This window comes from Shimia sp. NS0008-38b (genome assembly GCF_040370365.1).
Lineage (GTDB): Bacteria > Pseudomonadota > Alphaproteobacteria > Rhodobacterales > Rhodobacteraceae > Shimia.
Genome location: NZ_BAABWQ010000002.1, coordinates 905393 through 962871, shown reverse-complemented (window position 1 = coordinate 962871; position 57479 = coordinate 905393). Strand labels below are relative to the sequence as shown.

General features: G+C 55.4%; 51 protein-coding genes (2 of these 51 running past the window's edge). 21 read left to right on the top strand and 30 right to left on the bottom strand.

What is annotated here, in order from left to right; genetic code table 11:
• The 7 genes from addA to regB form a co-directional block, all read right to left on the bottom strand.
• Positions 1-987, bottom strand: partial view of a double-strand break repair helicase AddA gene (gene addA, locus ABWV47_RS10775; protein WP_353311573.1) — the 5' portion only. Its footprint begins 2412 nt before the window's first position; the window shows 987 of its 3399 coding nt (coding positions 1-987); it begins with the start codon at positions 985-987; its stop codon lies off the left edge, out of view.
• Positions 984-3911, bottom strand: a complete 2928-nt coding sequence (gene addB / locus ABWV47_RS10770; protein WP_353312088.1) for a double-strand break repair protein AddB — start codon at positions 3909-3911, stop codon at positions 984-986. The genes addA and addB overlap by 4 nt, the downstream gene beginning before the upstream one ends.
• A complete protein-coding gene (locus tag ABWV47_RS10765) occupies positions 3904-4596 on the bottom strand; it encodes a nucleotidyltransferase family protein (protein WP_353311571.1) in 693 nt (230 codons plus the stop codon). Before ABWV47_RS10765 ends, addB begins: the two co-directional genes overlap by 8 nt.
• Positions 4572-5594 (bottom strand): aminoglycoside phosphotransferase family protein, encoded by a 1023-nt coding sequence (locus ABWV47_RS10760; RefSeq protein ID WP_353311569.1) that lies wholly within the window; start codon positions 5592-5594, stop codon positions 4572-4574. The genes ABWV47_RS10765 and ABWV47_RS10760 overlap by 25 nt, the downstream gene beginning before the upstream one ends.
• Positions 5591-6064 carry a tRNA (adenosine(37)-N6)-threonylcarbamoyltransferase complex ATPase subunit type 1 TsaE gene (gene tsaE, locus ABWV47_RS10755; RefSeq protein WP_353311567.1) on the bottom strand — a complete coding sequence of 158 codons (474 nt, stop codon included), beginning with the start codon at positions 6062-6064 and terminating at the stop codon, positions 5591-5593. Before tsaE ends, ABWV47_RS10760 begins: the two co-directional genes overlap by 4 nt.
• A 41-nt stretch (positions 6065-6105) precedes the next feature.
• On the bottom strand, positions 6106-7287 hold the full coding sequence (locus tag ABWV47_RS10750; protein WP_353311565.1) for a PAS-domain containing protein: 1182 nt from the start codon (positions 7285-7287) through the stop codon (positions 6106-6108).
• A 437-nt stretch (positions 7288-7724) separates the two neighbouring features.
• Positions 7725-9107: a sensor histidine kinase RegB gene (regB, locus tag ABWV47_RS10745; protein WP_353311563.1), complete on the bottom strand. Its 1383-nt coding sequence runs from the start codon at positions 9105-9107 to the stop codon at positions 7725-7727.
• Between the two features lie 84 nt (positions 9108-9191).
• Here regB and ABWV47_RS10740 point away from each other — a divergent pair, with 84 nt between their 5' ends.
• Both ABWV47_RS10740 and ABWV47_RS10735 read left to right on the top strand, forming a co-directional pair.
• Positions 9192-9821 carry an SCO family protein gene (locus ABWV47_RS10740; RefSeq protein WP_502959699.1) on the top strand — a complete coding sequence of 210 codons (630 nt, stop codon included), beginning with the start codon at positions 9192-9194 and terminating at the stop codon, positions 9819-9821.
• Between the two features lie 70 nt (positions 9822-9891).
• Complete coding sequence (locus ABWV47_RS10735) at positions 9892-10446, top strand: ActR/PrrA/RegA family redox response regulator transcription factor (RefSeq protein ID WP_353311561.1); 555 nt, start codon at positions 9892-9894, stop codon at positions 10444-10446.
• A 364-nt stretch (positions 10447-10810) separates the two neighbouring features.
• Here ABWV47_RS10735 and ABWV47_RS10730 read toward each other — a convergent pair whose 3' ends face one another.
• A complete protein-coding gene (locus ABWV47_RS10730) occupies positions 10811-11731 on the bottom strand; it encodes a LysR substrate-binding domain-containing protein (RefSeq protein ID WP_353311559.1) in 921 nt (306 codons plus the stop codon).
• A gap of 120 nt (positions 11732-11851) precedes the next feature.
• On the opposite strand from ABWV47_RS10730, the gene ABWV47_RS10725 reads away from it, so the two are divergent.
• The 6 genes from ABWV47_RS10725 (at position 11852) to ABWV47_RS10700 (ending at position 18286) form a co-directional block, all read left to right on the top strand.
• Complete coding sequence (locus tag ABWV47_RS10725) at positions 11852-13060, top strand: trans-sulfuration enzyme family protein (protein WP_353311557.1); 1209 nt, start codon at positions 11852-11854, stop codon at positions 13058-13060.
• An 87-nt stretch (positions 13061-13147) separates the two neighbouring features.
• A complete protein-coding gene (locus ABWV47_RS10720; protein ID WP_353311555.1) occupies positions 13148-14044 on the top strand; it encodes a transporter substrate-binding domain-containing protein in 897 nt (298 codons plus the stop codon).
• A gap of 1 nt (position 14045) precedes the next feature.
• Positions 14046-14972: an amino acid ABC transporter permease gene (locus ABWV47_RS10715; RefSeq protein ID WP_353311553.1), complete on the top strand. Its 927-nt coding sequence runs from the start codon at positions 14046-14048 to the stop codon at positions 14970-14972.
• A complete protein-coding gene (locus ABWV47_RS10710; RefSeq protein ID WP_353311551.1) occupies positions 14972-15748 on the top strand; it encodes an amino acid ABC transporter ATP-binding protein in 777 nt (258 codons plus the stop codon). Before ABWV47_RS10715 ends, ABWV47_RS10710 begins: the two co-directional genes overlap by 1 nt.
• Position 15749: 1 nt before the next feature.
• Positions 15750-16916 (top strand): amidohydrolase, encoded by a 1167-nt coding sequence (locus tag ABWV47_RS10705; RefSeq protein ID WP_353311549.1) that lies wholly within the window; start codon positions 15750-15752, stop codon positions 16914-16916.
• Entirely contained in the window at positions 16913-18286 is a 1374-nt protein-coding gene (locus ABWV47_RS10700) for an amidase (protein WP_353311547.1), read from the top strand. The genes ABWV47_RS10705 and ABWV47_RS10700 overlap by 4 nt, the downstream gene beginning before the upstream one ends.
• Here the strand turns inward: ABWV47_RS10700 and ABWV47_RS10695 are convergent.
• Genes ABWV47_RS10695 through ABWV47_RS10680 form a run of 4 tightly spaced genes read right to left on the bottom strand, consistent with a single transcriptional unit; the run spans position 18283 to position 22974 of the window.
• The gene (locus tag ABWV47_RS10695) at positions 18283-19353 is read right to left on the bottom strand and encodes an S-methyl thiohydantoin desulfurase family protein (protein ID WP_353311545.1); all 1071 of its coding nucleotides are present in this window, start codon (positions 19351-19353) and stop codon (positions 18283-18285) included. The two genes, ABWV47_RS10700 and ABWV47_RS10695, sit on opposite strands and share 4 nt — an antisense overlap.
• Entirely contained in the window at positions 19350-20915 is a 1566-nt protein-coding gene (locus ABWV47_RS10690) for a hydantoinase/oxoprolinase N-terminal domain-containing protein (protein WP_353311543.1), read from the bottom strand. The genes ABWV47_RS10695 and ABWV47_RS10690 overlap by 4 nt, the downstream gene beginning before the upstream one ends.
• Entirely contained in the window at positions 20912-21613 is a 702-nt protein-coding gene (hutC, locus tag ABWV47_RS10685) for a histidine utilization transcriptional repressor HutC (RefSeq protein ID WP_353311541.1), read from the bottom strand. Before hutC ends, ABWV47_RS10690 begins: the two co-directional genes overlap by 4 nt.
• A complete protein-coding gene (locus ABWV47_RS10680) occupies positions 21610-22974 on the bottom strand; it encodes a formimidoylglutamate deiminase (RefSeq protein WP_353311539.1) in 1365 nt (454 codons plus the stop codon). Before ABWV47_RS10680 ends, hutC begins: the two co-directional genes overlap by 4 nt.
• Before the next feature lie 81 nt (positions 22975-23055).
• Between ABWV47_RS10680 and hutI the strand changes: the two genes are divergently transcribed.
• From hutI to hutU, 4 genes are read left to right on the top strand one after another with little or no spacing between them, the layout of a single operon-like run.
• Positions 23056-24258 carry an imidazolonepropionase gene (hutI, locus tag ABWV47_RS10675; protein ID WP_353311537.1) on the top strand — a complete coding sequence of 401 codons (1203 nt, stop codon included), beginning with the start codon at positions 23056-23058 and terminating at the stop codon, positions 24256-24258.
• Positions 24255-25790, top strand: coding sequence for a histidine ammonia-lyase (hutH, locus tag ABWV47_RS10670; RefSeq protein WP_353311535.1), 1536 nt, complete (start codon positions 24255-24257; stop codon positions 25788-25790). Before hutI ends, hutH begins: the two co-directional genes overlap by 4 nt.
• Positions 25790-26590: an N-formylglutamate deformylase gene (hutG, locus tag ABWV47_RS10665; RefSeq protein WP_353311533.1), complete on the top strand. Its 801-nt coding sequence runs from the start codon at positions 25790-25792 to the stop codon at positions 26588-26590. The genes hutH and hutG overlap by 1 nt, the downstream gene beginning before the upstream one ends.
• A complete protein-coding gene (gene hutU, locus ABWV47_RS10660; protein WP_353311531.1) occupies positions 26587-28269 on the top strand; it encodes a urocanate hydratase in 1683 nt (560 codons plus the stop codon). The genes hutG and hutU overlap by 4 nt, the downstream gene beginning before the upstream one ends.
• A 323-nt stretch (positions 28270-28592) precedes the next feature.
• Here the strand turns inward: hutU and ABWV47_RS10655 are convergent, their stop codons facing one another.
• Positions 28593-30389 carry a methyl-accepting chemotaxis protein gene (locus ABWV47_RS10655; protein ID WP_353311529.1) on the bottom strand — a complete coding sequence of 599 codons (1797 nt, stop codon included), beginning with the start codon at positions 30387-30389 and terminating at the stop codon, positions 28593-28595.
• Positions 30390-30821: 432 nt separating this feature from the next.
• On the opposite strand from ABWV47_RS10655, the gene ABWV47_RS10650 reads away from it, so the two are divergent.
• Positions 30822-31598, top strand: coding sequence for a CHASE4 domain-containing protein (locus tag ABWV47_RS10650; RefSeq protein ID WP_353311528.1), 777 nt, complete (start codon positions 30822-30824; stop codon positions 31596-31598).
• A gap of 263 nt (positions 31599-31861) precedes the next feature.
• Here ABWV47_RS10650 and ABWV47_RS10645 read toward each other — a convergent pair whose 3' ends face one another.
• Positions 31862-32908, bottom strand: a complete 1047-nt coding sequence (locus tag ABWV47_RS10645; RefSeq protein ID WP_353311527.1) for a Glu/Leu/Phe/Val family dehydrogenase — start codon at positions 32906-32908, stop codon at positions 31862-31864.
• Between the two features lie 151 nt (positions 32909-33059).
• Here ABWV47_RS10645 and ABWV47_RS10640 point away from each other — a divergent pair, with 151 nt between their 5' ends.
• On the top strand, positions 33060-33512 hold the full coding sequence (locus tag ABWV47_RS10640; RefSeq protein ID WP_353311526.1) for an Lrp/AsnC family transcriptional regulator: 453 nt from the start codon (positions 33060-33062) through the stop codon (positions 33510-33512).
• On the opposite strand, the gene ABWV47_RS10635 is transcribed toward ABWV47_RS10640, so the two are convergent.
• Both ABWV47_RS10635 and ABWV47_RS10630 read right to left on the bottom strand, forming a co-directional pair.
• Entirely contained in the window at positions 33509-34003 is a 495-nt protein-coding gene (locus ABWV47_RS10635) for a GNAT family N-acetyltransferase (protein WP_353311524.1), read from the bottom strand. The genes ABWV47_RS10640 and ABWV47_RS10635 overlap by 4 nt on opposite strands.
• A gap of 43 nt (positions 34004-34046) precedes the next feature.
• Complete coding sequence (locus tag ABWV47_RS10630) at positions 34047-34610, bottom strand: HD domain-containing protein (RefSeq protein WP_353312084.1); 564 nt, start codon at positions 34608-34610, stop codon at positions 34047-34049.
• Between the two features lie 563 nt (positions 34611-35173).
• Between ABWV47_RS10630 and ABWV47_RS10625 the strand changes: the two genes are divergently transcribed.
• The 3 genes from ABWV47_RS10625 to ABWV47_RS10615 all read left to right on the top strand — a co-directional run bounded on the left by ABWV47_RS10625 (position 35174) and on the right by ABWV47_RS10615 (position 37520).
• Positions 35174-35488 carry a hypothetical protein gene (locus tag ABWV47_RS10625; protein ID WP_353311523.1) on the top strand — a complete coding sequence of 105 codons (315 nt, stop codon included), beginning with the start codon at positions 35174-35176 and terminating at the stop codon, positions 35486-35488.
• 69 nt (positions 35489-35557) lie between these two features.
• Positions 35558-36940, top strand: a complete 1383-nt coding sequence (ahcY, locus tag ABWV47_RS10620; RefSeq protein WP_353311521.1) for an adenosylhomocysteinase — start codon at positions 35558-35560, stop codon at positions 36938-36940.
• A gap of 151 nt (positions 36941-37091) precedes the next feature.
• Positions 37092-37520 (top strand): hypothetical protein, encoded by a 429-nt coding sequence (locus ABWV47_RS10615; protein ID WP_353311519.1) that lies wholly within the window; start codon positions 37092-37094, stop codon positions 37518-37520.
• Between the two features lie 49 nt (positions 37521-37569).
• On the opposite strand, the gene ABWV47_RS10610 is transcribed toward ABWV47_RS10615, so the two are convergent.
• Positions 37570-38553: a Gfo/Idh/MocA family protein gene (locus tag ABWV47_RS10610; RefSeq protein WP_353311517.1), complete on the bottom strand. Its 984-nt coding sequence runs from the start codon at positions 38551-38553 to the stop codon at positions 37570-37572.
• Between the two features lie 206 nt (positions 38554-38759).
• Here ABWV47_RS10610 and ABWV47_RS10605 point away from each other — a divergent pair, with 206 nt between their 5' ends.
• Positions 38760-39101 carry a DUF2853 family protein gene (locus tag ABWV47_RS10605; RefSeq protein ID WP_353311515.1) on the top strand — a complete coding sequence of 114 codons (342 nt, stop codon included), beginning with the start codon at positions 38760-38762 and terminating at the stop codon, positions 39099-39101.
• Positions 39102-39420: 319 nt separating this feature from the next.
• On the opposite strand, the gene ABWV47_RS10600 is transcribed toward ABWV47_RS10605, so the two are convergent.
• The 5 genes from ABWV47_RS10600 to tsaD are packed head-to-tail and all read right to left on the bottom strand — an operon-like array spanning position 39421 to position 42610.
• Positions 39421-39816 (bottom strand): DUF1761 domain-containing protein, encoded by a 396-nt coding sequence (locus ABWV47_RS10600; protein ID WP_353311513.1) that lies wholly within the window; start codon positions 39814-39816, stop codon positions 39421-39423.
• 51 nt (positions 39817-39867) lie between these two features.
• Positions 39868-40287, bottom strand: coding sequence for an EVE domain-containing protein (locus ABWV47_RS10595; protein WP_353311511.1), 420 nt, complete (start codon positions 40285-40287; stop codon positions 39868-39870).
• On the bottom strand, positions 40287-40562 hold the full coding sequence (locus ABWV47_RS10590; RefSeq protein WP_353311509.1) for a YciI family protein: 276 nt from the start codon (positions 40560-40562) through the stop codon (positions 40287-40289). The genes ABWV47_RS10595 and ABWV47_RS10590 overlap by 1 nt, the downstream gene beginning before the upstream one ends.
• 3 nt (positions 40563-40565) lie before the next feature.
• Positions 40566-41519: an NAD(P)H-dependent glycerol-3-phosphate dehydrogenase gene (locus ABWV47_RS10585; RefSeq protein ID WP_353312082.1), complete on the bottom strand. Its 954-nt coding sequence runs from the start codon at positions 41517-41519 to the stop codon at positions 40566-40568.
• Positions 41513-42610 carry a tRNA (adenosine(37)-N6)-threonylcarbamoyltransferase complex transferase subunit TsaD gene (tsaD, locus tag ABWV47_RS10580; protein ID WP_353311507.1) on the bottom strand — a complete coding sequence of 366 codons (1098 nt, stop codon included), beginning with the start codon at positions 42608-42610 and terminating at the stop codon, positions 41513-41515. The genes ABWV47_RS10585 and tsaD overlap by 7 nt, the downstream gene beginning before the upstream one ends.
• An 81-nt stretch (positions 42611-42691) precedes the next feature.
• Here tsaD and ABWV47_RS10575 point away from each other — a divergent pair, with 81 nt between their 5' ends.
• From ABWV47_RS10575 to ABWV47_RS10565, 3 genes are all read left to right on the top strand, one after another.
• Positions 42692-43387 carry a uroporphyrinogen-III synthase gene (locus ABWV47_RS10575; RefSeq protein WP_353311505.1) on the top strand — a complete coding sequence of 232 codons (696 nt, stop codon included), beginning with the start codon at positions 42692-42694 and terminating at the stop codon, positions 43385-43387.
• 73 nt (positions 43388-43460) lie between these two features.
• Complete coding sequence (locus ABWV47_RS10570; RefSeq protein ID WP_353311503.1) at positions 43461-44750, top strand: COG4223 family protein; 1290 nt, start codon at positions 43461-43463, stop codon at positions 44748-44750.
• Positions 44751-44760: 10 nt separating this feature from the next.
• A complete protein-coding gene (locus ABWV47_RS10565; protein WP_353311501.1) occupies positions 44761-46254 on the top strand; it encodes a heme biosynthesis protein HemY in 1494 nt (497 codons plus the stop codon).
• A gap of 5 nt (positions 46255-46259) precedes the next feature.
• Here ABWV47_RS10565 and ABWV47_RS10560 read toward each other — a convergent pair whose 3' ends face one another.
• The 8 genes from ABWV47_RS10560 to ABWV47_RS10525 form a co-directional block, all read right to left on the bottom strand.
• Complete coding sequence (locus ABWV47_RS10560; protein WP_353311499.1) at positions 46260-47507, bottom strand: NAD(P)/FAD-dependent oxidoreductase; 1248 nt, start codon at positions 47505-47507, stop codon at positions 46260-46262.
• Positions 47508-47597: 90 nt separating this feature from the next.
• Complete coding sequence (locus tag ABWV47_RS10555) at positions 47598-49976, bottom strand: hybrid sensor histidine kinase/response regulator (RefSeq protein WP_353311497.1); 2379 nt, start codon at positions 49974-49976, stop codon at positions 47598-47600.
• A gap of 77 nt (positions 49977-50053) precedes the next feature.
• Positions 50054-50959 (bottom strand): phosphate/phosphite/phosphonate ABC transporter substrate-binding protein, encoded by a 906-nt coding sequence (locus ABWV47_RS10550; protein WP_353311495.1) that lies wholly within the window; start codon positions 50957-50959, stop codon positions 50054-50056.
• Between the two features lie 274 nt (positions 50960-51233).
• Positions 51234-52355 carry an ABC transporter ATP-binding protein gene (locus tag ABWV47_RS10545; RefSeq protein ID WP_353311493.1) on the bottom strand — a complete coding sequence of 374 codons (1122 nt, stop codon included), beginning with the start codon at positions 52353-52355 and terminating at the stop codon, positions 51234-51236.
• Entirely contained in the window at positions 52348-54012 is a 1665-nt protein-coding gene (locus ABWV47_RS10540; protein ID WP_353311491.1) for an alpha-glucosidase family protein, read from the bottom strand. Before ABWV47_RS10540 ends, ABWV47_RS10545 begins: the two co-directional genes overlap by 8 nt.
• 76 nt (positions 54013-54088) lie before the next feature.
• Positions 54089-55252: a carbohydrate ABC transporter permease gene (locus tag ABWV47_RS10535; protein ID WP_353311489.1), complete on the bottom strand. Its 1164-nt coding sequence runs from the start codon at positions 55250-55252 to the stop codon at positions 54089-54091.
• Between the two features lie 11 nt (positions 55253-55263).
• On the bottom strand, positions 55264-56490 hold the full coding sequence (locus ABWV47_RS10530) for a carbohydrate ABC transporter permease (RefSeq protein WP_353311487.1): 1227 nt from the start codon (positions 56488-56490) through the stop codon (positions 55264-55266).
• 74 nt (positions 56491-56564) lie between these two features.
• Positions 56565-57479, bottom strand: the 3' portion of a protein-coding gene (locus ABWV47_RS10525) for an ABC transporter substrate-binding protein (RefSeq protein WP_353311485.1). 444 nt of this gene lie beyond the right edge of the window; only the last 915 of its 1359 coding nucleotides appear in the window; its start codon lies off the right edge, out of view; it ends in the stop codon at positions 56565-56567.

Below are 57479 nucleotides of genomic sequence, written 5' to 3'. Positions count from 1 at the left end.
TGCTGCTTGCAGGGCAAGCCGTCGGGGTCGTGTGTCTTCGACCCGCAGCATGAGCGGTTGCAGCTGATCCATAATATCGGGATGGTTGGTGCGCAGTTTTTTGGTCGGAAAGGTCTCTAACTTGGCCGAAAAGGGAGATTTCGCCGCCTTTCCGTTCAGCAGAACCGATTCCAGAATGTCGAGTGCAAATCCGTCAGGCGCGGCGATCAAAGCGAGTTTGTCAGCGGCGCGGTTGTCCGTTGTGCCGCCGGTGCGCAGTATCGTGACCAGATTTCGGATCAGCTCCAGTTCGCCGCCTAGGAAAACGTCATTTAACACTTGAGCGCTGGTGTAGCCTGCAGGCAGGTCTAACATCTGTGCCAATGCATCAAAGTCTTTCCCTTGCCGTAGTCGATCTGCGTTGCGGGTTATGTCGACGGTCAGATCGCCAAGGTCTGCCCCTGTGAAATACCGCGCAAGATCTTGGAGCAGCGGGGCATCGGTGCCCTGGGCCATTTGTTCCACAATGTCTTCGCGCAACAAGGCAGCACCACGGTCTTCCATCTCCGAAAACAATGGAGATACGCCGGCTTCCAATGGGAAACGACGCAGCAACGAGGAGCAGAAAGAGTGAATGGTTTGGATTTTCAAACCACCGGGTGTTTCAATGGCACGCGCAAACAAAGTGCGGGCCTGACGCAGGTCTTCGGGTGCAGATTCGCCGGCAACACCAAGCTCTGCCAGTTCAAGCGCCAAGTCTTCGTCGCTTTTCATCGCCCAGCTGCCGAGCCGCTTGAACAGACGGTTTTGCATCTCAGAGGCGGCGGCTTTGGTGTAAGTGAGGCAGAGAATGTGCTGGGGCAGAACGCCCTCAAGCAGCAAGCGTGCAACGCGGTCAGTCAGTACGCGAGTCTTGCCAGACCCGGCGTTGGCCGACAGCCAAGTGCTGGCGTCTGGTCGTGCGGCGCTGATCTGCCGTCGGGTGGCGTCATTTATGGTCTGGGTCATGACAAAGCCTGCGGGGTGGACTCATCGGTTGCGTCCCATTCGCCAAATCGGGCGAGCTGGTCAAAGTCGCCTTCGTCGCGCTCAGACTGCATGGCGCGGCGCGAGGTGAACCCTTTGCCCTCTTCCAAATACTGTGCGATCAGTTTGGAGAATTCTTCCCAGACCTGAGTGGTGGGTGTCTCTGATAGCGGTGCGGGCTGATCCTTTGGGGAAGACCCAAGTCCAATATAGATGGCAGCCGCAACATGGGCGGGGCCAACGTCCTCAAAACCATTCTGCTCCGCCATCGCGGCCTCGAGCAAGAGTTGCTTGTCAAAGAAGATCTGTTCATCGCGTGAAGGCGGTGCACCGGTTTTGTAGTCATACAGGATCAAATCACCTTCGGGAGTGCGATCAATCCGGTCGGCCTTAGCAGTGAGAGTAAAGCCAAGTTCTTGAATGTTGGCCTTTGTGCTGGCCTCAAACTTGAGGGGTGCGCCTCGGCTCCGACGACGTTTTTCCCCTTCGACAAAGTGATCCGCCACACGGGATAGCCGCGCCATCCAGAGGACTCGTGCAGTCGCCCATGGCACGTTTTGGGCCAAAACAGTCTCTGATATCTCCAAAAGACGTTCACGTGTGACGGGGACATCATGGTCGCGATTGCTTTTGATAAGTTGTTCGAGCACATCATGCACAATGATGCCACGTAGCAAGGCATCGGGTGTGCGCATCAACGGATCCAGAGGGCGCAGTTTCAACACGTGTTTGGCATAGATCGCATAAGGGTCGCGGATCAGGCGCTTGATTTCGGTGACCGAGAGCTGGCGCGGGCGGGCTTCGGCTGGAGGTATGGGAGATGGACGCGGGGCGGCGGGTGTCGGCAACACGGTTTCTAGTGAGCGCACGTCATTGAGCCAGATTTGTGCGCGCCCTCGCATGGCAGCGAGCGCTTCCGGTCCATTTTGCTCTGGTAGTCCATCCAGAAGGTTTATCATGCGATTGATCCAACGCGAAGGCACGGTTTCCGCTTCATCAGATCGCACTGAGCGGGTGATCCAGACTTCGGGGGCGCCGACGGCTTGTTGAAAGTCATGGGCGGCAAGACCTATGCGCCGCTCCGGCAACAGCAGCCCAGCGTCATGGCGCATTTTGCGGTTGAGCCAAGGATCAGGACTGGGTGCCTCTGGCCAGCTGCCTTCATTCAAGCCACCAAGGATCACAAGATCGGCGCCTTGGACACGCGCCTCCAAGGTGCCCCAAATCAGGATATTGGGGTGGCCAGAATCGCGGTCACGCACCTCACCACGTGACAACAAGGCACCAAACAGGTCTGCATAATCAACTGCCGAGATTTCACCCACTACTGGGGCGTGCTCGGTTATGTCAGCAATCACGCGAGTTGCCGCCTGCCCTGCCCTTTCTTTCCAAAGCTCGCCCGTGCCCTCGGACGAACACCCGCGCGCAATAGATTCTGCGAGAAAGATGTGTGCGCTCAACAGCGCCGACATGTCGTCTTTCTGCCGTTCCTGATCACAGAAACAGGAGGTCAGCCACGACATCCACGCGGCCATGTCGTCTTTGTGGGCATCGGCCCATGACGTGAGCGACTCTGAGTTTGGATAGGTGGTGCCTTTGCGGCGCAGGTGCAGTTCCAATTCGCGGGTGAAACGTAGGTGCGCGCCACGGTCCGTTTCGCTGTGAGTGAGCGGATGTTTGAGCAACGTCAGAAGCATCTCTGACGTTAATTCTTGGTGAAACAGAGCCACAACATGGCGCAAAAACCGGCCCGGTGGGGAGAGCTGCAAGGGTTGGCCGGCGGAATCATCAGGCAATATGTTCCAACGATCTAGCGCGGCGGTGACCTGGCGCGTCAGCATCCGATCTGGAGTGATCAATGCGCAGGTCAGCCCTTCATCTGTGGCCTTTCGCATACGGGCGGCGATGGTGAGAGCCTCTTCGCGCTGAGTGGTCGCTTCCACCAAAGTGATGCCTTCTGTTGCAGGCAGTAGATCCCCCAAATTTGGCCCTTCACTAAGCCATTGATCCGTTACAGGGGCAGGTCGCAGAGCAAGCGAAACTAGCTTGTTGCGAGCAGTGGATGGCGCGGGCGTGCTATGCCAGGGAGCGATGTCCGATAAGGTTAAGTCCATCGTTTGCATCAAGGCGTGATAGCGAAATTGAGGGTGGTCTTCGCTTTCCAGTCCAGACCCAAGGTGGGCCCATGTGGTTGCCGGCATGTCGAAGTCAAAGCCCGGCAGAACAATTGCACCTTGAGGCAAGCGTGCGATCGCCTGCATGAGCAATTGCATTGTTCCGCGTGAGCCCGTCGACCCTGCGAGGATCACAGGCTGCTGTGGCGGCTGTTCTTCCCAGCGCTTGATGATGGTTTCAATGGCGCGTCGTTGGCGGGCCTCTTGCCCGGGTGGGCTGTCGAGATTTTCCAGAAATTGGCGTGCGATATCAAAAAATGATTGCGCCCGCGCCCAATGGCCGGATTGGTCAGTGACATCCAGTGTTTCGATCGTATCAACTGACACGCCCTCCCCGGCCATTTCGTCAAACAACCCCGCGAGGCTGTCTGCGAGATCATAGACAGAGGCCCGCGCGGCCAGATCAGGCTGTTGATCTAGGAGGCTGGTGACCAGCTGGATCAGTTCAAAGCGTTGACGGATCGGAGAAGTTGCAGCGGGCAGATCAGCGGTTTCGTTGTTGGCGAATCCTCCCAACACCTGAATGCGTGGCAAGAGAGTGGCGGGGCCATCGTCAAACAACCTTTTTATCCGTCGCGCCATACGTGTTGTGTTCACGATGACCTGTATTTTGGCAACGTCTTGTGGCTTGTCATCTGACACGCGCTCACGCAGTCCGTGCACAAACGCCTTGGGAAAATCGACGCCGGGGGCGAGTGCAAAGACGCGTGGGCCGGTTGTGAAATCAAACATTTTGCTCATCCAGCATCGCCTCCGCCAAACCGATACCTTCGGGCGTGCCGACGTCACACCAAGTGCCGGGGTAGGTCAGCCCATAGAGACGGCCCTCAGCGTCCATTTTATCCCACAGCAAGTTCAGCGAAAAAACGCTCTTATCAATGGTGCAAAGGCCGTGCGTTTTTAGAATTTGCACCCCAGTGTAAACCATACCCGGCCCGCGGTTGAGGCGGCCGTCATCGTCGATGAAGAAATCACCGTTGCGGGTGTATCCAATGGCTTGGGCGCGAGGCACACACAGCAGGAGCGCGTCCATTATCTCTGGTTGCCAAGCGGTGCGGAGCATGTCGAATGGATTGGGACCGTGCCAGACCGCATCGGTGTTGCCCGTATAAACCGGTCCATCACCGAGGTGCGGAAGGGCGTGTCGCAGGCCACCCCCTGTGTCCAAAATCTTGGGTGTTTCAATAGAAACAAAGACATCTCTTTCGGCAAGGTGCTGTTCTATTTGGCTATGTTTATAGTGCGCGTTGACCACAGTTTTGGTGGGTTTTACCGCGTTTGTCAGGTCCAAGGCGTGGTCTAATAGCGGTTTTCCGGCCACTGACAACAGTGGCTTAGGGCGCGCTTTGGTCAAGGCGCCCATTCGGGTGCCAAATCCGGCAGCAAACAGCATTACGGCGTCGGGTGTGTGGCGCATTTGTCTTTCAGAGATTGGAGAATATCAGATGTGGGTGCGGGTAACTCGTCGTGAAGAATACGTGCGACGTCTTGTAGGATTGGATGGGCAAGGTTGCGCATTACCAAACCATACACACGCGGAATCAAATCAACATAGTGCGTTTTGCCCTCCTGCAGACATAGACGCGCAAAAATACCCAAGATACGCAGGTTCCTTTGTGCGCCAATCAGGTGATAGCTGACATCAAACTTCTCAGGATCAGCGCCTGATTGAGCCACAAAATAGGCTTTGATTTCGGCTTCAACCGTTTGCGAAACGTCGCGGCGCGCGTCTTGCAGCATAGAGACCAAATCGTACGCTCTATGTCCGACCAATGCGTCCTGAAAATCCAACAGTCCGACCTTTGCCACACCCTGTCTGTCCGGTAGCCACAAGAGGTTCTCCGCATGGTAGTCGCGCAAAACCAATACGTCGGGTGCCGATAGGTGTTGTTCTAAGACAGTTTGAAAGCTCTCCACGAAACGCGATTGCGCGGGTTCCGACAGGAGACCAACACCGCCCATGTACCATGTGAAAGCAGGTTCGGTCATTGTTGCCAACGTCCGTGTGTCCATTTTTGGAAGTTTGCGCGGAGGCGGGAAACTCTGAAGAGTCAGCAGCACGTCCGTTGCCGAGGTATAAAGGCACGCTTCCAGATCAGGTGATCTGATGATCTTGCGAGCAAACAATTCGTCACCCAGATCTTCGATCAGCAGCAATCCACGGTCGGTATCCTGATGCAGAATTTTTGGTGCAGACAGGCCCAAACCTGTCAGGTGACGCGCGATTTCAACAAAGGGCTGCACGCTTGTGTTTGTGTGCGTCGGCGCGTCCATAAGCACCGCTTTTGCACCGTTTGTATGATTCAGTCGCTCGTATCGACGGTTGGATGCATCCCCCGCCAAATTTACCCGGCGCGCGCCCTCCCAGCCAGCCTCGGTGACAAATGTGGTAAGTTCTGTGCTGCGATGGGTCATGTGTGCACGGCGTCCAGAACCGAGGTCCACCGGTCTGAGGTGGCGGAGAATTTTAGGACACGTTGATCTTCTTGAGGCGTCAGGGAAAAGGTGATCTTAAGTGCGCCTTTGGGTTCCAGATCGGCAAGTCGATCGGGCCACTCCACCAGGCAAATGGCATCTTCAAACGCATCCATCAAACCGAGTTCGACCACTTCGTCAGGGGATGAAAGGCGATAAAGGTCTGCGTGCCAAATCTCCCCGTGGATACCTTCATAAACCTGCACCAACGTGAATGTTGGAGAGGGAACATCCTCAAATGATTCAAGCTGAGATTGAATCAAGCTGCGCGCAAAGTGTGTTTTGCCCGCACCGATTGGCCCCTCTAGTAACACCACGTCGCCGGCACGAAGTGTGTTTCCAATCGAGACGGCCAAAGCACTGGTTTTCTGGTGCGAGTCTGTGGTGAGCAAAAGGGGCTGCGTGATCATTCCCGCACAGTAAAAACAGCAGACAAAAGCTGCAAGCGACATCACACTTCGTGGTGGAATTCCATTGGAGCCCTTACAGATGTGTGGAAAGGCAGGATTTGGTCAAAGGCAACCAACGTCATGCCGCCGGCAACCGGGGATACAGACAGACGTAGCCCTTCTAACGTCTTCTTGGTCACCGTTGCGTGCCAGCTGTTCCTATCAATTGTTGAAAGGACTCTTTCGCGCAAGTTTTGCCACACGTCATTGGGTAGACAGTCATCCTCCCAATGCACCAGCGCGTCGCGCAGTGTATATTCTGCGAAACTGCTGTCGGGGTCGGACTTCCAAAGATCACGGTATGCTTTGTTGCACAGGTGAAGTTTCCCGTTTGGACCGAACAAAACCAAGGCACTTTTCACGGTGTCCAAGACGCTATGACATTGATCTATTTCTGTGCGAAACCGTCTGGTTACGGTCAGCTCGGCCGTAATATCCTCAAACAAAAAGGCAAGCGCTCCATCTGGATGTGGGCGTCCGGTGACACGATAGGTCACGCCAGACGGGAAAGTCCAACTTTGGCTGTACTGACCTGTCATCGCCAACTGGATCACACTTTCAATTTGATCGCGCCAATACACGTGAGAAACAGGGGATGGCACCAATTGGTGTTCTCGAAGTTGGTCGAAAAAGTCTGAAATGTCGCAATGGTTGGAGAGGAAATCGGCATTCAGCTGAGTGAGTTCGGTTAGAGCTGGGTTAAAGATCGCAAGCTTTCGGGTTTGGTCGAATATGGCGAGACCTGTTGATAGCTGTGCAAATGTTTTGGAAAAAGTTTGTACAAAATTGCGTTGCGCATGGATTGCAGAGACAACCGCGTCTGCTGCCGTGGCATAATACATAACATTTTCGCTGATTTGGACCGCGGTCACATCGAACCAACGAGAGATGTCGTCTTTGTTACTCTTTACGCAAAGGCGAACAGGGGTGCCACCGGGGGTTAAATCCCTGACATCAAAGAGTTGCGCACCCTTTGCAGGGAAACCCATTTTCTCGGCCAGATCTTTGTACGCAGCGTTTCGCCACACCACGGTTCCGACCATGTTTTCTTTCCAAACGGGACTAGGTGCTTGAAACATGGCCTGCATAACCGCTGTACGCCGGGCGGCATCGGGCACGTTGTTTTTTTCAATTGTAATACGTGCAACATCATCCCACTGATCGAGCGTCAAAATGGTGCTCACTGTTGGGTCTTGAGATTGTAAGATCAGCGTGTCTCTGCCTTGACTGGCGCCTTGTGCGAGTGGGAAATCGGGGAAGCTGTGCGTCAAACATTGGCGTAGCGCCGTCCAATCAAACACTTCCGCTGGCGCTTGGGAGCAGATTTGCAATGCCGTTGAATTTGCATCGACAAGAGCGCCAGCTCTAAACAGAAACAGCGCCTTTTCGTTTGATGTCGATAAGGGGGGGGGCGCTGAGGAGGGGCCGTATCGATGCCGATAAGTGACCCAAACAAAAACCGACAGCAAAATTGCCGACAAAAAAACAAATAACAAAACAGTACCAAACTGAGACATGGAAGACCCCAAGAGTAACAAAACAGACCGGAGTAACTTCTTAAATATATTCCAATTGTGGATTGAATTAAGTTGATTTGCAAGTAATTCGGGAATTTTGGCGACTATTGGTGCAGTGGGTTCTCTCCTTTGCCAACGGCATTCGGATTCATTTCAGCGTCAAGTTTGGCGCGTGGCCAGATGACTTCGACAACGGCGCCTCGGCGCGCGACCGTGGATTCACCAGCGCGTAAGCCTACTGCTCCGTTGGCAAAACTTATTTCCGCCCCGGACCGCTCAAGGAGCGTTTTGGCAATGAACAATCCCAATCCCATACCCTCGTATCCCGGGCGTCTTTTGCGATCCTTCTCAGTTTTTCTATAACTCATGAACGGATCTCCAATTCTCCCAATGAGGTGGGGAGGATACCCGGGGCCGTCGTCCATAATGCGCAGAAAAATCGATTCTTCGGTCCATTCTGTTTCAACCCATACGGTTGTTTTCGAAAAATCCACGGCGTTCTGAATCAGATTTCTGAGGCCGTGAATGATTTCAGGGCGTCGCAAAATTTCGGGGCCGTCAAGAATGTCAAAGTGGTCAAAGACAATGTCCTTGCCGCGGTCCATATGTGGTTCCGCCGCTTCTTCGACAACGGTTGAAAGCGGACCCTTTCTCAGGTGTAAGTCGTCTTTGCCAGCGCGTCCCATCGATTGCAGAATGTCCCGGCACCGGTCGGCCTGCTCACGGATCAAAGTGGCGTCTTCGTAGAGTTCGGGTCGGTCTTCGAGTTCTTCCATGAGTTCAGCGCTGGTCAGTTTTATGGTGGCCAAGGGTGTACCAAGTTCATGTGCTGCCGCTGCAACAACGCCGCCAAGATCGGTCAGCTTTTGTTCCCGTGCGAGCGCTAGATGGGTGGCCGCCAATGCCTCCGCCATTGAGGACATCTCCGAAACAACTTGGCGAGAGTAAAATGATGAAAAGAAAATTGCGATCACGATTGCGGCCCAATTGCCAAACAAAAAGACCTCAGGGATCTGTAGAATGAAAAAATTGCCGGTTCTCAGGGGGATATGAAACTCGAGCAGGATTGTGACCATGAGGACTGTGAGGCCTGCAAGTGTGACGGCTGAGCGAATGGACAGAACAGAAGCAGCAATGGTCACCGGTGCCACAACCAGAAAGGAAAACGGGTTGTGCAAACCACCAGTTAGAAACAGCAAGAAGCCCAGTTGAAGGACGTCAAACAAAAGCATGAAGCGGTTTTCAGACTCGGTCAGGAGTTTGTTTTCAGGGAAGACAAACAGCGCAACCAAGTTTCCAATCACCGATATGCCGACGACGAGATAGCAAAGCCCGTACTCTAGTTGCAGGTCAAATCCGAATTGCGCCACCAACAGCGCGACAATTTGCCCAGCAATGGCAATCCAACGCAGCATAATGAAAGTTCGCATGCGAATCCAATTGCTTCGCCGTTGCGAGATCATCAGCGCGTCTGACAAGTCCGTCATCAAATGGCCTTTCTGCTTGTGTCCTGACCTACACTTGATAGGTCTCTGCGAGACTTCCCGCAATATGACATGATGAGGTTTGACATGGTCCGTATGGTGGCTTCAGTGGCTGTTTTTGTAGCGATCTTTGCTTTGGCAGGCATGTGGTATGTCGGACGCGACGACAGCGATGGAGATCAATTTGCTCAATGTCGTGCCAGCCAAGTTGCTGGCGGTGCCGGGGCCATTGGTGGTCCCTTTGAACTCGTGGACGAAGACGGGAAAACCGTCACGGAAAAGGATGTTCTAACCGAACCGTCGCTGATTTATTTTGGGTACACCTATTGCCCTGATGTATGTCCGTTGGATGCTACGAGAAATGCGGAAGCGGTTGAATTGCTTGAAGCAAATGGCGAGGTTGTGACACCGGTATTCATCACCATCGACCCTGCGCGTGATACGCCAGAAGTGATGAAAGAATACACCGACTACTTGCATCCTCGTATGATCGGTTTGTCCGGGTCTGATGAGCAGGTGAAGAAAGCAAGTCAGGCCTATCGGACCTATTACAAAAAGCAGGCTGCGGAAGATGGAGATGACGAGTTTTACCTCGTAGATCACTCCACGTTCACGTACCTCACGCTGCCAGGGCACGGGTTCGTGGAGTATTTCCGTCGCGACGTCTCCGCAGAAGATATGGCCCAAAGGGTCGGATGCTTCGTAGACAACCTGTAAGCACGCCGGAGGTTTGACCCCGAAAGGCTGTGCCGTTAGTACTAGGAAAATTGGCAGAGGATGTAGTCATATGGCGGACAAAGAGCTGCCGGATATCGGGCCGGACAAATCACTTCTATTGGTGGACGACGATGAGCCGTTTTTGAAACGGCTTGCAAAAGCCATGGAAAAACGGGGCTTTGAGGTGGAGACTGCTGGATCAGTTGTTGCCGGTCAGGCAATTGCTACAGCACGTCCCCCGGCCTATGCAGTTGTGGATTTGCGGCTTGGCGATGGCAATGGATTAGACGTTGTAGAAGTCATTCGTGAGAAGCGGGCTGACAGTCGGGTTGTGGTGTTGACAGGTTACGGCGCCATTGCGACCGCAGTGGCTGCGGTGAAGATCGGGGCGACAGATTACCTGAGCAAACCTGCAGATGCGATGGATGTCACCAATGCGCTTTTGAGTGCACCAGACGAATTGCCACCGCCGCCTGAGAACCCAATGAGTGCGGATCGGGTGCGGTGGGAGCACATTCAGCGTGTCTATGAATTGTGTGATCGCAATGTCAGTGAAACGGCGCGTCGCCTGAACATGCACCGGCGAACGTTGCAACGCATTTTGGCAAAGCGCTCGCCGCGTTAACTTTCCCAATCGATGGATGTTATGGCGCGTCGGTATCATGTCGGTATTGCGACTGTAGCGCGGAGGTGCGGCTATAACTGGCCGCGCTTTAACTTTTGTTGCAACGCTCCAAAAGAAACCCCGGCCAAGGGGCCGGGAGGTGGGTTCGTGAAAGACCTCAAGCGTCCTCTGCGGACTCATAGGGGCAGTTTTGCGGGACTGTTGCCTAAGTCTACCAAGATCGGCTTGCTGCGGTCGAATAGCCGTAGGTTCAAGCGGCCTCAAACAGCCGCGGGATGACCTGAACATCCGCAATGCAGGGTGCCAACGCAGCGTCTTGGCACATTGCGCAACGGCAGGACTGGGCTCAAGCGCGCGGATAAGTCTAAGACGGAACGTCGGTAGGTTTGGGGCCAAGTTTCGCTTTGAACCGAAACCACTCTTGATCCAGTGCATCCGCCATCGCATTGATCATTCTTGTCCGTTTTTTGGGTGGGAAAATCATAAGTGTACGGAAATGGATTCTTTCCGTGAGCGGCTTAAGGATCAACCCGCGCTCCACATAGCCCGAGGCGGTTAGCGGGTCGACGATCCCACAGCCCGTTCCAGCCAACACAAGTGCACAGATCGTTGACGAGTAGGCCGTCTCAACCACGATTTTGGGGTGCACATCATGCTGGGCGAACAATGCCTCAGCTTCGCGGCGCGTGGTATCTTCGGGAGCCAATGCGACAAAGGCTTGCTGATCGAGATCGTGGATCGAGATGGTTTCTTTTTTTGCGAGGGGATGGGCAGGATTTACAGCCAGAGCGGCTTGAACAGTCGCAAACGGAACCGCCTCAACCCCGGTGGTGTCGATTTCATCAGCTGTGATCGCAAGATCTACCTGACCTGCGGCGACCATATCGCGAATTGCCGACGAACCGCGCACAAAAAATGAAACAGCGATATCTGGGTTGGATTTATGGAAGTCGCCAATCGCATTAGGAACCAAATTGGTGCTGAAAGCTGAAAGACAGGCTATTCGCAGATCACCGGATCCGAAGTCCCGAATGCGTGCCGCAGCACTTCGAAGCTTTGCGAGGCTTGCCAAAGATACCTCAACCTCTCGATAGAAGAGCTGGCCTTCCGCTGAGGGAACCATGCGGCCTTTCTCTCGGTCAAACAGCTGAAATCCAATCGAACGTTCAAGCGACATAATGGATTTGCTAATTGCGGGTTGCGAAACGCCCAAAACCTCCGCAGCGCGGGATGTGGTTCCGTATGTCATGACGGCATGAAACGCTTCGATAAGCCTAACGTCCATATTCAACCTATAACTATGAGGAATAGAATAGCACTGCATTAATATTGGACGTCATGGCTTTTGGTTGTCAACCTTATACGCATAAGGGATTTCGGATCAGGAGAAGCCAGGGTGGAAGACATGACGCGTTGCCTATCAAACGTATCCGTTCGCACCGAGGGCTACGACAGTCTGACGGTGCCAGTGCATCGTGCGACAACAATTCGCTATCCCAACGCGAAAGAGTTTGCTGATCGATTTGACCGTGGTCCAGATGACTATGTTTATGGTCTCTACGGCACTCCCACACATAGATATCTTGAGCAAAAGATCACAGATTTAGAAGGCGGTGTCCGCACCGTACTGGCACCGTCCGGTCAGGCCGCAATCACGTCGATCATGCTGCATCTTTTGCGTGTTGGTGAGAGGGTTTTGTTACCTGACACGGTGTACGGGCCAGTGAGAGATTTCGCGGATCATGAGCTTGTGGCGCTTGGCATCAGCGTTGCATATTACGACCCGACCGACCTGAGAGCGCTACAAGACGATTTGGACAAGGGCGCGCGCCTGATTTGGCTTGAATCACCGGGTTCAATCACCATGGAGATGCAGGATTTTCCTGCCATAGTGGCCTTGGCACGTGCTGCTGGTGCCCTTGTTGGCTGCGACAATTCTTGGGCGGGTCCACTCAATTTCAGACCACTTGATCACGGGGCAGACGTGGTTGTCGAAGCCCTCAGCAAAAACATAAGTGGCCATTCTGATGTGCTCATGGGTTCGGTTACGGTTCGCGATGACACATTGGGTGTTTCGCTCAAGGCCTTTATGGGGCGCATGGGGATCAATGCCTGTGCGGATGATTGTGTGATGGTCATGCGCGGCATCGAAACGCTTGCCGTTCGGCTTTTGCAGGCATCGCGCTCGGCCATAGAGATTGCCAATTGGCTTGAGCAGCGCTCTGAGGTGAAACGGGTCCTTCATCCCGAACTTGCAAGCGATCCCGGGCATCAAATCTGGAAGCGGGATTTCAAAGGCTCCGCTGGCGTTTTTGGTTTCGAATTGACCGCTGCGGCGTCCGAAAAACTGTTTGAGGCGCTGGATTCCTTGGAGATTATCTCCATTGGGGCGTCTTGGGGTGGAACCAAGAGCTTGCTGGCACCGTCATCCCTCACAGGGCTTCGCACTGCGACCGTATGGCGCGGATCGGAATTTGTTCTGCGTCTCAGTGTCGGCATGGAGGCCACGCCCGACCTCATACAAGATCTTTCGCGTTTCTTGGATGCACTTCGATCCACGCCCGAGCCGGTGCATGCGGTCTCTACATGCGTGGAAGATGCCATGAAGGACTAGTTCGATTTCTGCGCAGTTGCGGGTGGACCGCGTCAGAATTGGGAGGAAGCCAACATCAAACAGCCCAACAGGTAGATGGAGAAAAACATGCCAAGGAATAAATCGACAATCAGAAAAATGCTTGCGCTTTCGGCAATTGCTTTGGCGCCGACCTCAGTGCTTGCAGATGGCTATGATTCCACAGGTGTCGAAGCGGATCCGGGTCTCGCAGCGCGTGTGCCAGCCGACATTCGTGCGGCGGGTGTACTGGTCGCGGGATCAGACAATGCCTTCGCTCCTTGGGAGTATTTGGCAGGGGATGATGGGCAAACTCCCGAAGGTATCGACATCGATCTGGCAAGTGCGATGGCCGCGAAGCTGGGCCTCAGCTATGAGTCACGTACGGCGCAGTTCTCGTCGATCCTCCCGGCACTTGGTACCAACTACGACATTGGGGTCTCTGCGATGTCGATTACCAATGAGCGCATGCAGACGGTCAACTTTGTGAACTACGTCGAAGCCGGAAGTGAATGGGCCGTTGCCGCGGGAAATCCACGCGGTTTTGATCCAGCCGACATTTGTGGCGATGTCATCGCGGTTCAAACCGGCAGCTGGTATGAAGGTATTGTCAAAGAAGAAAGCGAAGCGTGTGTTGCCAGCGGAAAAGACGCGCTGAATATTCTCCCCTTCAGTGTTCAGACCGAAGCCATGACCCGCGTTGCTGCTGGTGGGGCCGATGCAGCTATCGCCGGCGGCGCGACTGTTTTCTACGCGGCCAAGCAATCTGACGGTGCTGTCGAAGCCATGAGGCCTGTTGGGACGCTCGGGGGCACAGGTTTGGTCGGGATCGCGGTTCCGAAGGATGATCTGGAGCTGACCCAGCTGATCTCAGACACGATGAATGCACTGATGGACGACGGCACCTACGGAGCCATTTTGGACCACTGGGGTGTCGCCTCGATGGCCGTGCCTGCAGCGGTGATCAATCCAAAGGTGGACCGTTAAGGTGTCTGACTCGAATGCAATAGACCAAGATGGGAGGCGCTCCAACAGCGCCTCCTTTGAGCATAGCCACGGTGTGTTGATGAATGAAATCGTTCCCCGGCGCCACGTCGGACGGTGGATTGCCGCCGCTGTCTTGCTCATACTGACTCTGCAATTTGCGAGCGAGATTGCCACAAACCCGAACTTCCGTTGGGATACTTTTGCGCGGTTTCTGTTCGACCCTCTGATCTTTAGGGGCATCGGGTGGACGCTTGTCCTCACCATCGCAGCGATGGCTGTCGCTGTTCCGATTGCAATTGCATTGGTTATCATGCGCGACAGCGACAATCCGATTGTGCGAGGTGCTGCCTGGCTTTGGATATGGTTTTTCAGGGGGACGCCGATTTACACCCAGTTGCTTTTTTGGGGGCTCTTCGCAGTTCTTTTTCCGCAGCTCACCCTTTCGGTGCCCTTTGGGCCCGAGTTGATATCGCTCGAAACCAAATGGATCGTGACCCCGATCGTTGCAGCTGTGTTGGGCTTGGGGTTCAACGAAAGCGCGTATCTCACCGAGATTTTCCGCGCTGGCTTTCGGGCCATAGATCGCGGTCAGACAGAAGCTGCGCAAGCTATTGGCATGTCCGGCATCAAAATTTGGACCCGCATACTAATGCCCCAAGCCATGCGCACCATTATCCCGCCAACCGGAAATGAGACGATCGGGATGCTCAAGATGACCTCGCTTGTCCTCGCCGTGCCGTTCACGCTTGATCTGATGTTCGTCAGCAACTCGATTGCGAACCGGCTGTATCAACCGATCCCGCTCTTGATGGTGGCGGCTTTCTGGTACCTCGCGATCACCTCTATTCTCATGGTTGGGCAATTCTATCTCGAACGTCACTATGGCAAGGGACACGATGTGGCTCCTTCCCGGCAGGGGGCAGCATAATGGTGCGCTTGGACACACCTCCCGCCGTCGACCTGCAAGGCATACATAAATTCTACGGTTCCGTTCACGCCCTACGGGGCGTCGACCTATCGATCAAAAAAGGTGACGTCTGTGTCGCCATCGGGCCGTCAGGTTCCGGGAAATCGACATTGTTGCGGTGCATCAACCAGCTCGAAATTGTCTCGGCCGGACGAGTCTTTTTGGAAGGCGAACTGCAGGGCTACACGGAGCGAGACGGCAAATTCCACCCATTGCCGCCGCGCGAGGTTGCGCGGCAACGCCGCCGAACCGGGATGGTCTTTCAGGGCTTCAACCTGTTCCCGCATAAGATGGCGCTGGAGAATGTCACCGAAGGACCGATTCAGGTCAAAGGCCAAAAGAGCAAAGAAGCCAGTGAGCGCGGCACGGCACTGCTTGAGCGTGTTGGTCTGACGGGGCTTGGGGACCGCTATCCAAACCAACTCTCAGGTGGGCAGCAGCAAAGGGTCGCCATTGCACGTGCTCTGGCAATGGAGCCGGAGGTTATGCTTTTTGACGAACCTACTTCTGCGCTTGATCCAGAACTGGTGGGAGAAGTTCTTGATGTCATCACGGACTTGGCCAAATGCGGCATCACAATGATGTTGGTGACACATGAAATCGGTTTTGCGCGTAAGGTCGCAGATCACCTGATCTTCATGGATCAGGGTGCGATTGTGGAACAGGGCGCACCTCATGATGTGCTTGATGACCCACAAAACCCTCGCACAAAAGCGTTTCTCTCTAAGGTCTTATAACATGTTGCACCCAACCGACCCTCGGTTTCTTGAAGAGGTTGCCTGTTGGCGGCGGCATCTTCATGCCCATCCTGAACTGTCTGGCGAGGAGGCGCAAACTGCGGCCTTTGTCAGTCGTAAACTCACCGAAATGGGCATTGCGCATGAGACCGGCATTGGCGGGCATGGCATCGTTGCGCGGCTTCACAGGCCGGGGTCAAATCGCTCGGTTGGGCTTCGGGGCGATATGGACGCGCTGCCTATTGTCGAAGCAAATGATTTTGACCACATGTCAACGCGCCATGGGGTGATGCACGGCTGCGGCCATGATGGGCACACCGCGGCACTGCTTGGCGTCGCGGCGGTTTTGAATGCAGCAGAAGACTGGCAGGGCACCATCCATCTGATTTTTCAACCCGCCGAAGAAAACGGAACGGGAGCGAAGGCGATGATCGCAGATGGTCTGTTTGATCGCTATCCAACCGAACGGCTCTTTGGGTGGCACAATATCCCCGGATGGGACGCCGGCACGGCCGCGATACATGTTGGGCCATCAATGGCTGCTGGTGGTGATTGGCGGGTTTCTTTCCAAGGCGTCGCCGGTCACGCCGCCGCACCGCATCTGACCCGCGATCCGATTACGGCAATTGGGCATTTGATCGTCGCGCTGAATTCTATTGTTCCGCGCAATGTCGATCCGGCGGACACCGTTGTGATCACCTCTTCGATGGTCAGAGGCGGCGTGGTCAGCAACCAAATTCCCGATAGTGCCGAACTGGTCGGGACGCTGAGGACTTTCAATGAAGATGTGCGACGTGCGGTGATCGCGCGAATGGGTGAGGTGATCGAAGGAACCGCAGCTACTTTTGGTGTGAAGGCCGACTATCTGATCAATTCAACGGGCAAGGTGATTTGTGACACGCCAGAAGACTCCGATCTGGCGGTGGAAGCGGCCTACGCTGCGGGCCTCTCGGTCAGCCGCGATATTAAGCCGTTTATGGGTGGTGACGATTTTGCGTTTCTCGTCGATCAGCGTCCCGGTGCCTACATCCATATCGGCAATGGTCCGGTGGTGGGGGAAGGCAAACTTCACAACGCTGGATATGATTTCAATGATGAAGTTTTGGGGCCTGCGATCAGTTGGCTGGCCAACGTTGCGAAACTGGCTTTGAAGGCGGGCCGGGCATGAGCGATGACATCGCCTTGTTGACTATTGCTGAGCTTGCTTCGTGCATCAGAGATGGGGATTTGTCGCCGGTAGATATCACGCAGGCCTATCTGGATCGCATTCAGCGATTGGATGACACGCTACACAGTTTCAACTGTGTGATGGGGGATACGGCTTTGTTGGAGGCACGTAATGCCGAAGGCGCCATTCGCGCTGGACACTGGAGCGGACCGCTTCATGGTATTCCCATCGGGATCAAGGATATGATTGATGTGATGGGTGTGCCGACCACGGCGCAGGCGGTTCACCGCAAGCAGGCGATTGCGGCTCAGGACGCGGGTGTTGTTGTCTCTTTGAGACAGGCTGGCGCGGTTATCCTCGGCAAACAGGCTATGAGCGAATATGCGGTTGGCGGCACGCAACTGGACCACGCTTGGCCGCCGCCCTGTAACCCCTGGGATTTGGGGAAGGACGCTTTGTCCTCTTCTAGCGGGGGTGCAGTTGCCGTTGCTGCCGGGCTTTGCGGCGGCGCGATTGGCACCGAAACGGCGGGTTCCATTCGTGCGCCTGCGGCATGGTGTGGAGTCGCGGGCCTCAAGCCAACCAATGGAATGGTCAGCACCGCCGGTGTCTTGCCTTTGTCCCCGACAATGGATTGTGTTGGACCACTGGCCTGGACAGTTGAGGATTGTGCGATCTTGCTCTCTGGCATGACCGGCGCGCCCTGCAAGGAGGGCTGGCGCAACCTTGATGGGGCCATCGCCGGGTTGCGGGTTGGTGTGGCGCGGAGCTACTTTGAAAATGATCCGGTTGTCGATCCAGAAATTCTGGCGGCAACAGATTTGGCCGTGGATGCCTTGATAGATTTGGGGGCAGTCTGTGTCGACGTTGTTCTGCCTGATTTCGACGCTCTTTGCGCGACGGCCAAAGCGATTTCATGGCCAGAGGAGTATCGCCAGTATCGCGAAGACCTCGCAGCACATCCCGATTGGCTGACCGAGGTTTCCCGGTCGCGGCTGCAGGACGGGCAGTCTTATAGCGACGCGGAATATCGCGCCGCGCTGTTGCGCCGTGAAGAGATCATCGCTGAACTGCGAAACCTTATGCAGGATATCGATCTTCTTATTTTGCCGACGCTTAAGAAACCGGCCCAACCACGCGGGTTTGAGTTCACCGATCTGGGCAAGACCAATCTTGATCTCACGCGACCTTTTAACCTTACGGGTGGACCTGCCCTGACGATGTGCCACGGGTTCTCTGATGAGGGGTTGCCGCTCTCTTTGCAGATTATTGGCCGCCATGACGAGGATACGCTTGTTCTAAGAGCCGGGCATGCGCTGGAGCAGGCGCTTGGAGTGCGCAACCGTCGCCCGCAGATTGCGACCCTCTAGCTGCTGGTTGCGTATCCAAAGGCCTTGGGGCCGATGACCTCCAACGCTTCCGGTGTCTTGAGCAGCGGATTCGCTGGGATCGACAAAACCGCGATCCGCTGACCATAGCGCAGCATATCTGTGGAGAGTGGAGTTCCATCATCCGCGTCCAGAACAACCACCAAATCAGGTACAATGACTTCGGTTTTCCCATTGCGCCGAAAGACCAGAAATTCGTTCTGGAGCTCGATATCGCCAGTTTGTCCTTGCCAGTTTTCAAAACCTTCGATGGTCAGACCACCACGCACAAATCCACCGCTGATCTCCCGTTTCAAATCAGTAATTTTACCCTTAAACGCAAGCTTTGCGCCCGTACATGCGCGCGCTGCAGTCACCGGGTCCTCTCCAGCGGACTGCGCGTCAAGAATGGCGCGCCCCAAAGCAATCGCATTGGAATAGCTGTTGGGGATCGCTGCGCGTTTGGTGAACGCCCCGCTCATGGGGGCCAAGGCGAGAGTCGAGGATCCGCCTTGCGCGACCACAACAGCCCGCGCCATACGTTCATGAAACACTTCTGTGATTGCTTGATCAAAGACCACAATGTTTCCATGCGGATCAGCCATGGCTGATGGGGTCGAGCAATGACCATAGATCGAATAGGTGGTCATCTGCATTTCGGGGAACGCACGGCCCATGCCGTCGCAATCCACCACCGGAATACCCGCCTGAGCCGCGATGATCAGCGGTTCCATTGAATTGGCCCCGCCAATTTCCTGACAGGCCAATGCGTCGGCGCGAAAACCCAGATGTGCCTCAAGTGCTCGAAGGGCCCTAACCCCTTCGCTCCCTTCTTTGATCCTTTCGATGCCGACGATGGGCGCGCCAATGCCACCTAAAGGCACGATCTTTGCATCGTCACGCAGACTCGCAAGGGATATGATTTCCATCTTGTGACCGGCCCGCAGAATTTCCAACGCGCGCAGTTTTACCAGATAGGGATTGCCGCCACCGCCAGTGCCGAGAATGCCTGCACCGATTTCCAGTGCCAGAATATCCTCTTCGCCCAATTGCCAACGATCTTTGGTCACAGCAGACCCTCCATATCACCAACAACACGCACTCGAATGCGTGTGGCATTGCCCGGCAGATAGGCCAAAGGCACGTCTTCGCGTTCGACCACTTCAATTGACTGTGGGATCGCCCCCGCTTGGATTGCCCTGTTGCGCGCTTCGTCCTCGGCGGCCGCCAGCGCTGTCTCTCTGGTGGCTCCTTCAAGGTTGAATATCCGATCAACTTCGCCGGAAACCTGAGCAATTGCGGCTCCAACCGCATTGGCGACACTGGCGTTTTCCGGTCGGATAACCTCAAGATCACCAAGGTGGTCTGGTAAGAGGAACGCCCCACCTCCCACTGCGATGACCGGTAGTGGATCTGCGGAGACACGGCAGCGGTCGACTCCACGCTCGATCTGTTGATGTATCGTTTGGAGAGCTGTTTTCAGGAGGTCTGGTTGCAAGTTGGTGACGCGCGATGGCGCACCGATGTTTGTGACTCCAGACCCAACGGCCACATCTGTCGCCGTGAGGGCGGTGCCCCCAAAAACCATAGCCTCTGACGCAATCTTGTGGCCAACCGAGACGGGTCCAACTCGTGTGCCATCTTCTGCAACAATTGATCCACCACCAACCCCAATGGCAAGAATGTCTGGCATTCGGAAGTTGGTACGTACACCGCCAATGTCGACGGTACTGGAGGCCTGCCGCGGGAAACCTTCGGCCAGGATTCCAATATCGGATGTTGTCCCGCCGACATCGACAACTATGGCATTTCGCAGATTGGTCAGGAACGTAGCACCACGCAAAGAGTTCGTGGGGCCTGAGGCGAAGGTCATGACCGGGTAGCGGCGCACCATGTCTGCTTCCATGAGAGTGCCATCGTTTTGGGTGATGGAAAATCCGCAGGTCAGGCCACTTGTCGAGATCGCCCCTTCAAATGCGGAGATGGTGCTATTGGACAAGTCGAGCAGGGCAGCATTCATAATGGCCGCACTTTCACGCTCAAGAAGGCCGATGCGTCCAATTTGGCTCGACAAAACGATGTCCAACCCGGGCAGAAGCGACTGCAATATGTCGCGCGCCCGTCGTTCCATATCGTCATTTACAGGGCCGAAAATTGACGTAATCGCAGCAGCACCGATGCCCTTTTTAATGATGTCATTCGCAATTTCGGCAAGACCATCAACGTCCAATTCGGAAAGGACACGCCCGTCATATTCGAACCCACCCTTTAGCATGTAGCGATGTCCACCAATGGCCGCGCGCAAATCAGTGGGCCAATCGACCATGGGTGGCAGGCACGCCGCCGCAGGCAAACCTAAGCGAATTGCAGCAACCTCAGAAAGGTTCTTACGCTCAACAATTGCGTTGGTGAAATGGGTTGTGCCGATCATCACATGCCCGATTTGGGAATGTGAGACTTGGGCTTGTGCGATGACTCGTTCTAATGCGTCTTGGATTCCTGATGTGACATCGGATGTGGTCGGTGCCTTAACGGCTGCCAACACTTGGCGACCCTCCATAACAACCGCATCGGTGTTGGTGCCGCCGACATCGATGCCGATACGGAGCCTGTTGACAGATTTAGGCGTCATATCTTTGAGTTCATCCGATAGCCCGGTGCGTAGGACAGTCGCACGGATGTAATGGGCACATCACCATTCCACGTTATTCGGTCGACAGCAAATAAGGCTGCGCCAACATCCCCACCCAACAGCTCCGCCAGAGCGGCGTCTGCATTGATTGCCGAAAAAGAGATGTCGCCGGTTGTATAAGGCGCGTTCTGTATCAGCCATTCATTGGGACTTTCGGCGGCAAAATCAGCCTCCTCTACGCCGGGCAGGGCGGCAACGTTCAACCATCTGTCTTCAAACAGAAACGGGTGATTGTCTGCGAAATGCAGGTTTTGAACGTGCAGCATCTTTGTATGTGTCGGCAGTCCGAGGCGGCTCGTGACAATGGGTGGGGGCGTGCAGAGCTTTTGCGCGATCAAGCTTTGGCGCCATTCTGCGTTTCTTTGCTCCACTTCAAGGCGAATGATCGGGATATCAAGGACAATCCTACTTGTGGGGTGGCTTGCAACGCGGGTGCCTGCGCGCCGCCGCCTGTCAAGAAAGCCTGCATCCGCTAATGCACGCATCGCCCGGTTCACAGTGGTCCGAGCACATCCCAATTCTGTTGCCAGATCGGTCTCGTTTGGAACGGCATCGCCCGGGAGCCATTCCCGTTCCGTTATCCTGCGAAGAAGTTCGGCATGGACGCCGCGCCAGGACTTCGTATCAATACTGGTCATATTCGCTCCCTCAACCCGCGCATGGTTTTGCGATACATGTGTTCGATCGCATTGCGTCGGATGTGTTTACCATCGTGCACCATATGGCGACCAGCAGACCAGACATCGCTGATCAATGTGTCGTCTCCGGCGAAAATAAAGCTGTCTAGAATGGCGTCGCCGGTCCGACCTTCAAGGTCAACGCTTTCGAGATCCAGCGCCACCAAATCTGCCCAATTGTCTGCGATGATGCCGCCTGATGCGCGCCCCAATGCCTGTGCCCCACCAGCGACCGCGTTGCTATAGAGGTTGCGCCCAGTGGATTTGGTCTCAGCGGCCAAAATGGCCCGGCCGTAATCTCGCAGGCGTTGGGAGTATTCCAGCGTCCGCAATTCTTCGGACAGGGAGATCCTGATATTTGAATCGGATCCGATACCGAACCTGCCATTTTGGTCGAGATAATTGCGCCCATCAAATATGCCGTCGCCGAGGCTAGATTCGGTGATCGGGCACAGGCCAGCGACCGCGCCGGTCCGTGCCAGGCTGACGGTTTCATGTCCGGTCATCTGTGTGCAGTGGATCAGGCACCAGCGTTCAGTCACATCATGATGCGACAGCAGCCAATCCACGGGGCGTTGCCCATAGGCATGCACAACTTCGTCCACCTCAGCGATCTGTTCCGCAAGGTGCATATGAACCGGTTGAGACGGGGCGAGTTCAAGCACGGCGGCCAAGCTTTCCCGGCTCACCGCGCGCAAAGAATGCGGAGCCACACCCAGCTGGGTATCTGAGGGAAGCGTGCCCAATATCTGAGCCGAGCGCGCATACAGCTTTTCGAACTGGTCGATGTCGTTGCCAAAACGGATTTGGCCCTGTGTCAGTGCAGAGGCATCGCAACCGCCCTGCATATAAAGAACAGGCAACATCGTGAGCCCAATGCCACTTGTTTCTGTTGCTGCCGCGATACGCGCTGACATCTCGGCGATGTCGGCATACGAGGTCCCGTCTGGTTGATGATGCAGGTAGTGAAACTCACCCACGCTTGCATAGCCAGCTTCGAGCATTTCCATCTGCACGAAGGCGGCAATGGCCTCTACATCGTCCGGCGTGAGGGCATCTAGAAAACGAAACATCAACGCCCGCCAAGTCCAGAATGTATCTCGCCCGCTTGGGCCTTGCCGCTCAGACAGCCCGGCCATCGCGCGTTGGAACGCGTGAGAGTGCAAATTGGCCGGGGACGGAAGGAGTGCGCCGACTTGAAGGCCGGTTGGCGCGGTATCGGCTTTCACCTGATGGATACGACCGTCTTCGGCGATCTCGACCGTCACTGCATTTGCCCACTGATCAGCAACAAGTGCTTGTTTGGCCCAGATGGTCTGCATAAAAATCCCCATTGACAGTCAATTATGTGCATACATATTATTAATAACCACGATTAATGCAAGTCCAGAATTGGGGATACGATGCTGTTGGTAAATGGCTCAATAGCGACGATGGAATTGGGGCAGGGGCCGTATGGCTTGATCGACGATGGCGCAATTGCCATCGCGGGGCGGGACATTTTGTGGGCCGGGTCGATGCAGGATGTTCCAAAGGATTACCATGGGTTTGAGACCCATGATCTGAATGGGCGTTTGGTGACGCCTGCACTGATCGACTGTCACACCCATTTGGTGTTTGGCGGCAATCGCGCGGCTGAATTTGAGGCGCGATTGAGCGGAGCCAGCTACGAAGAGATCGCCCGCGCTGGCGGGGGGATCGTGTCCACGGTGTCAGCGACAAGGCAGGCGGATGAAGACGCGCTGCTTGCTGATGCGCTCACCCGCGTGGATGCGCTGATCGCCGAGGGTGTCGCTACGATTGAGATTAAGTCAGGGTATGGCCTGACCATAGAAGATGAGATGAAGATGCTGCGTGTGGCACGTCGCATCCCAGATCATCGCGAGGTTCGTGTGCTCTGCACATGGCTGGCGGCGCACGCGGTCCCGCAGGAATTTGATGGGGATGCTGAGGCCTATCTGGACAGGGTTGTGCTGCCGGGGATGGATCAAGCCCACGCGATGGGATTGATCGATGCGGTGGATGGGTTTTGCGAAGGTATTGCGTTTTCACCCGCGCACATAAGACGTGTCTTTGAAAAGGCCACATCGCTTGGACTGCCGGTCAAATTGCACGCAGAGCAGCTGACGAATCTGGGTGGTGCAGCGCTGGCAGCTGAATTCGGTGCGCTGTCTGCTGATCATCTGGAATATCTCGACGATGCGGGTGTGGCGGCCATGTCAAAGGCTGGGACTGTGGCGGTGCTTTTGCCGGGCGCATTTTACACCCTTCGCGAGACGCAGGCGCCCCCTATCGATGGGTTCAAAGAGCATGGTGTTCCCATGGCTGTGGCCACAGATTGCAACCCCGGCTCATCGCCACTCGCCTCGATTTTGCTGGCGATGAACATGGCGGCGACCCTGTTCCACATGACCCCGGAGGCGGCGCTTGCGGGAACAACGCGGAACGCTGCTGCGGCGCTCAAGTTGGGCGACGCCGGCACCATTGCTGCGGGCAAACGGGCTGATTTGGCAATCTGGGATGTCCGCCATCCTGCAGAGCTGACTTATCGGATTGGATTTAACACGCTCAGCCAGCGCCTTTTTGAGGGAGTTTTTACCCAATGACTTTGACACCGGGTGCCGCCACACTGGCACAACTCGACGCAATCTATCGGGGCCGTCAGGCATCGACATTGGACCGGACCTGCCGAGATAGGGTCGAGGCAGCCGCAAAGATGGTGATGGACGCGGCCAACGGGGATGCGGCCATCTACGGTGTGAACACTGGTTTTGGCAAACTTGCCAGCCTGCGCATTGACGCCGATGACACCGCCCAATTGCAGCGGAACCTTATCCTGTCGCATTGCTGTGGGGTCGGCGAGGCAACGCCACCGAATGTTGTGCGGCTCATGATGGCGTTGAAGCTCTTGTCGCTGGGCCGTGGGGCTTCGGGGGTTGCGTGGAAAACGATTGAACAGATTGAGGCCATGCTGGCCGAAAATGTGCTGCCTCTCGTACCGGCTCAAGGGTCGGTTGGGGCGTCCGGCGATCTGGCCCCTCTCGCGCATATGGCAGCGGCCATGATCGGGGAGGGGGACGTGACCTACGATGGGCAGACTATGCCCGCTGCCAAGGCCCTTGCCGCTGCTGGACTGTCGCCCATCGTTCTGGGCCCCAAAGAGGGGCTCGCGCTGATCAATGGCACACAATTCTCAACCGCCTATGCGCTCGCAGGTCTTTTTGAAGCTTGGGACAATGCCCGCTCTGCTGTTGCCACGGGTGCGTTGTCCACCGACGCAATCATGGGTTCAACCGCACCATTTGAGGCGGAAATCCACGATTTACGCGGTCATCGCGGCCAGATCGACGTGGCAGCGGCGCTGCGGACCCTGATGAAAGGCTCAGCCATTCGGGACAGCCATCTGAACGGCGACAAGCGCGTGCAGGATCCCTATTGCATCCGTTGTCAGCCACAGGTGACGGGGGCCGCCATCGACCTTTTGCGCCAAGCCGCCCGTACGCTTGAGATCGAAGCCAATGCCGTCACCGACAATCCGCTGGTGCTCGCGTCTACTGGACAGATTGTCTCGGGCGGGAATTTCCATGCAGAACCCGTGGGGTTTGCGGCCGATCAGATTGCGCTGGCTTTGGCTGAGATCGGGGCAATTGCACAGAGGCGGGTGGCGCTGATGGTTGATCCGACGCTTTCGTTCGATTTGCCACCCTTCCTGACTCCAGAGCCAGGCCTGAATTCCGGCTTCATGATCGCCGAAGTCACCACGGCGGCACTGATGAGCGAGAACAAACACCTCGCCAATCCGTGTTCAACGGACTCGACCCCCACCAGTGCCAACCAAGAAGACCATGTTTCGATGGCAGCCCATGGTGCGCGCAGGTTGATGCGAATGAATGAGAACTTATCAAACATCCTTGGTGTTGAGCTGCTTTGTGCAGCACAGGGTGTTGAGTTTCGGGGGGGATTGCAGACCAGTTCGACGCTGTCTGCAGTGATTGCCCGCCTGCGCCAAGTCAGCGCGTCCCTGAGAGATGACCGGTATCTAGCGGGGGACATCGCGGCAGCCGCTGCTCTGATCGAGAGCGGAGAAATTGCGACGGCCGCAGGGCTGGACGACATTCTTACACTGGAGGCCCTGTGATGGAGCCTGTCTCGATCGCACGAGGCGACAGCTGTCTTGTTCTGGCGATGCCCCATACGGGCACCTGGATGCCGGAGAGCGCCATGATGGCTCTCAACGATCGCGGCCGACAATTGACGGACACCGATTGGCATATAGACCGGCTTTATGCGGGGCTTATGCCTGATGCAACAATCGTTGCCGCGAATTTCCACCGCTACCTGATTGATGCCAACCGCGACCCAAGAGGGCAAAGCCTTTATCCGGGTCAGAATACGACTCAGCTGTGTCCAGTGACGGATTTCGACGGAGCGCCGATCTATGCCGCCGGGCAAGAGCCTGATGCCAACGAGGTGGCGGCGCGGCTGGCGGCGTTTCACAGGCCTTACCACGCTGCCATCGAGGCAGAGCTGATGCGCGTGAAAGAAGCGCATGGCATTGCGGTGCTCTACGATTGTCATTCTATCCGGTCCGAGATTTCCTTCCTCTTTGACGGGGTGTTGCCTGACTTCAGCATTGGCACAAATCTTGGGGTGACCTGCGCCTCTACTCTGGAGGCCGCCGTCCAAGGTATCTGCGCCAGAGATGACGGCTACACCCACGTGTTGAATGGCCGTTTTCGGGGCGGCTGGACGACGCGCCACTATGGTCAGCCAGAAAAAGGCATTCATGCAATCCAGATGGAATTGGCGCAGTCAACGTATCTGGAGAACGAGACCTCTCCATGGCGATACTCCACCACCAAGGCCACCCGCCTGAGGCGCCCCCTGAAAGACATATTGAACGCTCTAAAGAACACCGCACAGGAGATCGATCCATGACTCAGAACCGCAAGAATGTCCGCGATATCTTTCCAGCGACCGGTCCGAACATCACCGCCAAGAGTTGGCTCACTGAGGCAGCGATGCGCATGTTAATGAACAACCTGCATCCCGATGTGGCAGAGAGCCCGCACGAGTTGGTCGTTTATGGGGGCATTGGCCGTGCCGCGCGCTCTTGGGAAGATTTCGATCAGATCGTCGCCAGCCTTAAGACGCTTGAAGATGATGAAACTTTGCTGGTGCAATCGGGCAAGCCGGTTGGCATTTTTCGCACCCATGCGGATGCACCGCGGGTGTTGATTGCCAATTCAAACATCGTTCCGCATTGGGCCAATTGGGATCATTTTCATGAGCTCGATCGCAAGGGGCTCATGATGTATGGCCAGATGACGGCTGGGTCATGGATTTACATCGGAACCCAAGGCATTGTTCAGGGAACCTATGAAACGTTTGCCGAGGCAGGTCGCCAGCACTATGGCGGCAACCTTAAGGGCAAGTGGGTTCTGACCGGAGGGCTTGGCGGCATGGGGGGGGCGCAGCCTCTGGCGGCTGCGATGGCGGGTGCCTGCTGTTTGGCTGTAGAATGTAACCCTGACAGCATCGATTTCCGCCTACGCACCCGCTATTTGGACGAAAAGGCGGAGACGCTGAGTGAGGCTCTGGAAATGATCGAGCGCTGGACGGCGGCGGGTGAGGCGAAATCCGTAGGTCTCTTGGGCAATGCCGCCGACATTTTTCCGGAACTGGTGGCACGCGGCGTCCGTCCGGACATCGTGACCGATCAGACCAGTGCCCATGACCCGGTGAATGGCTACCTACCCCAAGGCTGGACGATGGCTGAGTGGCGCGAGAAACGAGAAAGCGATCCGAAGGCGGTCGAAAGGTCCGCCCGCGCCTCAATGAAAGTGCATGTGGCCGCAATGGTGGACTTTTGGAACGCGGGTGTGCCGACGCTGGATTATGGCAATAACATCCGGCAGGTGGCATTGGAGGAGGGGCTCTCGAACGCCTTCGCCTTTCCAGGCTTTGTGCCGGCCTATGTCCGACCGCTCTTTTGCAAGGGGATCGGCCCGTTCCGTTGGTGTGCTTTGTCGGGCGATCCAGAGGACATCTACAAGACCGACGCCAAGATGAAAGAGCTGTTCCCGGACAACACCCATCTGCACAACTGGCTGGACATGGCTCGCGAACGGATCGCCTTTCAGGGATTGCCCGCGCGGATTTGCTGGATCGGGCTCGGGGATCGGCATCGGGCGGGGCTCGCGTTCAACGAAATGGTGCGCAATGGTGAGCTAAAGGCACCGGTTGTGATCGGGCGAGACCACCTTGATAGTGGCTCTGTTGCCTCGCCAAACCGTGAAACCGAGGCGATGAAGGATGGGTCCGACGCCGTTTCGGACTGGCCGCTTCTGAATGCCCTGCTGAACACAGCCAGTGGCGCCACATGGGTGTCGCTCCACCATGGTGGCGGGGTCGGCATGGGCTTCTCCCAACACTCTGGGATGGTGATCTGCGCGGACGGCACCGATGATGCTGCACGGCGGCTGAAGAACGTGTTGTGGAATGATCCAGCCACAGGTGTAATGCGCCACGCGGATGCAGGCTATGAGATCGCAACTGACTGGGCCAAGCAGCAAGGTCTTGATCTCCCATCCATCAAGCCGTCTGGAAGAGCGTAGTGCGTTGGTTCGGCTCCCTACGCTGATGCTTTGAAGAAGCTGGCGCATTGTCCATTGCGCCATTTAAGATCAACGGCGCCTCAAATTGTTGATGCCAGTGAGGCGCCAACAACCTGACAATGCCCGTCTTCATGGCACGATCCCTCCCATTTGCGGGATCATTGGTGGAGAATGCCGGCATCAATCTCGCCGGTTTTTGGGTTGCAGGTCACAGCCAATGGCGCCCGCGCCTGTCATCGCCGTGTTTGGCGCCACCCGAAATCAGCAGGACCATGAAAATCAATGCATCCTGACCTGAGTTCGGGTGGTGGCTTCAACAAGAATTAGGCGACTTGATCAACGTCCTCCAGAGCATCCAACTCTGCAGAATCCGGCTCAGTTTGAGTGTCGTTCTCGACAAAACGCGCAAGGGTCTCTCGGAGATGAGCGGCTTCGCCTCTCAGTTGGCGACTGGTCGCTTCAGTTTCTTCGATGGCAACCGCGTTTTGTTGACCGACTTGGTCGAGCTCGTTTATCCCGACGCTGATCTCTTGGCATCCCGCGGCCTGTTCCGACACGGAATTCGAAATGTGTGATACCGAACTCGCGATGCCGCCAATACTATCCGAAATGTGGTCAAATGTATCTGCAGCGGCCCGCACCAAATCTTCTCCTGTCTTCACCTGAGATGCACTTTGATCGACGATGTTTTTGATTTCGCGGGCGGAGCCTGCAGCAGAAACTGCAAGTTGGCGGACTTCCGAAGCCACAACAGCAAAACCCCGTCCGGCCTCACCAGCGCGGGCTGCTTCCACCCCTGCGTTTAACGCCAACAGATTTGTCTGAAATGCGATGTCGTCAATCGACGAGATGATGTTGCCAATCTTTGACGAAGAATCTGCGATGCCATGCATTGCTTGCATCACCTTGCTCATCTCAGTGTTGCCTTGTTCAGCTAGCTTTTTACCCTCATTTGCTTTGTCTTCCGACGATTTTGCAAAATCGGTGCTGGTTTTCAGACCGGATAGCAATTGGTTCAACGCTGCTGCCGATTCCTCTAGAGTGGCGACTTGTGTTTCCGCGCGCCGCGACATTTCTCCTGACATGCGGGCCATTTCGACAGCACTGGAGTCGACGACCGAGGAGCTTGTGTCCAGCTGGGAGACAAGATTCTCGAGAGACGACGCCAGAGAATTAAAGTTGCCACAGAGATCGGTGTAGGTTTGACCAAGTTCAGTCCATTCGCTCGAGTCAATTTCCAAGCTCATTTTCCCACCTTTCAGGTCGTCCATGGCGCTTCTGAGCTGCTCAAACAATTTAACTCGGAGAGCGTTTTTGTGATCAGCTTCGCTTCTGTCCAGTTCCGCCTGACGCAACCTTTGACGAAGTTCTTCGGAGTATCTGGCAATTTCACCGACTTCGTCTTTGAATTCGACGCCCTGAACTTTGGACCGGTAGTCTTCATCAGACAACTTCTGAATAGCCTTCGCGACAGAGACCACTGGAGCACTCAACCGCTTGCCAAAGATAAATGCGATCAAAATTGCAAAAACAACTGCTGCGGAACTGCTTGCCCACAGAATCAGCTCTCCTTTTTGCACGAGGTTTGAAATGGCTTCTTCTGCTTCGGCTTTTGAGCTGCTCATGGAGTCTTGTAAACCGTTGATCGAGTCTTTCAGCTCATAGACCAAAGGCAAAACATTCTCTGATGCGCGCTCCACTCTCAATTCCAGATCGGGCGTCTCCAGGCTCTCATAATGCTCCGCGATTTTTTGAAGAACATCACGCTGAGAGTTGAGGACCTCAAATTCCTCAGCCTGTACAGCAGAAGGAATTTCAACGTCGATAAAGCGGCCTTGGGCCAAGTCAATTTCGGCCTCCACCTCTTGCATGTTGCCCGCAAAACCCGAGAGACCCTCAGGGTTGCCGATAGCGAATGAAAGCAAATCGCCGACAGCCTGTTCTATGTCCTCTTTCATGTCATCAAGGCTTTTGACCTGAGTGTTTGTGATTTGAGAAAGCTGGAGGCTGGCGGTCAGCTGGTGGTTAACAAAAAGTGAAGATGTGACGATGGCCAACGTCACTGATAGCAATGCACAAGCAAATGCAAAAATCTGCACGCGAAGTGAGAAATTTCTCATGGCTTTTCCTGTCAAAAAAATTTGTTGCCCGTTCGTATTCCAAGAAACTTAAAATTCCCTTGTTCTGGAATCGTGGCTCAAACGGTGTCAGGTCAACGCTGGTGCTTGTGCCTTGGGCAGCAGCGGTTTTTTTTGGCTTATTTCGACAGCCGGAGTGATCTTGTTACTAAATTATTGATGTAATGGGATAAAATATCGAAAATCCAAGCGGGATTTTCAAAAATCAACCTTTTCTTGCGTACCTACCATGGTACTGTTGGGTAGGAGTGAGATTTTCCTCCCTCCATTTTTGGAGGCAAAATGGCACGAACGCGTGATGTTAGGTTCAGGACCCACTTCGTCATAATTCTGTTGGTCAGCTTTGTGTTTCTTTCTGCGGTGCATAGCTCGGTGTACTATAGAATTTGGGCTTCTGCGTTGGCGACGGACGAGATGGAAACCGCGCTGGTAGAAAAGGTCTTCGACAACTACCAGCTGTTGCTGAAAACCGAACTAGAACGATACGCGGCTTCAAACGCAGCGTACGAAAATGTTTCTATAAATTTTGATGAAAGTTGGATTGAGCGACGGTTCGGCAGCGAACTTGGAGCCACCACAGGATACGATTACGCCCTGATGATCGGGCGCAACGGAAGAGTTGTATTTCAACACTCGCCTGATCCTGAGGCGCAAAAATTTGAAGATTTGGCAGAGCTTCAAAGCATTGCGCGCACGTTTTTGGGCATTCACGCAGAATACAGTAGCATCAAAAAGTCGGAGCCAGACTTAAGAACAACGTTTGCACCGTTCTTCGAGAAATTGTCGGCGGTGGAAATTATTGAGATCGGTGAAGAGGTCGCCATTGCCACTTCATTTGCCATTGTTCCGGACCCTGGAGGCATAGAGCTCTCGAAGGAACCGCCCTATGTTTTGGTCACCCTCAATTTGTTAAACTCTGCAAATTTGGGCCGGTTGCTGGATCTGTTGCCACTGTCGGATTTACAATTTGGCAAGACCATACCGGGTGGCAAGAACGGTGTCGCAGTGGCCATTGATACCGGAGAAGTCGTTGGATACTTGAATTGGAGCCCTGTGAATCAGTCTCGGTCCATCATTCATGCGAGGACTCTTTTTGTGATTTTCGCCTCAGTCGCACTATTTGTTGCAACACTTGCAAGTTTCTTTTTCTTAAACCGGCTGACCAGTTCGCAGAAACCTCCCTCGGTCTGATCTAGAGTGTGCCGATCTATCGGAGGAGCCTTAAGCCATCTCTGATGGCGGAGTTTTTGGGGCCAAAGCCGGTGGAAACTAAGAGAGGGTTTGGTCTGATTGTGCGGCGTATGGCCGGTGATGCACGTGTCGCGCTTGGAGCGGTTTTCGTTTGCTCCTTTCTCTCTGTAGAAATCATTGCATTTCGCCGGATGCCTCACGCAAAACACTCGCCAGATCTCAGCAATCTGACGAGGCTCTGAGAGGTGACTGGACTTTGGGTGTTATGCGGCGCGATCGGCCAGCATTTCATCAACAATTGAAACGGCAACACGCGCAGGGCTGCACTCCATCGTTTTCGCACGATCAAAGATGCGGCCAAGAGTGGTTTCTACTGCGGCGAGTTTGTCGCTGACATAGGTGTCGCGGTCATCAATGCGCAGAACTTCGGTGGCGACGTTGATGATGCCACCGGCATTGGCGACAAAGTCGGGTGCATAAAGAATGCCACGCGCGTGCAGGCGATCGGCATCTTTGGTGGTGGCAAGCTGGTTGTTGGCTCCGCCACACACTGCGGATACCTGAAGGTCTGGAATCGTCTGCGCGTTGAGCACTGCGCCAATGGCACAAGGCGCAAAAATATCAGCTTTGGCAGACAGGATAGAGTCCGGGTCTGCGATTTCCGCGTGGTACTTATGCGCGATATCGGCCACGCGTTTTGGGTCTATATCAGCAAGAATGAGTGTCGCGCCTGCCTCATGCAGAAGCGCACAAAGATATGTGCCCACGTGACCCAGACCCTGAACCGCAATTGTGCGCCCGGTTAAGTTTGGCGACCCAAAACGATGCTGTGCAGTGACTTTAATGGACTGAAAAATACCACGCGCCGTGATGGGGGATGGATCACCGCTGGCATGGGGGCCGCTTGGCAGGCCTGCGACAAACTTTGTTTCACGTGCCAGCAGTTCCATGTCTTGCGGCGTCATGCCCATGTCTTCGGCGGTCCAGTAGGACCCTTCCAAAGTAGATATGGCGTTGGCAAAGGCGAGCAATTGCGCTGTGGTTTTTTTGCGTGAATCGCCCATGATCACCGCTTTGCCGCCACCCAAAGGCAAACCTGCGGCAGCGTTTTTGTACGTCATGCCTTCTGAAAGGCGCAAAGCATCCGTCAAGGCTGCGTCTTCGGAGGCATAGGGGCGCATGCGCAACCCGCCCGCTGCGGGGCCCAGCTTGGTTGAATGCACAGCAATGAACCCGGCCAATCCAATTTCGGTGTCTTGCACCCGCAAGACAGTTTCGTGGCTTTCGATTGGCAAGCGGGAGATTTGCATGGCGTGTCCTGTGGTTTTCTGGGTTTGTCCTGACTCGAAGTGATCGCAAAATGCCACAGGTTAGAGAGTGGTTTTCCCCAAAGTTCCCCATATTGTGGTGACAATTTGGAGGTTTTGGTGTGAATTTGGGGAAAAGTTGGAGATTCTCACTATGGATGACATAGATCGCAAGATTATCCGCGCGTTGCAAAAAGACGGGCGGCTGAAGATTGGCGAATTGGCGGAACGGGTTGGGCTTTCGGCGACACCCTGTGCGCGTCGTTTGGACAGGTTGCAGGCGGATGGGGTTATCACCGGCTATGGTGCGCGGGTGGACCAACGCAAGCTGGGCTTGCAGGTGACCATTTTTGTGTCGGTCGAATTGGAGCAACAAGCGGCGGAATTGATGAAAGATTTTGAGCGCGCCGTCGGCCAGTTTGAAGAGGTCATGGAGTGCTACCTGCTGACAGGGTCGCGCGATTTCCTTTTGCGGGTTGTGGCCTCTGATCTGGAAGCGTTTGATGCCTTTCTCCAACATCGCTTGATGAAGGTGAAAGGCGTGCGCACGATCCGATCCAACTTTGCGTTGCGCGCCTTGGTGCAACGTGACGTGCTGCCGGTTTAGAGCCTGAAACGTTTGACGGTTTTCGCCACAGGGGTGCCATCGCCGAGCAGCTCGTTGGGCTTATGTTTATAGGTTTCAAAGCCTCGGCTTTGATAATAGGCCAGACCACCTTCGTTGTCAGAGCGGATTTCTGCGTTGATCCAAGTATACCCCATGTCACGTCCAGCAGATTTGGTGGCCTCAAACAGTTTGGTGCCAATTCCCAGTCCGGTGCGACCGGTTTTGACAAAGGTACCGATTTCACAGGCTTCGGGTGGTAGGCCTGCAAATGGGCCGATCCACTGAAAACCCAGCAGAGTGCCAGAGGCATCTAGCGCAACGTGCCAGACCGCTTTCCCCGGATCCGCCATAAGCCATCCGCTTAATGTGTCACGAGACATGGGCTCGGTAAGAGCCGTGGTGCCGCCCGCACTGATAATTTCGTTTATCAAGTCTGCAGTTTGGCGCAGGTCGGTATCTGTGCCGCGTTGAATTGAGATGTCAAAGTTCACAGAAGAGTCCTCAAAAGAGAGTCTAGTAATGCCTAAAGTGTTGTTAGATCTGTGCAAGCAAGGAAGCGTGACGCTTGGTATAATCTTTGCGCACCTCAAGCGGGGGACGCAGACGGATGGAAAGGCCCTCGATCACTTTGGGGTCGGGAATGCCAAACAGTTTGTTGGCTTCAGGAATGGAAAACCCGGCGATCTGGGTGGCTTCCATCCAGGCGGAGATTTTGTCGGCTTTTTTGATCTGCGTTTTTAGGCGCTTCGGGGTTTCAGCCGGGAGGCCAAAGCGGATGTGGATGGCTGCCATAAGCCGATCATCGAGCTTGCCATAACTGGGGCCGATGGCAGCCTTGACCGGAGAGATCATATCGCCAATGACATATTCGGGCGCGTCATGCAGCAGCGCGGTGAGGCGGGTTTTTGGCGTCGCGGATGTGTACATCCGGCCGTAGATTTCCTCGACCAGAAGCGAATGTTCAGCCACGGAATAGGCAAAATCGCCGTGGGTTTGGCCATTCCAACGCGCCACAAAAGCCAGTCCATGGGCGATGTCTTCGATCTCGATGTCCACGGGGGTCGGGTCCAGCAGGTCCAGCCTGCGGCCAGACAACATACGCTGCCATGCTCGTGCCAATTGCGTGTCTCCCAAATGCTCTTAGCCCGTCCTACGCCAGAGAACGGGGTTTAGGCAACAGCCGCGAAGTTGGACAGATCGTTGGGTTAACCGGCGCTTGCGCCAGCGGTGATCAGCGCATTGCCAATCACAATCAACGTGCCCATCAACAGGACCGTGGGGATGAAGAGTGCAGACCGAAACATGGCCCTAAATGGCAAAAAACTCATAACCAAAACCTTAACAAATTCATACTTCTTATACCTTGGTTATCAATGTCTTAACAGTCAGGAGACTCTGACCTTGGCATAGGTGTAAGTGCCCTAATTTTGGGCAAAGCCACATTTTCGCCACATTTGGATCGCAGGCTAAATGTGTGTCGAGATCACGCGCTGCCAACAAATCAACGTGATCATGTGTGTTTTGCAAATGCGCAGCGCGATACCGACATGACTAGCGAGGGGGGCACGTTACTAACCGGCTTCCTCCTGCGTGTCCCCCTCTCCAACCTCAACGTATTTGAGCCCAATGGGCTTGATGGTTGCGCGAGAAAGGAGAGCGCTATGTTTAAGAGACTTGTAGGAACAGCTTTGTTGTTTGGGATGGCTGCGGCGGCACCGCCAGCGTTTGCATCAGGATGTGGCAGCCGAGATGTGATGATTGAGCGGTTGGAATCCAAATATTCAGAAGGATTGACGGCAGCAGGGCTGCAAGCCCGAGGCGGGCAGAGCACCGTGTTGGAAGTTTGGTCGTCTGAGAAAACCGGCACATTTACCGTGATTATGACCACGGCAGACGGCGTATCGTGCATTGTTGCCGCTGGAACGGACTGGCATCAGCAAAAAGTGGCGATCACAACGCCAGGAGTTGAAGGCTAGTAACGTTGTAGAAAGCCCTTATGGGTGTTATCTGGGCACAAATGGATAACCCGTAAGGAGCTGGGCGCGATGGCGACCGATTACACCGTTAAAGATATCTCTTTGGCCGATTTTGGCCGCAAAGAGCTGGACATTGCCGAAACCGAGATGCCGGGCCTGATGGCGCTGCGCGAGGAATTTGGCGAAAGCAAACCACTCACGGGTGCCCGTATTGTTGGCTCTTTGCACATGACCATTCAGACCGCATGTCTGATTGAGACGCTGGTGGCGTTGGGCGCGGATGTGCGCTGGGCAAGCTGCAACATCTTCTCTACCCAAGACCATGCGGCGGCGGCGATTGCTGCGGCTGGTGTTCCGGTGTTTGCGATCAAAGGTCAGTCGCTGGAAGAGCACTGGGATTATTTGGATAAATCGTTCCAGTTCCCGGAAGGTGCAAACCTGATCCTAGACGATGGCGGCGACGCAACATTGTATGTTCTGCTGGGGGCAAAAGCCGAAGCTGGCGAAGATCTCGGTGTTCCGACGTCTGAGGAAGAAGAAGCCATTCACGCGCAGATCAAAAAGCGCATGGCGGCAAGCCCCGGCTGGTTCACCAAGACGCGCGAAGCGATCATGGGTGTGTCCGAGGAAACCACCACGGGTGTACACCGTCTGTATGATCTGCACAAAAAAGGCGAGCTGCCGTTCCCTGCGATCAACGTGAACGACTCTGTCACCAAGTCGAAATTTGACAACAAATACGGCTGTAAGGAGTCGTTGGTTGACGGCATCCGCCGCGCCACCGACACGATGATGGCCGGCAAAGTGGCGGTTGTCTGTGGCTATGGCGATGTGGGCAAAGGCTCCGCAGCGTCGCTGTCCGGTGCGGGCGCGCGTGTGAAAGTGACCGAAGCGGATCCGATATGTGCGCTGCAGGCGGCGATGGACGGCTATGAGGTTGTTTTGCTGGAAGAGAGCCTTGATGCGGATCTGTTCATCACCACAACCGGCAACAAAGACGTGATCCGCGTCGAGCACATGCGCGAAATGAAGGACATGGCGATTGTTGGCAACATTGGCCACTTCGACAATGAAATTCAGGTCGCAAGCCTGAAGAACCACAAGTGGACCAACATCAAAGAACAGGTGGACATGATCGAGATGCCAAACGGCAACCGGTTGATCCTGCTGTCTGAAGGTCGTCTGCTGAACCTTGGCAACGCGACAGGCCACCCATCGTTTGTGATGTCTGCCTCCTTCACCAACCAAGTGCTGGCGCAGATCGAGCTGTTCACCAAGGGTGATCAGTACGACAACGAAGTGTACATCCTGCCCAAGCATCTGGATGAGAAAGTGGCTGCGCTGCACCTCGCCAAAGTGGGCGCGAAACTGTCCAAGCTGACACCGGAGCAGGCGGCCTATATCGGCGTGACGCCGGAAGGCCCGTTCAAGCCGGAGCACTACCGCTACTAAGCGGGTGTGAGGTTGAAAATAGAGGCGGCGCTCCTGATTGGGGGCGCCGTTTTTTGTTTGCGGAATGAGGCGGGTGGCACGTCAGCTTGGTGGGCAAGGCTATCGCTAATTGGCTTTGAAAAAATGCGAGCCAATGTGCTAAGGCGCGTATATGACTGCCATTCCAATATACAAATATGTAAAAGACAAACTCATAACTCATGGCGTCGAGAACACCTCTGATGGCCAATTGACGTTGAGCGACAACAAACTGTTCAAACAGTTTGTCAAACTTGAGCGAGCCTCTCGGAGCGGTAGTTTTGACGCAGTGCAGGCTGCAGTACTGGAAATCGAAACCTACCTACTTGCGATAGAAAAACGCCAATTGATGGTTTTTGCATATATGTATCTTAGGTTCTCTGACTTCACCCCGAAACTAACAAAGCCAGATGAAAATTTGGGCGATGGCAGAGTCGGAAAATCCTATGAGTTTGAGAGGCAAGTTTCTGATGAAGAAATGCTGATTGGGCTATGGGCAAAAGTTAAATATGAACAAGAAGGCGAGGCACTGCTTCGTGTTGTTTGTGCCGCAACTCAATGACTAGGTTTCGTCCGCTGTTAGCCGCGTCTATAGCTTTCTGGTCGAAAAGTCAGGTCGTTGCCGCCTCATCCCAGTCTGTCAGGAATTGCATGATCTCCAGGCTATCAGACAGACGTGGTGAGGGGCGAGTGGCTTCTTTGGTGCCTGCCGCCAATGCGCGTTCGACCATGCGGGTCTGGTGATAGAAGGCGTCGTGTTTGGCCTCGACCACGATATCGCGTACCGGGCCGTCGTAGGGTTGCCAGACCATGCGGTTTTCGTCTGCCTCGGGCAGCCACGGGTTGGTGGCGAAGCGCAAGGTGCCTTTGGTGGTCACAATTTCGAAACTGTGGGCAAAACCGTGGCTGTCGGTGCTTTGGAGCGTGGCGAGAACGCCGTTGTCGAAGCGGATCGTGGCGGCGGTGTCTTGGATGTTTCCGTCATCGTTGCGCGTGCCAAAGGCGGCGATTTGGCGGTGGGCGAAGGCGTCTTCGCCGCACATGGTTTGCACCACCAGATGCAAGAGCGATGCTGGATAGCAGCCGAGGTTGTAGAGTGTGCCGCCGCCTGCTGGGTTGACCACCTGCCAGATGTCAGCGGCGTAAAAGCCGGAGGCGGAGCGCAATTCACCTACGGACGGGTCACGCAGCACGGTGAGCAGCTGCTGCATGAAGGGATGCGCGAGGTACATCAGACCTTCGGCAAAGAAGGTGTTGGCGGCGCGCACAGAGGTCACCAGCGCTTTGGCATCTGCCATGGTGGTGGTGAGGGACTTTTCACACAGCACAGGTTTTCCGGCGGCCATTGCCGCTTCGGTTGCAGCACGGTGCAGGTGGTTGGGCAGGGCGATGTAGACCACATCGACATCATCGCTGATGAGCAGTTCGGCCTGATCCGAGGTTGTGGTTGGCACACCGTATTGGGTGGCCATGTCCGCCAAAGAAGCTTCGCTGCGGCCGCAGATTACACTGGCAACAGACCGGTCGCTGTTGCCAATTGCCGTGAGCATTGCGTGTGAAATAAACCCGGTTCCAATGACTCCCCATCGCAACATTGACAGACTCCCAAGACGTGATGCTGTGCCGATTGCAATGGCTCAGGCTCTCAAACGTATAGGGGCGGGTGTCAAATGGCCAGAGAGGGGAACAGCGGTGTGGTTTTCCCTTTGTGAGTTGGCGTGGTCTGGCTAGGTTAGGCTCAAGGAACCGGGGTCTGGCCGGAGAATAGCCAGGCGCTTTTGTCTACAAATGGGAGAAAATCATGGGCAAACGGGACGATTTGATTGCGAAATACGCAGACGATCTGAAAAACAAATGTGGCATGGACCCGGATATGGATTTGCTGAGCAAAGTGACCATTGGGTGCGGTCCGGCGATTTACAACGATGACGCGTCAACCGTGGCAGGCTCACAGCCTGAAGAGTTGGAGACGGTTAAAAACAACTTCCTGATCAAGAAGTTGGGTCTGAGCGATGGGCCAGAGTTGATGGAAGCCATCCATTCGGTGATCGAGGTTTACGGCAAATCGGAGCGCAACAAATACCGCGCGGTTGTCTACTACATGCTGACAAAGCATTTCGGCAAAGAAGCCCAGTATAGCTGATTTTCGACTGAGCTGAATGCGCGCGTCGGTGGTGTAAAACCTCCGGCGCGTTTTGTTTTGGTTGCCAGAGTGCTTCCGGTTTCAGTTGGATTGTAGGTACTTGATAATTGAACCAATCAGTTTGATTGGGCTAAGGTAACTAAGTCGGGCTAGGATGGCCGGACCCTAGAGATAGAATCGCGTGTGGTGGTATGGGATACACGCGGGGTGCATAGGGGGTCTGACCGGAGCGGAGACAGACCCCCTATGATTAATTTGGCCCAGTTTGGCTTGGCGCGTCTCCGGAGTGAGGCGTGTCTTTTGGTTTTCAGGGGCGGATTTAGAACAGGGTGTGCACCAGCCCCATGATTGTGCAGCCAATGGTGGCATACCCACCATCAATCACCATCAGCGCGCGCGAACGTCCAGCAAAACTGTAGTTGGTGATTAGCCACGGTGACACAAGAAAGAGCCCAACGCCCAACCCGGCCACAAGGCCTTCGCCCACTGTATCAATACCTGAGAGCGCGAAGACGTGCCGCATCATGCCAGACACAACAACGGCGCAAACAAACGCGGCGATGTAGGGCAGGGGATCGCTGGCATTGGCGGGTTTGCCCTCTGCAGTGGTCTCGATCTGGGCGGCGGCCATCCAGGGTTTGGCCAATGCCATATACCAGATCGACCCAAACACGTAGGATGCCAGTGCGGCGGCGATGACTGCAACAAATCCCATAAAACTCTCCCAAGTTCACAAACAAATCCTAGGAGAAGTATGCCGGAATTCTCAGATTTGAGAACCACTGAGTTCGAGTACGATGGCCCATTCCCTTTCAGTGACAGGCTGCACCGACAAGCGTGAACTTTTGACCAGCACCATTTCCGCTAGCCGTGGATCCGCTTTGATCATGTCGAGAGACACAGGTTTCCCAACCGGCGCAACCGCTTTGATGTCCACACATTCCCAGCGTTCATCATCGGTGGTGCTGTCAGGATGGGCTGCGGCGCAAACCTCAACAACACCCACCACGGATTTCTCTTTCTGGGAATGGTAGAAGAAGCCGCGGTCGCCCACGGCCATTTCGCGCATGAAATTGCGGGCCTGATAGTTGCGCACGCCATCCCATTCCTCACCAACGTCGCCTTTGGCAACCTGTTGGTCCCAACTCCAGGTCGACGGCTCAGATTTGAACAGCCAATACCGCATCAGCCCAGCACCTTGTTCCAAGCTTTCAGCTCAACGCTCTCAAACAGGTTGGCAGCCTTATAGGGGTCTGCCGCGGCCCAGGCTTCGGCCTCGGTCATATCCGCCACGTTGAGGATGATCAGCGAGCCGCACATGTCGCCCGCATCGTCCAAAAACGGACCGGCCATCATGATGGTGTCACCGGAGTCTTTGAGGTAGCCGACATGGGCGTCACGGTTGGCTTTCCGGATATCGAGCGCACCGGGTTTGTCTTTGGCGATAAGGGCGATCAGCATGGGTTATTCCTCCTTAGGGGGTCTTGTCAGCAGCATTTCCATGGCGTCATGGATTTGCAAGCCCCCATCGAGCACGGCAACGACGGCGGCGGTGATAGGCAGGTCGATGTCCATCGTTTTGGCGCGGGCGAGGGCCGCGCGCGCTGTGGCCGCCCCCTCGACAGTCACGGAGGCATCAAAGCTTTCGGCCCGCCCAAGCGCGAGGCCAAAGCGGTAATTGCGAGACTGCTCAGAGGAGCAGGTCAAGGTCAGATCACCAAATCCAGACAGCCCTGCAAGTGTGTCAGGCAGCGCGCCAAGCATCTGCGCCATGCGCTGCATTTCCGCATAGCCACGCGTCATCAACGCGGCGCGCGCACTGTCACCAAGGCCTGCACCAATTGCGGCACCACAGGCGATGGCAATCACGTTTTTGAGCGCGCCGCCCAGCTCAGCACCAATGGTGTCGGTGGTGCGATAGATGCGCAGATTGGGCGAGATCAGTCTCTGTTGCAGGGCTTTTCCGGTGTTTTCGTCTGGTGTTGCCAGTGTCAGGGCCGTAGGCAGACCACGTGCAATGTCGGCGGCAAAACTGGGGCCGGTGAGAATGGCGGGTGTGGCGGTTGGCAGCACGTCGCGGATCACAGCGACCGGGCCCATTTGCGTGCCCAGCTCGACCCCTTTGCAACAGGCGATCAGTGTGCGGCCAGACAACTCCGGATGGGTTTCCAGCAGCCCTCGTAGCTTTTGCATAGGCACCGCAAGAAGCATCACATCAGACAACGCTGCGTCAAATTCGGCCGTAACAGAGACTGTTTTGGGCAATGTCACATCAGGCAGGCGTGGATTTTTGCGGCTGCTTTGCATTTGTTGAGCGGCCTCAAGATCGCGCGCCCAAAGGATGACATCGGTGTCACGTGAAAAGGCCACAGCGAGGGCGGTGCCAAAAGCGCCAGCGCCAAGAACGGAGATCATGATTTGGCTCCCTTTTTGCCTGATCCCAAAAGTGCCGGTGCCGATTGGTCAAGCGGCCATCGCGGGCGGGCGACAAGCGACATGTCGTCGATGTCTCCGCTACGAAAGCGCTCCAATCCTGCGTAGCCGATCATGGCGGCATTGTCGGTGCAGAGCGCCAAGGGGGGAGCGGTGAATGTCACATCGAGATCTGCACAAACAGTCTCTAACTTAGTGCGAATGGCGGTGTTTGCTGCCACACCACCTGCCACTGCAAGCAGCGGCTCCGTGGGGTTTTCCGCGAGATAGAGCGTCAACGCGCGCCGGGTTTTTTCGGCCAAAACATCGACAACGGCTGCTTGGAAGCCGGCGCAGAGATCGGCGCGGTCTTGCACGGTGAGCCCGCTTTTCTCGGCGATGACGGTGTCGCGCTGACGCAGGAGCGCGGTTTTGAGGCCGGAAAAAGACATGTCACAGCCGGGGCGATCCAGAAGGGGGCGCGGCATCCGAAAGCGCTTGGGGTCGCCTTTTTCAGCCTCGGCTTGCACTGCTGGACCGCCCGGTTGTGGCAAACCCAGCAGACGGGCGGTTTTGTCAAAGGCTTCGCCGGGGGCGTCATCAATGGTGCCGCCAAGTCGGGAAAAGCGCGCGGCATCATGCACGATCAAAAATTGGCAATGGCCGCCGGACACGAGCAGCATCAAATAGGGGAATTTGACGTCGTCGGTCAGGCGCGGGGTTAGCGCGTGCCCGGCCAAATGGTTCACCCCAACGAGCGGAATATTCAAGCTGGCTGAAAGGCCTTTGGCGCACATGACGCCCGAGATCACGCCACCGATCAGGCCGGGACCTGCGGTGACGGCAATGGCGTCGATGTCTTTGAGCGCTACGCCTGCGGCAGCAATGGCCTGCTCCACACAGAGATCAACTTTCTCAGCATGGGCGCGCGCGGCGATTTCGGGCACCACCCCCCCAAAAGGCGCATGCAGATCGGTCTGTCCGTGGACAATGGAGGCGAGGATTTCGGTGTGTCCGTCAGCGGGTTGACGCAGAACGGCGGCGGCTGTGTCGTCACAGCTGCTTTCGATTCCAAGTATGGTGACCATGCCTGTCATTGCGCCAATGTCCTTGCCGTTGCGCCGGGATACTGTGGCAGGTAACACCAGAGGGCGTCTCAAACAACACCGGTAGGCCTTATGGCGGATGTGACCCCAACGATCTTGCTGACCCGACCCTTGGCCAATGCTGAAGGGTTTGCGGCGCACTTGCGGGCGTTGGGTGTTGTGGCGCCGATTGAGATATCGCCGATTGTTGAGATCGAACCCAAAGGAGAGGATGTAGATTTTGCCGGCGTCACAGGTGTGGTGTTCAGTTCGCGCAATGCGGTTGCGGCGGTTGCGGGACGGCGCTTGCCTGCGTGGTGTGTCGGTGCGGCAACGGCGCGGGCGGCGGCGGCCAACGGATGGCAAGCGGTGGCCGCGGATGGAGATGCCGAGGCGCTTTATGCGCGGGTTTTGGCCGACGCTCCCAAGGGGCATCTATTGCATCTGCGCGGGGAAATATCGCGCGGCGACGTGGCGACTCGGCTTACGGAGGCGGGGGTTCCGACCCGAGAAGTGATAGTCTATCGGCAGCTGGCGCGGGAGTTGTCCGCGGCTGCCAAATCCCTCTTGTCCGGCAAATCGCCAGTGATAGTGCCTCTTTTTTCACCATATGCGGCAGAGGTGTTTGCCCGCCAAGGTCCATTTTGTGCGCCGATACATATTGTCGCCATGAGCGAGGCTGTCGGGGATAGTTTGGGAGATTTTCACCATGAACAGACTGTTTTAGCGTGTAAAAAGGATGCAAATGCCATGGCAAAAGCGGTGGCGGGACTGTTAGACGCAGGGTGATCCATTGAGGCGCACGCTGTGGTCGCCTAGATTGGTTCTGCATTTGCCAAAAACGGATTCGAAAGGGTGACCTGTGGGAACCACGGATAAGTCGGATAAGCCAGTCGAAGATCAAGTTGATCAGGAAACCGCTACGGCGGAAGAGGTTGACGGGGTTCATGACGCGGAGATCGTGGAAGAGCTAGCAGCTGAAGACGTGGAAGATGCGGTTGCGCCGGATGCGACGCCACTTGAGGTCGAAGAACCTTCAGAAGCGCCACAGGACTCTGACGTTGAAGCAGAGGATGGTCTGGAGGTCGACCCTGAAGAGGATGAGCCGTCCGTTGAGGATGTCTCTGAACTGCCATCTGAGGACATCGAAACGCCTGTTGCGGCCTCCCCGCAACAAGAACCCGCCCAAAAGACTGGCTTTGTACCTTTGGTGCTTGGCGGAGTGATCGCAGCAGCAATCGGGTTTGGTGGGGCGGTATTCTTTGGTGACCAATTGGGGCTTGGTGCGGACACAGAGGCGATGATGGCGGAGTTGCGCAGTGAGCTGGCGGCGCAAAAACAAGACCTGATCGCCGCAGATGGTGCCAACACCACAGCCGCAGGCGCAGCGCAGGAGGCTGCCGATGCGGCGGTGGCGCAGATTTCGCGGATTTCAGACATGTTGGCGACGCACACGGCCGATTTGGGCACCGTGTCTGAGGCGGTGGCCACATTTGATGCACGGCTGACTGACATAGAGAAACGCCCCTTAAACGAGGGTTTGGGAGCGGCAGCGATTGCGGCTTATGAGCGTGAGGTGAAGGATCTTAAAGAGCTGGTGTCTGCGCAGAAAGCAGAAGCGGCCGATCTGAAAGACAAAGCTGATTTGTCCGCCAAAGCAGCGCTGGCGCGCGCGTCAGTAGCGCGGATTGTGGCGGCTTTGGAGAGCGGTTCTGGATATCGCGCCGCGGTGGTAGATTTGAAGTCGTCCACCGGTGAGGACGTGGTGCCGGTGCTTGAAGCGCACGCAGATGACGGTGTTGTCACTCTGACTGCTTTGATCGAGAGCTATCCAGATGCTGCGCGGTCCGCATTGGCCAAAGCGCGCACTGACAAAGTCGACGAGGGCGCCGGTAACAAGTTGGGTAATTTCCTGAAAACCCAATTTGGTGCGCGCTCAGTTGAGGCGCGGGATGGCACCGACACAGATGCGATCCTGAGCCGGGCGGAAGCCGCGCTAAAGGCGGGCGATTTGGCTGCTGCGCTAAGTGAACTTGAGACATTGGCCGAGGGGCCAAAAGGGGTGATGTCAGAGTGGGTGAGCCAAGCGCAAACCCGTGCGGATGCCACCAAGGCTGCCGAAGAATTGGCACAAACCCAAAACAGCAACTGAAGGTCGTTACATGCTCTGGTCTATGATCAAAATTATTGTCTTTGTTGCCATTGTCGCCGGACTGACCTTTGGCTCTATTTACCTGCTTGAAAGCGAAGGCGGGGTGATGGTTACGGTGGCGGGGGTGGAGTACAGTCTTGGGCCGTTCCATACCGCGCTTGCCCTGATTGCGCTGGTGGCAGCGGTGTGGCTGGGCATCAAGCTGTTGGGGTTGCTGGTGGCTGTGCTGAAATTCCTGAATGGGGATGAGACCGCGATCAGTCGCTATTTCGACCGCAATCGGGAAAAACGTGGCTATCAAGCGCTGTCTGACAGCATGATGGCGCTGGCCTCCGGCGAAGGGCGCACCGCAATGGAAAAGGCGCGCAAAGCAGAAAAGATGCTGCAACAGCCGCAGTTGACCAATCTGATCGTGGCACAGGCCGCAGAGATGAGTGGTGACACCAAGAAAGCGGAAGAGACCTACAAGAAGCTCCTGACGGATGAAGGCACGCGGTTCGTGGGTGTGCGCGGGTTGATGAAGCAAAAGCTGGACGCGGGCAAAACGGATGTGGCGCTCAAATTGGCAGAGACGGCCTTTGCGCTTAAGCCGCGCCATGAGGAAGTTCAGGATACGTTGTTGCGCCTTCAAACGGAGACCAAAGACTGGAAAGGTGCGCGTGGCACCCTGAATGCGAAGTTGAGACACGGTGCATTGCCACGCGATGTGCACCGCCGACGCGATGCTGTTTTGGCCCTTTCGGAAGCCAAAGACGTGTTGGACGAAAATGCCTCGATTGAGACCCGCGAACAGGCGATTGAAGCCAACCGCCTGTCGCCGGATCTGATCCCAGCGGCGGTGATGGCGTCACAGGGGTATGTTGAGAAAGGCAAGGCACGCAATGCCACACGTCTGCTGAAAAAGGCGTGGGACGCACAACCGCATCCAGACTTGGCAGCCGCGTTTGCCGAGATTGCGCCCGACGAAACCCCTGAGGCCCGGATCAAGCGCTTTAAGGGGCTTGTGAAGAACACAGCCACACATTCCGAAAGCAAAATGCTCATGGCGGAGCTGTTCATCGCCGCAGAAGATTTTCCGGAGGCCCGCCGGGCGCTGGGCGGATTGGAAGAGAGTGATCCCACACAGCGCGCGCTGACCATTATGGCCGCGATCGAGCGCGGCGAGGGCTCGAGCGATGCGGTTGTCAAAGGCTATCTGGCAAAAGCACTGAGCGCGCCGCGCGGGCCGCAGTGGGTGTGTGACAATTGTCATGCCATTCACGCGGACTGGGCTCCGACCTGTGACAATTGCCATAGCTTTGACACGCTTGCTTGGGTGGCGCCACCTGAGACCGAAACGCAGAGTGTGACCGGGGCGGCGATGTTGCCATTGATCATTGGTGCGTTGGAGGACAATTCCGACGAAGGTGATGAGATGCCAGAAGACGCAGAGGTGGTAGAGGCTGACGTTGTGACGCTTGTCGAAGATTCAGACGACGCGTCAAACACACGCAAGTCTGCTTAATCTACCTAGCTAAAGCGCAGCGGGTTGTGCGGTTCCAGATCGATGTTGGGAGTGTTGCCGGTGATGAGATCGGCGACCAACCGTCCGGTTTTGGCCCCCCCTGTGAGGCCCACGTGTTGATGACCAAAGGCGGCGAAGACACCGCTTGAGCCGATTTCGCCTATCATTGGAAGGCTGTCCGGCAGCGAGGGCCGAAAGCCAAGCCATTCGCTGTCGCTTTCTGCTGTTAGGTTGGGGAAGACCTCGGCCACTTTGCGGCGCAGCAGCTTTAACGGCGCTTTGGATTTTTTCTCTGACAAATTGGCAAATTCTACGATGCCTGCACAGCGTAGGCCTTGATCCATTGGGGTGGCGACAAACTTTGCCGAAGAAATCATGATTGGGTTGTTGGGTTTGATCGAGGGACCTTTGAACGTGACGTGATAGCCGCGTTCGGCCTCCAGAGGCACCGAAATACCCAGCTTGCGCATCAGGGGTTTTGACCAGATGCCGGAGGACAAAACGGCGGCATCACAGTCAAATTGCCCTTGATCAGTGCGCACGGCGCGAACCTCACCGCCGGAGAGGTCAAAATCGCGCACTTCGGCTTGAACAAAGGTGCCTCCCATGCCGGTGAAGGTGTCCACCAGCGCTTGGACATATGACGCGGGATTGAGAATGTAGCCGTGGTCTTTGGTCACCGCCAGAAAGCCTATGTCCGGGCTGAGAATGGGCTCCATGTCTTGCACGGCAGGGCCTTCGATCAGCTCGGGTACAAACCCGGCCTCTGCGCGCAGGCCCCAGCCGTAGCTTTCGGCGTCAAAAGCGGCACGGTTGTTGTAGGCAAACAGATAGTCAGTGTCGGTGATCCATTGTTCCGCAGCGGTGCCCGCAGCAAGGGATTTGTGTTGCTCCACGCTGTCGCCAATTAAGCTGGTCAGAGCGCGGCTGATGCGGCGTGCGTCCGCGTCATTGGACGCGCCAAGAAAGCGCATGAACCATGGTGCGAGGCGCGGCAGATGGGCCCACTTCAGAAACAGTGGAAAATTTGGGTCCAGCAGGTAGCCGGGGGCCTTGCGTGCCAAGCCTGGGGTGGCGTTTGGTACCATCGCACAGCTGGCCAAAAGGCAGGCGTTGCCAAAGGATGCGGCCATGCCCGGAGCGGCGCGGTCGATCAGCGTGACCTCGCAACCTGCGCGCCGTAACCACAATGCGCTGGCGGCGCCGTTGATCCCGGCCCCGATGACGACAACCCGCTTCGAATTTGCTGGCATGACGCTCCCCTGCTTACAGTCGGGCCAGTCTTGCAACGGCTTTCGTGTAGATACAAACAAAAACCGCGCAATACACCCGTGGTTGAAGCATTAGAGCTGCGCGATGACGTCCTTGAGCTGATTGAGTTTGATGGGTTTGGACATATGCGCATTCATACCGCTGTCCAAACAGGCTTGGCGATCTTCTGGAGCGGAATGGGCGGTCAGGCCAATGATTTGGGTGTGGTCGTCACCATTTCCGGCTTCCAGATGGCGGATTTCGCGCGTGGCGTCCAAACCGTTCATAATGGGCATCGACACATCCATCAGGATCAGGTCGGGTTGATGATCCTTGAATATGGCAATGGCTTCTTCGCCATCGCTTGCAGAATGAAACGAAAGCCCAAGCCGGGTGAGGAAAACCTCGATCAGTTTTCGATTTGTCTTGTTGTCGTCAACGATCAAAATGGACTTGTCGTTGGTAAAAGGTATCAGCGCGTCTGCGATGGGCTTGTTGGATTTGGAGGTACCGTTTTGATGCGTGTGTGGAGCGGATGTTTGGGCCGCCTCGATGCTAGACAAAACCGCGGTTTGGGTTGTGTCCAGCGCAGCCAGAAGCTTGAAGGCTTGAACTGGTTTTATCAATTCCACTTCGTTGGACGCAGGGGCGTTGTGCTTTAATGCATTGTGGATCGAGCGCACGACAACGAGTTTTGCTCCTGTCTCAGAGGTTGTTTTGCGCAGAGCCGAAAGCAAAGTCTGGTCTTTCATTTCAGGCACGGTGTCATCCACCAAGATCACTTCAAAGGGCGAGTCGCTTTCTTGTGCAATTTGGACTTGCCTCAGAGCTTCAGAGCCACTTGTGCAGGTGGTGACATTTGCATTCCATGACGATGAAATCGTTTCGTTCAGAACAAACAGGAATGTGGACTCGGGCTCAATGACGAGGACTTTTAGTCCCTTCAGATCGGCCGTGTCGATTGGCAACAACGGCAAGGCAGCGTCTGGCAATTTTATTGGCACAGTGAAAGTGAAAGTGGTTCCGACGCCAAGCTTGGATTTCACGGTCAGCTGCCCCCCCATCAACTCCACAAAACCTTTGGCAATGGCCAGACCGAGGCCAGTGCCTTGATGCCTGCGGCTGTAGGACCCATCCACCTGTGTGAACTGATCAAACACACTGTCCAGTTGATCTGCGGGAATACCACAGCCCGTGTCGCAGACTTCAACTTTCATGATCGATCCGTCCACATGATCATCGTATGTGGCGTTTACAAGCACGTAGCCTTCGTCGGTAAACTTGAGCGCATTTCCAACCAAGTTGATGATGATTTGCCGCAGTCGGCCGGCGTCGCCTAGAAGTGACTTTGGCAAATCAGGGGCAATTCGGGTGACAATGTCGACATTGTTCCGCGCGGCTTGGAAGCTGAGAATCTGAGCGCAGTTTTCCACCAAATCGATCGGGCGGTATGGTTCTTCATGCAGAGTCATATGACCGCTGTCGATTTTCGAGAAATCGAGAATGTCGTTGATGATATGCAACAGCGTCGAGCCGGATGAGTGGATGGCTTCCAGCAAACCGTGCTGATTGGGGGACAGGTCCGTGTCCGCCAACAATTCCGTCATTCCCAACACACCATTCATCGGTGTGCGAATTTCATGGCTCATCCGTGCCAAAAACTGTGATTTGGCGTGTTCAGCAGTTTTCGCTTGTTCGGCTGCGATTTGAAGCTCGTTGTTCTTGGCGTTCAGGTCCAGCCCAGAAATTTCCAGTTTGGTCTGCGTGTCCTCTAGCGACTTCACCCAGGCGCGCAGATTCCCAAGCATCAAATTGAAACTGTCAGCGAGGCTTTCGACCTCGTCATTGGTCCGGATCACGATGGATTGGTTAAGATTGCCTTTGGCAGCGCGGTCTGTGGCGCTGTTGAGCCGCGCAAGCGGTTCGGTCAAACGCCGCGAAATCCAGATGCTGAGCAAGATGCCCGTCAGGGTGAAAAACAAGCCAAACATCAAATTTCTGCGCAACACCAGATCAACTTCGCGGTTGGCCGCGCTGGCATCCAGATCGAAGCGAATGGTTCCGTAGTTCACGTTGCCATAAATGGCAGGCACCGCCACTTTGATGCGGCGGTCATCAGTTTGAATCTGTGTGACTTCGGAATCTCGCGCGGAGGCCAGCAATGAATCTTCGACCTTACCAAGGAACAGCGCGTTGCTGTCTGAGGCGCCGTTCACCAACAAGTACCCGTTCGGATCAACAAATTTCAGGCTGAGGATATCAGGTTGGCGCATCAACTCTTGGTAGATGATGTCAAGCTCGGCTGGGCGCCCGTCAAACAAATAGGGAAGCGTGACCTCTTGAATGAGGATGCCAAGGGAGTCTGAGCGTTCGGAGAAACGGGTATGAACCAATTCCAGTTGTGTGATCGTGTTCAAATAGATCAGCGTTGTTACAAACGCCCCAATCATCAAACCAAAGTACATCGTCATACGACGCCCCAACCCGTAGGTCAGAGATCGCCGGGCACGCTTGACTCGTTTGCTGGATGTGGGCTGCGCAGGCATCGTTAATTAATCCCCGCGCGCTGAAGATCTTCGAGAATATGGTAAATTGGGGTGAAAGCTGCTTTGCTTCCGGAGGGAAATTCGTCAAATCCAGCGGAATTGTGAAACGCCTTTAGCACAGCGCGACCTTCGGTTGTGCGAAACAGCCCACTGAGCTCTTCCCGCATGCGATTGACCAGATTTTCGTCCAGTGACCTGCGGGTCAGCAAAACTTGGCTGGGAACAGATTGGGAACTGGCGATCACGCGAAACTCTTCAGGACGTACCGTTTGGAGCAAACTAAAGCCCTCTGGGTTGGTTGCGGCGGCGTCTACACGACCAATCGCCAGCATGTAAATTGAGTTCTTGTCATTTGTGGTAAAGATGTACCCGATCTCGTCACTGGCGGGGGGGGCTTCAAACGAGCGAATTTCGCTAAGGCTGATGCCGTGCTCTGAGATGATATGCGCGGGCAGGAGAAAACCGGTTGTCGAGTCGGGCTCCTCAAAGGCTATGCGTTGTCCGCGCAGATCAAAGAGCGTTTCGATACCGCTGTCTGCGCGCACGACAATCACAGAGTGATCGCTGTTTCGTCCGTTCTTCCAGTTGCGCATAAAGGGCGATGCACCAGAGTTTTGCGCAACTTTGGCCGCAACCAAAGCGCTGTCAAAGAAAACATCCACTTCACCACGCCCCATAGCGCGGGCCATTTGGTCCGATGATGGCAGCATCATCACGCGCACCTCTGTGACCCCAACATCCTGAAGATTTGCTTCAAGGTGGTTTGCCAATGGCTCGTAGATTTTCATTTGCTCTCGAATACCCTCGGTGAGCGTGCCGATGGTTAGCGTTTCCGCAGCCGTCTCAAACGGCGCAGCGCAGCAAAACAATATTGAGAGAGGTGCGATGAATTCTTTCAAACGCAGCATGTCTTACATCCCCATGACGTACTTATGCCGGTAGAGATAAAGTCTTGACCACTTATTAACGAAGGTGAAAATTCAGGAAATTTTCGCATATTTGCGGCGAATTTTACGAAAAACCAGAAAGCCTCGTTTCTGGGGGCATTTTGCCGATCTCTCGAGGTCTGGCTTGATTCGTGGCGCTGCAGGATCATGTGGACAAGTCTGCACCGAATTGCCGTTTCGCGCCACAAATTTGCAGCCCCGAAACCTACTGAAACGGGGCTACAAGCAGATGACGTTAGTGTGCCTTTGTGGCAATTTTCTTTGTAGGGCGATCGCGATAAAGCAGGGATTGAGTGTCGGCGAAAACATGCACCTTTGACGGGTCTGCAGTGAGTGAGACTTGCTGACCTTTTAGGTCTTTGTGGATGCCCTGCAATTTGCCAATAACTGGCCCCGCGTCCCCTTTGGCCTCAAAGTACAGCAAGGTGACTTCACCCAAAGCCTCCGTGAAGTTTACGGTGCCGGTAAAAATGGCAGGTCCATCGGTTGTGATCAGGTCTTCTGGACGCACACCTATGTTGACCTGACGCCCCATGTCCTCAGCCAGAGTGGGAATCGTTGAGGTGGCTTCGCCACCATCATCAAGTTGCACTGTGGTCAGCTCTCCAGTGCCCGTGATTTTGCCAGACAGCATGTTCATGGCGGGGGAGCCGATAAACTGAGCCACAAACTCATTCTCTGGACGTTCATACAGATCCAATGGTGTGCCAACTTGGGCAATGCCGCCGCCTGCGAGCACAACAATACGGGTCGCAAGTGTCATGGCCTCAACCTGATCATGTGTCACATAGACCATGGTGCTGTCGGGCATGCTTTCTTTCAGTTGTGCAATCTCGATGCGTGTTGCCACGCGAAGCGCGGCGTCGAGATTGGAAAGCGGTTCGTCAAACAGATAGACCTTTGGGTCGCGTACAATGGACCGGCCGATGGCGACGCGCTGACGTTGTCCGCCGGACAGCTCTTTGGGCAGGCGATCTAACAGATTGTGAAGCTGCAGTGTTTTTGCAGCTTTTTCGACCCGTTCATTGATTTCGGATGTGCTCATCTTTGCGATCTTCAGCGCAAACGACATGTTTTCCCGAACGGTTAGGTGCGGGTAGAGTGCGTACGATTGGAACACCATTGCGATGCCACGTTCGGACGGCGGCACATCGTTGACCAATGTGCCGTCGATTTCCAACGTGCCCGAAGTGATGTGCTCCAATCCTGCGATCATGCGAAGCAAGGTGGATTTGCCGCAGCCGGACGGGCCGACAAATACCACCAACTCACCTTTTTCAATCTCCAGATCGATGTTGGCGAGTACGTTCACCGGGCCGTAAGATTTGGCGACGTCTTTGAGTACGAGATCAGCCATAGGCGTTTCCTCCCTGATTAGAGCTTAGATCAACAGCAAAGCTGGCTTGCCACGCGGGCAAAGTGACTTTGGCGCCGTCCCGGCTGATGGTGAATGGCGCTTTGGTGTCGATGGTCCAAGCGCCTGTGGGCAAATCGAAGGACTGTTCTTGATCTGACAGGTTAAATGCGCAGAGAACGCGCTCACCGTTATGTGCACGCTCAAAGCGGATGTGGGTGTCATCAGCGTGCAATAAGGTGAAGCTGCCTTTCAAAAGTGGGAGGAGATTTTTGCGAAACGCAATCAGACGCCGGTAGAAGTTCAGCATGGAGCCTGAGGTTTCTTCTTGAGTCTGAACGGACTTGGCGAGGTGCTCGGCAGAGACGGGCAGCCAGGGTTTGGCATCTGAGAAACCGCCATTTTGGTTGTCGGATTTCCACACCATCGGTGTACGGCATCCATCGCGCCCCTTGAATTTTGGCCAGAAGCGAATGCCGTAGGGGTCCTGTAGGTCTTCAAAAGCCACGTCGGCCTCCAACAGTCCCAATTCTTCGCCTTGATAGATGCAAGCAGAGCCGCGCAAAGACATCAGGATGGCCGCATACGTGCGTTGCGCAGCCTCAGAGAGCTGCCAACGCGAGCCATGACGCTCAACATCGTGGTTGGAATAGGCCCAGCAGCCCCAGCTGTCTTGACCAAAGCTTTCGGCGGTTTGCATGACTTCGGCGATGCGGGTGCCGGTGGGATGCACTTTGCCCAAAAGCGCAAAGTCGTAAGCCATATGCAGCTTGTCGCCGCCGCCGGTGTAGACAGCCTGAATTTCGCTGCCGCGTTGGCTGTCGCCGACTTCGCCAACCGTGGTGATGGCGTCATATTCGTTCAGCAGACTGCGCAGGTCTTGCAGGAAGCCGAGGTTCTCGGGTTGGTTTTTGTCGTAGAGATGCTCTTGGTGATTATACGGGTTCACTGCGGGCGCGATATTGTCGTTGCGCTGATCCAGCGGGAGGGCTGGATTGTCAGACAGATTGGCGTCGCAATAATAGAAGTTCACCGTATCCAAACGGAAGCCATCGACGCCGCGATCAAGCCAGAAGCGGGCCACATCCAAGAGCTCTTGGCGGACCTCCGCGTTGTGGAAGTTGAGGTCTGGCTGTTCTGCAAGGAAGTTGTGCAGGTAATACTGTTGGCGGGAGGTGTCCCATTGCCACGCGGGGCCACCAAAAATGGAGAGCCAGTTGTTGGGCGGGGTGCCGTCGAGTTTTGGATCGGCCCAGACATACCAGTCAGATTTGGCGTTGGTGCGATCTGCACGGCTTTCCACAAACCAAGGGTGTTGGTCAGATGTGTGGCTGAGAACCAGATCGATGATGATCTTGATGCCAAGCTCGTGCGCGCGGGTGATCAGCGCGTCAAAATCAGACAAAGTGCCAAACATCGGGTCAACGTCGCAGTAGTCAGAAACGTCATAGCCAAAGTCGAGCATAGGAGATGTGAAGAACGGTGAGAGCCAGATCGCATCGACGCCAAGGCTTGCCACATGGGGCAGGCGCTCAATGATGCCTGCGAGATCGCCGATACCATCGCCGTTACTGTCTTGGAAGGAGCGCGGATAGATCTGATAGATCACCGCACCACGCCACCAATCCGGGTCTGTGATGAGTGCGGAATCTTGGGTCATTTTCGGATCCTGATAAGTCATGAAGTTATCCAGTAGAGGGGGCCGATCTGGCCAAGTTAGTGTCTATTTTATTCGGTTATTTCACAGAGCCAGCCAGCAGTCCGCGCACGAGATAACGTTGCATCGCGAAGAACACGAGCAGTGGCACCGAGATCGAAACGAAGGCCGCAGTTGCGAGAATTTCCCAGTTGCCACCACGGGTGCCCAGAAGCTCGACAATTTGGTTGGTCATCACTGTGGTGTTGCCGGTGCTGTCGATCAGGAACACTTTGGCGACCAGCAGGTCGTTCCATGTCCAGAGGAATTGGAAGATGGCAAACGAGGCCAGCGCAGGAAAGGACAGTGGCAGGATGATCTTGGTGAAGATCTGAAAATCGGTGGCGCCGTCGACCTTGGCATTCTCAATGATGTCGCGCGGCAGGCCCGCCATGTAGTTGCGCAACAGATAGATCGCGAGGGGAAGACCAAAGCCGGTGTGGGCGAGCCAAACGCCAAGGTAACCTTTGCCGATGCCAATGCTCAGATGCAGTTTAAGCAAAGGAATCAAGGCAAGCTGCAGCGGTACAACCAAGAGTGCAACAACGACTGCGATGAGCAGGGCTCGGCCCGGGAATTGCATCCAAGCCAGCGCATAGGCCGCAAAGGCTGCGATCACAATTGGGATGATGGTGGCGGGAATAGTGACCGTCATCGTGTTGAAGAAGGCTTTGGTCATGCTGTCGTTGCTGTTGCCGGAGAACAGAACTTGATCGTAGTTGTCCAATGTGAAGTCCGGCGGCAGCGTGGCGGTGATGAACACACGTTGCCCACGTTTTTTCAGCTCGGTTGTGGAAGTGAAGCGGTAGTTGCCCGCCGCGTCCAAGGTGAAGGTTTTGGTGTCTTTGGAAAACGTTGCTGTGTCACCAACTGCAAAGGCATCCACAGCCTTTGAGGACACGCCAAAACGGGTGATTTCTGTGCCGGGTTCTGGGCCTTCTTCGGTGTCATCAACAAGATTGCCTTCGACAACCCAGAGATCACCCTCTTGAACCGCGGCTTCTCCCCCACCGGTGCGCAACTGCACAACCTGTTCCGATGGGAACAGAGATTTCCACCAGCCTGAGGCGGAAATTTGGTCAGCGGTGCGGAAGGAAGACACCAGAAGGCCAACGGTGGGAAAGAGCCACAGCGCGACGAGCGCCACGACGGAAAGGTTTACTGCCCAAGAGAGACCAGATTTGCGACCTGCGATATTGTCCATGATCTCTCTCCTCAGCGCATTTCTTTGCGAGCTTGCACCACGTTCCAAACAAGGATCGGGGACACAAGCAGCATGATGATGATGGCGCTGGCGGAGCCGATGCCCCAGTCATTGGCGCGGAACAATTTGTCAAACATGTAGTTTGCCAGAACCTGCGTTTCCCATTGGCCGTTGGTCATCGCAAAGACGATGTCGAAGACCTTGAGCACCACAAGGGTGATGGTGGTCCATACCACAACGATGGTGGACATGATTTGCGGCACCTTGATCTTAAAGAAGATCTGAAACGGATTGGCACCATCAACAATGGCGGCCTCGATGGTTTCCTCCGGAATGCCGCGCAGTGCGGCGGAGAGGATGACCATGGCAAAGCCTGTCTGAATCCAGATCAGTACAACCATCAGGAAGAAGTTGTTGTAAAACGGCAGCGTGAGCCAAGTCTGAGGCTCTCCGTAAGGAAAGGAAGCCCCTATGATCTCGAAGATGTTGCGTACAGCCAAAATCGCGACCCAAAGGCCGATCAGACCGGCAAAGGCGCGCAGGGCCTTCAAAAGGATGCCATCTTTGCCAGACAGGAGTGGGCGAACTAACAGCCAGCACACATAGGAAACAATTGCGGCAAAGGCAGCGAGGATCAGAATGGGTAACAGTTTGAGGAACAACATAGAGCCTGTTCCACCATCAAACTGCATCCAAATGGCGTTCAGTATGCCGATTTGTTCATTTCCAGCCGGGCGGGCGTCGTAAACCAGTTTAAAGATCACCGAAGCGCCCACAAACGAGATCGCCATCGGCATAAAAATCAATGATTTTGCGGCAGCGCCCCATTTGATGCGGTCGGTGAGCTGTGCGGCCAAAAGGCCAAAGGCGGTCGACGCGGCGGGCACAACAATGAGCCAAAGCATGTTGTTGCGCATGGCTTCCCAGAACTTGGGCTCTGCAAACATCTTTTGATAATTGGCGAGGCCGACAAAGGCGTCATCTTGGCTGCGATCTGTCAACGAAAGGCGCAGGGTCTCAAACACCGGATAGCCGAGGTACAGGCCAAGTGCGAGGATGGCGGGCCCCAAAAACAGCCATGGGCGGATCATGTTCGCGCGGTTGATGTTGCGGCCGGCGTTTGGGCCGGTGGGCGGGAACAGAACTTTATCTAGAAACAGATTGGAGAAGTAGAAATACCCGAGGCATCCCCCCACTCCGATTACGATGGTCACAAGACCCAGCAGTGCTGGTGACATGACGCTCCCCCCTACTTTCAGTGGTCCGCCCCGCGCGCGAGTGGCGCGAGGCGGTGTGTTTTAGATTGGAGCGCTTACTTCAGGGCGTCCCAGCTGTTCTGAATTTCGGTGGCCACGGTTGCCGCGTCTTTGCCACCTGCAAAGTCAACCATGCCTGTCCAGAAGGACCCTGCGCCAACACCGCCTGGCATCAGGTCAGAGCCGTCGAAGCGGAAGGTTGTTGCGTTTACCAGAATGTCTGCCTGACCACGCAGCGCGTCGTTCAGATAGGTGTCTGGGTTCACGGTTTTCAGCGGTGTCAGGAAGCCTGACTGAGCGCCGAACACTTCGTGCGCCAAAGGCAGCTGGAAGAATTCCATCAATGCATTGGTGGCATCAGATGGATCGGTGATTGCCATCAGAGTGCCGCCGCCCAGAACTGGGTTGCCGAGATCTTTGCCTTCGTAAGATGGGAAGTAGAAGAAATCTACGTCTTCACCAAATTCGATGCCTTCTGGGAAGAAAGCGGGAACGAATGAAGCTTGACGGTGCATGTAGCACTCTGGCGGAGACGCAAACATGCCTTTGGGGCTGTCGCGGAAATCTGTGGTGGCCACAGCACCGGCGCCGCCGGAGACCTTGGCGTCATCGCCCACAAACCAGCCAAATTCTTCGATCGCAGCCACAACGCGTTCGTCGTTGAATGGGATCTCGTTGGTGGTCCATGCGTCATAGACGTCTGCAGGCTGTGTGCGCAGCATGAGGTCTTCGACCCAATCTGTCGCAGGCCAGCCAGTTGCTGCACCGGATCCGAGACCAATACACCATGGCGTGCCACCATCTGCGACGATCTGATCCGTCAGGGCGCGGAGGTCTTCCATGGATCCAGGCACTTCGTATTCGGAGTCTTCGAAGTTTTCCGGAACATACCAAACCAGAGATTTGACATTCACGTTGTAGAAGAAGCCATAGTGCTGACCCGCGCCGTCTTTGTCGGCATAGGTGCCAAG

Bases quoted from the DNA above. Each gene is read 5' to 3' on its own strand.
- addB (WP_353312088.1), bottom strand. From the start codon at position 3,911: ATGTTTGATTTCACAACCGGCCCACGCGTCTTTGCACTCGCCCCCGGC.
- ABWV47_RS10765 (WP_353311571.1), bottom strand. From the start codon at position 4,596: ATGCGCCACACACCCGACGCCGTAATGCTGTTTGCTGCCGGATTTGGC.
- ABWV47_RS10760 (WP_353311569.1), bottom strand. From the start codon at position 5,594: ATGACCCATCGCAGCACAGAACTTACCACATTTGTCACCGAGGCTGGC.
- tsaE (WP_353311567.1), bottom strand. From the start codon at position 6,064: ATGATCACGCAGCCCCTTTTGCTCACCACAGACTCGCACCAGAAAACC.
- regB (WP_353311563.1), bottom strand. From the start codon at position 9,107: ATGACGGACTTGTCAGACGCGCTGATGATCTCGCAACGGCGAAGCAAT.
- ABWV47_RS10740 (WP_502959699.1), top strand. From the start codon at position 9,192: ATGGTCCGTATGGTGGCTTCAGTGGCTGTTTTTGTAGCGATCTTTGCT.
- ABWV47_RS10735 (WP_353311561.1), top strand. From the start codon at position 9,892: ATGGCGGACAAAGAGCTGCCGGATATCGGGCCGGACAAATCACTTCTA.
- ABWV47_RS10730 (WP_353311559.1), bottom strand. From the start codon at position 11,731: ATGGACGTTAGGCTTATCGAAGCGTTTCATGCCGTCATGACATACGGA.
- ABWV47_RS10725 (WP_353311557.1), top strand. From the start codon at position 11,852: ATGACGCGTTGCCTATCAAACGTATCCGTTCGCACCGAGGGCTACGAC.
- ABWV47_RS10720 (WP_353311555.1), top strand. From the start codon at position 13,148: ATGCCAAGGAATAAATCGACAATCAGAAAAATGCTTGCGCTTTCGGCA.
- ABWV47_RS10710 (WP_353311551.1), top strand. From the start codon at position 14,972: ATGGTGCGCTTGGACACACCTCCCGCCGTCGACCTGCAAGGCATACAT.
- ABWV47_RS10705 (WP_353311549.1), top strand. From the start codon at position 15,750: ATGTTGCACCCAACCGACCCTCGGTTTCTTGAAGAGGTTGCCTGTTGG.
- ABWV47_RS10700 (WP_353311547.1), top strand. From the start codon at position 16,913: ATGAGCGATGACATCGCCTTGTTGACTATTGCTGAGCTTGCTTCGTGC.
- ABWV47_RS10690 (WP_353311543.1), bottom strand. From the start codon at position 20,915: ATGACGCCTAAATCTGTCAACAGGCTCCGTATCGGCATCGATGTCGGC.
- hutC (WP_353311541.1), bottom strand. From the start codon at position 21,613: ATGACCAGTATTGATACGAAGTCCTGGCGCGGCGTCCATGCCGAACTT.
- ABWV47_RS10680 (WP_353311539.1), bottom strand. From the start codon at position 22,974: ATGCAGACCATCTGGGCCAAACAAGCACTTGTTGCTGATCAGTGGGCA.
- hutI (WP_353311537.1), top strand. From the start codon at position 23,056: ATGCTGTTGGTAAATGGCTCAATAGCGACGATGGAATTGGGGCAGGGG.
- hutH (WP_353311535.1), top strand. From the start codon at position 24,255: ATGACTTTGACACCGGGTGCCGCCACACTGGCACAACTCGACGCAATC.
- hutG (WP_353311533.1), top strand. From the start codon at position 25,790: ATGGAGCCTGTCTCGATCGCACGAGGCGACAGCTGTCTTGTTCTGGCG.
- hutU (WP_353311531.1), top strand. From the start codon at position 26,587: ATGACTCAGAACCGCAAGAATGTCCGCGATATCTTTCCAGCGACCGGT.
- ABWV47_RS10655 (WP_353311529.1), bottom strand. From the start codon at position 30,389: ATGAGAAATTTCTCACTTCGCGTGCAGATTTTTGCATTTGCTTGTGCA.
- ABWV47_RS10650 (WP_353311528.1), top strand. From the start codon at position 30,822: ATGGAAACCGCGCTGGTAGAAAAGGTCTTCGACAACTACCAGCTGTTG.
- ABWV47_RS10645 (WP_353311527.1), bottom strand. From the start codon at position 32,908: ATGCAAATCTCCCGCTTGCCAATCGAAAGCCACGAAACTGTCTTGCGG.
- ABWV47_RS10640 (WP_353311526.1), top strand. From the start codon at position 33,060: ATGGATGACATAGATCGCAAGATTATCCGCGCGTTGCAAAAAGACGGG.
- ABWV47_RS10630 (WP_353312084.1), bottom strand. From the start codon at position 34,610: ATGTTGTCTGGCCGCAGGCTGGACCTGCTGGACCCGACCCCCGTGGAC.
- ABWV47_RS10625 (WP_353311523.1), top strand. From the start codon at position 35,174: ATGTTTAAGAGACTTGTAGGAACAGCTTTGTTGTTTGGGATGGCTGCG.
- ahcY (WP_353311521.1), top strand. From the start codon at position 35,558: ATGGCGACCGATTACACCGTTAAAGATATCTCTTTGGCCGATTTTGGC.
- ABWV47_RS10615 (WP_353311519.1), top strand. From the start codon at position 37,092: ATGACTGCCATTCCAATATACAAATATGTAAAAGACAAACTCATAACT.
- ABWV47_RS10610 (WP_353311517.1), bottom strand. From the start codon at position 38,553: ATGTTGCGATGGGGAGTCATTGGAACCGGGTTTATTTCACACGCAATG.
- ABWV47_RS10605 (WP_353311515.1), top strand. From the start codon at position 38,760: ATGGGCAAACGGGACGATTTGATTGCGAAATACGCAGACGATCTGAAA.
- ABWV47_RS10600 (WP_353311513.1), bottom strand. From the start codon at position 39,816: ATGGGATTTGTTGCAGTCATCGCCGCCGCACTGGCATCCTACGTGTTT.
- ABWV47_RS10595 (WP_353311511.1), bottom strand. From the start codon at position 40,287: ATGCGGTATTGGCTGTTCAAATCTGAGCCGTCGACCTGGAGTTGGGAC.
- ABWV47_RS10590 (WP_353311509.1), bottom strand. From the start codon at position 40,562: ATGCTGATCGCCCTTATCGCCAAAGACAAACCCGGTGCGCTCGATATC.
- tsaD (WP_353311507.1), bottom strand. From the start codon at position 42,610: ATGACAGGCATGGTCACCATACTTGGAATCGAAAGCAGCTGTGACGAC.
- ABWV47_RS10575 (WP_353311505.1), top strand. From the start codon at position 42,692: ATGGCGGATGTGACCCCAACGATCTTGCTGACCCGACCCTTGGCCAAT.
- ABWV47_RS10565 (WP_353311501.1), top strand. From the start codon at position 44,761: ATGCTCTGGTCTATGATCAAAATTATTGTCTTTGTTGCCATTGTCGCC.
- ABWV47_RS10560 (WP_353311499.1), bottom strand. From the start codon at position 47,507: ATGCCAGCAAATTCGAAGCGGGTTGTCGTCATCGGGGCCGGGATCAAC.
- ABWV47_RS10555 (WP_353311497.1), bottom strand. From the start codon at position 49,976: ATGACGATGTACTTTGGTTTGATGATTGGGGCGTTTGTAACAACGCTG.
- ABWV47_RS10550 (WP_353311495.1), bottom strand. From the start codon at position 50,959: ATGCTGCGTTTGAAAGAATTCATCGCACCTCTCTCAATATTGTTTTGC.
- ABWV47_RS10545 (WP_353311493.1), bottom strand. From the start codon at position 52,355: ATGGCTGATCTCGTACTCAAAGACGTCGCCAAATCTTACGGCCCGGTG.
- ABWV47_RS10540 (WP_353311491.1), bottom strand. From the start codon at position 54,012: ATGACCCAAGATTCCGCACTCATCACAGACCCGGATTGGTGGCGTGGT.
- ABWV47_RS10535 (WP_353311489.1), bottom strand. From the start codon at position 55,252: ATGGACAATATCGCAGGTCGCAAATCTGGTCTCTCTTGGGCAGTAAAC.
- ABWV47_RS10530 (WP_353311487.1), bottom strand. From the start codon at position 56,490: ATGTCACCAGCACTGCTGGGTCTTGTGACCATCGTAATCGGAGTGGGG.